The following is a 55997-nucleotide window of genomic DNA, read 5'->3' on the forward strand; positions in this document are numbered from 1 at the left end:
TCGCCCCAGCCGGCCCCGACCAGGAGCAGGTGCGCGTCGGGCCGTTGGGCCGAGAACTGCCCCCAGGCGGCCAGGAGGACGTCGTGGCCCTTGATGCCGATGCCCTGGTGGACGAGGCGTCGGGGCGGATAGACGTAGGCCACCATGATCACCACGAACGCGGCCGGCGGCAGGCCCAGCTCGGCTCGTGCCTTCGCCTGCCGCTCCCGGTGGTCCCGGTCCGGCGGCGGCGCGAAGCGGTCGGTGTCCGTGCCGTAGGGCACCACGGGCCGGCGTGCCGGGGGGCAGCCGAGGCGGCCGTAGAACTCGGAGGTGAAGCGGGCGCCGCAGACGGTCACCGTGTCCAGTCGCCACAGTGCCCGTTCGGCCCGGCGGATCAGCGGGGACTCCAGGTAGAGCGGGCCGGCCACCATGTGCACCCGCCGCAGCCGGCGGCCCAGGGTGGTGAGCCGCGCCGCCAGCGCCGAGGCGTAGAGGTGGTAGAGGACGACGTCCGGCCGCACCCCGCGCAGCAGCCGGCGCAGCCGGAGCAGGCCGCGGATGGTGGCCCACCTCGGCGCGAAGCCGAACGAGAACGGCGAGGGGAGCACCGGGAAGCCGCGCTGGCGCAGTTCCCGGGTCAGGCGTCCGTCGCCCGGCGGCAGGATGGCCAGCACCTCGTGTCCGCGCCGGCGAAGCTCCTCCAGCTGCGGAACGACCCACAGCCCGCCCTCGTTGGTCTTCAGGAGCAGAGCGATTCTCATCGGTGTTCGCCGGAGCCCTTCGTGCCGGGGCCGGGACCGGGCAACCTGGCCGGTCGCCGTACCTCTCAGACATTTGCACCTTTAGGTGCTTATGGCCAAATATAGGGCCCGACCAGCCTCTACCGTGGTTGACATGCCGGGCGAAGCGGAAGGTGGAGCGGATGGCGCTGGATCTGGTGATCGTGGGTGCGGGCGGACACGGCCGGGAGGTGCTGGGCATCGCCGACGCGATCAACCGGGCCGCCGCGGACGTCCGCTGGCGGGTCGTCGGCTTCGTCGACGACCGCCCCGGCGAGGCCGACCTCAAGCGGATCCAGCGACTCGACGTCGCGTACCTCGGCCCGATCGGCGCGCTCGCCGACCAACCCGAGGACACCCACGTCGTCCTCGGTATCGGCGCCCCGGCGGTGCGCCGGGAGATCGACGGCAGGATCCGGGGGTACGGGCTGCCGGCGGCCAGCCTCGTCCACCCCTGCGCGGACGTCGGACGGGACTGCGAGTTCCACGAGGGGCTCGTCGTGGCGGCCGGCGCCCGGGTGACGACGAACGTGCGGCTCGGCCGGCACGTGCACGTCAACATGAACGCGACGGTCGCCCACGACTGCGTCCTCGGGGACTTCGTCTCGGTGAACCCGCTGGCCGCGGTCTCCGGCAACTGCCGGCTGGGGTCCGGCGTGATGATCGGGACGAACGCGGCGGTGGTGCAGGGCCTGACGATCGGCTCCGGGTCGACCGTCGGCGCGGGGGCCTGCGTGGTGCGGGACGTGCCGGAGGCGGTCGTCGTGAAGGGCGTACCGGCCCGCTGACCCGCGACCGATCGGCGCGGTCCGGTCCGGGTCTCAGGAGGCGACGCTGATCTCGTCCCTGGTCGCCCGCCCCGGCCGGGCCGGGCCGAGGAAGTCCTGGGCGGTGGCGCTGCCCGGCGCGCTGATGCCCTCCCGGCGCAGCACCGTCGACACGGTCCGGGCGATGATCCGCAGGTCGAGGAGCAGGCTCTGGTGGTCGACGTACCACACGTCGAAGGCGAACTTCTCCTCCCAGGTCAGGCTGTTGCGCCCGTTGACCTGGGCCAGGCCGGTCAGTCCCGGGCGGACCTCGTGCCGGCGGAACTGCTCCCTGGTGTAGCGGAACCGGTAGCGCGTGGGCAGCGGGCGGGGGCCGACCAGGCTCATGTCGCCCCGGACGATGTTCCAGAGGCTGGGCAGTTCGTCCAGACTGGTCGTCCGCAGCCAGTGACCGAGCCGGGTCAGTCGGGCCGCGTCGCCGGCCGCGCCCGCGTCCGGGCCGACGGCCATCGACCGGAACTTGAGGATCGTGAACGGCTCGCCGTGGCGTCCGATCCGGACCTGGCGGAACAGCACCGGCCTGCCCATCGCGACCAGCACCACCACCGCCACCACCGCGATCAGCGGCGCCACGAGCAGCAGCGCCACCATGGCCACGGTCAGGTCGAGGACGCGCTTGGCGGCCGCGCCCAGCGGTCCGCCACCGCCGGTGCCGGGCCGCCCGGCACTCCGGTCGTCCACGATCGAGCAGATGGGTACGCCCATTCGGTCCTCCCGCCGACACGTCAGCGGACAGGGTAAACCGAATTGCCTCACCAAAGCGGACTTATGTGGATTTTAGATACTCGTTCGCGTTTCGTGGCGCACCGCGGACCGCCGTCACGCCCCGGAACGCCGCCGGATCAGGCGATCGACTGCCACCAACCGTCCACGGCGGGCGGATCGTCGACCACCACCCGCTCGCCGGGGCGGGGCACCGCCAGGCGGACGTCGCGCGCCTTCGCCTCCGCCCAGAGCCGGTCCACCGGCTCGGCCCAGTCGTGCAGGGCCAGGTTGAAGGTGGCCCAGTGCACCGGCACGAAGAGCCCGCCCCGCAGGTCGAGGTGGGCGGCGACCGCCTCCTCCGGGAACATGTGGATGGTCGGCCACGCCCGGTCGTACGCGCCGATCTGCATCAGCGTGACGTCGAACGGGCCGTGCTCGGCGCCGATCTCCGCGTACCCGTCGAAGTAGCCGGAGTCGCCGGTGTAGAAGACCCTCCGGTGCGCCCCGGCCACCACCCACGAGCTCCACAGCGTGCCGTCGCGGCGCAGGCCCCGGCCGGAGAAGTGCTGGGCGGGGGTGGCGGTGACGGTCAGGCCGTCCAGTTTGTGGCTCTCCGACCAGTCCAGCTCGATGATCCGCTCCGCCGGCACGCCCCACCGGTCCAGGTGCGCGCCCACGCCGAGCGGCACCAGGAACGGCGCGGACTGGTTCGCGCAGAGGCCCTGGATCGTGGCCATGTCGAGGTGGTCGTAGTGGTCGTGGGAGATCAGCACCGCGTCGACCGGCGGCAGCTCGTCGAGGCGGACCGGGGGCTGGTGGATGCGGCGGGGGCCGACCGTCGCCGAGGGGGAGCAGCGCTCGCTCCACACCGGGTCGACCAGCACCCGGCGTCCCTCGATCTCGATCAGCGCCGAGGCGTGGCCGTACCAGACGATGCTCAGCTCACGGTCGGTGCCGTCGGCCGGCGGGCCGGCCGGGCGCAGCAGCGGCACGGCCGCGGTGGGCCGCCGCTTCTGCTTGCCGAAGAGCAGCTCCCGGAGCACGTTGCGGCCCGGGTCGGCCACCATCGTGCGGGTGTCGGCGCGGTTGTGGAAGGTGCCGTCGGAGAACCGGGGGGAGCGGGCCGCCCGTTCCGCCCGGGCGCCGGCGAGCCGCCCACCGAGCTGGGCCGGCACGTCCCGGGCCACCCAGGCCAGCCCGGCCACCGCGGCCAGCCCCGCCATCCGCCACAGCCGCCCGCCGAGTGCCCGCTCGACCGTCCGTTCCGCTTCCGCGCCCATCCCGCCGCCCTCTCCGCCGTGTCCCGCCGTACACGGTAGTCACCCCGGGCCCGGTCCGCCCGCGAGCCGGGCCCGCCGGTCCCGTGCGCCCGGTGGGAGGACCGGGGCCCCGCGGGCGTACGCCGGTCAGCCGTCGCGCCGCAGCAGCGCCGCGCTCACGGCGGTGGCCGAGTCGCCCACCGCCTTCGCCGCCCGGGTGCCACCGGCCAGCGCCGAGCCGCCGAGCGACCGGGCCGCCCGGCCGCCCCGGGACGCGGCGAAGCCGCCCACCGACCGGGCCAGCCCGGACAGGTCGGGCAGCCAGCCACCGCTGACCGCCTCGCCGGCCGGGTTCGGGGTGAACACCACCCCGTCGTGCGGCTCCACCGGCCGGTGGGAGAGCCCGGCCAGCCGCATCAGCGGCCCGACCAGCACGTCGTAGACGCCGGGCAGCACGGTGAAGCCGACCCGCATGACCACGTTGGCCCGGCCCACCGAGACCTCCCGGCGGGGCCGGTCGACGCAGTGCGCGATGGCCCGGGCCACCCGCTCCGCGGAGGTGATCGGCAGCGGTGGCCGGCCGACCCGGCCCAGGTAGTTCGCCGCCTGCTGGTAGACCGGGGTGTCCACGCTGCCCGGGTTGACCAGGCAGATGTTCACCCCGGGCAGCTCGCGGGCCTCCTGCTGCAACGCCCGGGTGAGCCCCTGCAACCCCCACTTGCTGGCCACGTAGCCGCTCATGTAGGGCGCGGTGACGTGCCCGAGCACCGACCCGGTGAGGATCAGCGTGCCGCCGCCGGCCTGCTTGAAGTGCCGCAGGGCCACCCGGGCCGCCCCGGCGGCGGCCAGCAGGTCGGTGCGGACCACCTGATCGAAGACCTCCGCCGGCACGTCCTCGAACCGCCCGTACGCCATCACCGCGGCGGTGTGCACCCAGACGTCGATCCGGCCGAACTCGGCGAGCGCGGTGGCCGCGAGGGCGTCCAGCGCGCCGGGCTCGGTGACGTCGGTCGGCACGTCCCGGACCTCCGCGCCGGCGTCGCGGCACTCCCGGCGTACCTCGGCCAGGGTCTCGGGGGAGCGGGCCGCGAGGACCAGACGGTCCCCGCGGCCCGCGAACTCCCGGGCGGCCGCGCGACCGATGCCGCTGGTCGCACCGGCGATCACCACGACCCGGCTCACGGCGCGAGCACGACCTTCACGCAGCCGTCCTCCTTCTTCTGGAACATCTCGTACGCCTGCGGCGCCTGCTCCAGCGGCACCGGGTGGGTCCGCAGGTCCTCCACGCCCAGCGGGTCGTCGTCGCCCGCGAGCAGCGGCATGATCTCGTCGGTCCAGCGGCGCACGTGGCACTGCCCCATCCGCAGCTGGATGCCCCGGTCGAACATCTCCATCAGCGGCATCGGGTCCGCCTCGCCGCCGTAGACGCCGGAGATCGAGACGGTGCCACCGCGGCGGACCGCCTTGAGGGCGGCCTTGAGCACGACGAGCCGGTCCACGCCCACCTTGTCGGTCATCGTCTGGGCCAGCTTGTCGGGGAGCAGCCCGGCGGCGGTCTGCGCGACCTTGCCCAGCGGGGCGCCGTGCGCCTCCATGCCGACCGCGTCGATGACCGCGTCCGGGCCACGCCCGTCCACGAGGTCGATCAGCGCGCCGGGAACGTCGTCGAGCTGGCTCACGTCGAGGGTCTCGATGCCGTGCCGGCGGGCCATCTCCAGCCGCTCCGGAACCAGGTCCAGGCCGATCACCCGGCCGGCGCCGAGGTGGCGGCCGATCCGGGCGGAGAGCTGACCCACCGGGCCGAGGCCGAACACGGCCAGCGTGCCGCCGGTCGGGGTGTCGGCGTACTTCACCGCCTGCCAGGCGGTGGGCAGGATGTCGGAGAGGTAGAGGTAGCGCTCGTCCGGGCCGCCCTCGGGGATCTTGATCGGGCCGAACTGGGCCTGCGGGACCCGCAGGAACTCGGCCTGCCCGCCGGGGACCGAACCGTAGAGCGAGGTGTAGCCGAACAGCGAGGCGCCCTTGCCCTCCGCGGTGACCTGGGTGGTCTCGCACTGGGCGTAGAGCTGCCGCTTGCACATCCAGCAGTCGCCGCAGGAGATGTTGAACGGGATCACCACCCGGTCGCCGGGCTTGAGCCGGCTCACCCCGGAACCGACCTCCTCGACGATGCCCATCGGCTCGTGGCCGAGGATGTCGCCGGGCTTGAGATACGGGCCGAGCACCTCGTACAGGTGCAGGTCGGAGCCGCAGATCGCGGTCGAGGTGATCCGGACGATCGCGTCGGTCGGCTCCTCGATGCGGGGGTCGGGGACCTCCTCGACCCGTACGTCGCGCTTGCCCTGCCAGGTAAGTGCCTTCATGCCGGAATTCCCCTCTCGGTGCCGTCCATGGGACTGCTACCCGGGATGACGGGCTTGAACCGATGGGTAGGTCACGTTCCCGGCGCGGCCGGCATCCTCCGCGTAGGGTGGGCGGCGCCGTCCACCGGCCCGTGCGGCCGGCGCCTCGCCGGAACCGCCCGCCTCGCTGGTCGAGGGTTTCGACCGGCCGGTCACCAACGGTCAGCCGCGCGCCGCCGCCGAGGTCCGGTCCGGGCCCCTTTGCTCTGCTGTATCCCACGCAACACTTACTCACCGTCAGCGGAATGGCAGCCTGGTCGGTCGAGGTGACGAGAGGAAACCCTGCTCAGGGTGGTGTTGCGCCGGCGGCAGCAGAGCAAAGGCGCACGGCGGGGGTGGCGGCCGCCCGGCGAGGGTCGCCCTGGGTGATCAGGGGAGGGCGCCATAGCTTCCGTACGGAGAGTGGTCGTGGTGATTCTTCGCGCGCCGTCCTCGAAGCGCGGACCGCAGCCCGCCGGATCGAGGCCTGTGCTGGACCGGTTGCCACACCCGGGTACGAAGCCGCCGGCCGCCGCGCCCCAGGGGGCGCGGCGGCCGGCGGTCAGGACGGTCGGGCGGCGTCAGGCGCCGGGGGTGTCCCCGCGCTTCGCGGTCGCCGCGAGGTAGTCGCGGTTGAGCCGGCCGATGGTGTTCAGCGGGATGCCCTTCGGGCAGACCGCGGTGCACTCACCGGCGTTGGTGCAGCCACCGAAGCCGGCCTCGTCGTGCGCGTCGACCATGCCGATCACCCGGGTGTACCGCTCCGGCTGGCCCTGCGGGACCAGCGACAGCTGGGTGATCTTGGCGGCGGTGAAGAGCATGCCGGAGCCGTTCGGGCAGGCCGCCACGCAGGCGCCGCAGCCGATGCAGGCCGCGGACTCGAAGGCGGCGTCCGCGTTGGCCTTGGCCACCGGCACGGAGTGCGCCTCGGGGGCGCTGCCGGTCGGCGCGGTGATGTAGCCACCGGCGGCGATGATCTTGTCGAACGCGCCCCGGTTGACCACCAGGTCCTTGATGACCGGGAAGGCGCGGGCCCGCCACGGCTCGATGTCGATCGTCTCGCCGTCGCGGAACTGCCGCATGTGCAGCTGGCAGGCGGTGGTGCCGCGCTGCGGCCCGTGCGCGTCGCCGTTGATCATCAGACCGCACATGCCGCAGATGCCCTCGCGGCAGTCGTGGTCGAACGCGACCGGCTCGTCGCCCTGGAGGATCAGCCGCTCGTTGAGCACGTCGAGCATCTCCAGGAACGACATGTCCGGGGAGACGTCCTCGACCTGGTAGGTCACCATCCGACCCTTGTCGTTGGGGCCGTTCTGGCGCCAGATGCGCAGGGTCAGGTTCACTTGTAGCTCCGCTGCGTGGGGTGGACGTACTCGAACTTCAGGTCTTCCTTGTGCAGGACGGGCTCGCTCGGGCCGCCGTACTCCCAGGCCGCCACGTAGGCGAACCGGTCGTCGTCGCGCTGGGCCTCGCCGTCCGGGGTCTGGTGCTCGGCCCGGAAGTGACCGCCGCAGGACTCCTCGCGGTGCAGCGCGTCGATGCACATCAGCTCGGCCAGCTCGAAGAAGTCGGCCACCCGGCCGGCCTTCTCCAGCGACTGGTTGAGCCCCTCGCCGTCGCCCGGCACCTTGACCCGCTGCCAGAACTCGTCGCGCAGCGCCCGGATCTGGTCGATCGCCTTGCGCAGGCCGGCGTCGGAGCGCTCCATGCCGCAGTGCTCCCACATGATCTGACCCAGCTCGCGGTGGAACGAGTCGACCGTGCGGTCACCGTCGACGGCCAGCAGCCGGGCGATCCGGTCCTCGACGTCGCGGCGGGCGGCGACCGCCTCCGGGTGACTCGGCTCCACCTTCTCCAGCGGGCCGGAGGCCAGGTAGTTGGCCAGCGTGTTCGGCAGCACGAAGTAGCCGTCCGCGAGGCCCTGCATCAGCGCCGAGGCGCCGAGCCGGTTCGCGCCGTGGTCGGAGAAGTTCGCCTCGCCGATCACGAACAGGCCGGGGATGCTCGACTGGAGGTCGTAGTCGACCCAGAGGCCGCCCATCGTGTAGTGCACGGCCGGGTAGATCCGCATCGGGACCTCGTACGGGTCCTCGCCGGTGATCCGCTCGTACATCTCGAAGAGGTTGCCGTACTTGGCCTCGATGGCCTTGCGGCCGAGCCGGCCGATCGCGTCGGCGAAGTCGAGGTAGACGCCGAGCTTGGTCGGGCCGACCCCGCGCCCCTCGTCGCAGACGTTCTTCGCGGCGCGGGAGGCGATGTCCCGGGGGACCAGGTTGCCGAAGGAGGGGTAGATCCGCTCCAGGTAGTAGTCCCGCTCGTCCTCTCCGATGTCCTTCGGGTTGCGGTCGTCGCCCTTGGCCTTCGGCACCCAGACCCGGCCGTCGTTGCGCAGTGACTCGCTCATCAGGGTCAGCTTCGACTGGTGGTCGCCGGAGACCGGGATGCAGGTCGGGTGGATCTGCGTGTAGCAGGGGTTGGCGAAGTACGCGCCCTTGCGGTGCGCCCGCCAGGTGGCCGTGACGTTGCAGCCCTTGGCGTTGGTGGAGAGGTAGAAGACGTTGCCGTAGCCGCCGGAGGCGAGCACCACGGCGTCGGCCATCTCGGTGCTGATCTCGCCGGTGACCAGGTCACGGACCACGATGCCGCGGGCCTTGCCGTCGACGATGACCAGCTCCAGCATTTCGTGCCGGGCGTTCATCTCCACGTTGCCCAGGCCGATCTGCCGCTCCAGCGCCTGGTACGCGCCGAGCAGCAACTGCTGGCCCGTCTGGCCCCGGGCGTAGAAGGTGCGCTGCACCTGCGCGCCACCGAACGAGCGGGTGTCCAGCAGACCGCCGTACTCGCGGGCGAACGGGACGCCCTGGGCGACGCACTGGTCGATGATGTTCACCGACACCTCGGCCAGCCGGTGCACGTTCGACTCCCGGGAGCGGAAGTCGCCGCCCTTGACGGTGTCGTAGAAGAGCCGGTGCACCGAGTCGCCGTCGTTGCGGTAGTTCTTGGCGGCGTTGATGCCGCCCTGCGCGGCGATCGAGTGCGCCCGGCGCGGACTGTCCTGGTAGCAGTAGGACTTGACCCGGTAGCCCTGCTCGGCGAGGGTCGCGGCGGCCGAACCGCCGGCCAGGCCGGTGCCGACCACGATCACCGTCATCTTGCGGCGGTTGGCCGGGTTGACCAGCTTCGCCTCGAACCGGCGGGTCTCCCAGCGGTTCTCGATCGGCCCCTCCGGGGCCCTGGTGTCGGCGATCGGGTCGCCCTCGGTGTAGAGATCCATGGTCAGGACACCAATCCGGTGAGTACGGCGAACGGGACCACCAGGTAGCCGGCGCAGAGCGCCACGGCGAAGACCAGCGCGGCGGTACGCGCCCGGCGCTCGCCCTTCGGGGTCTGCTGTCCGAGGCTGCGGAACGCGCTGAAGGCGCCGTGGCGCAGGTGGAAGCCGACCGTGACGATCGCCAGGGTGTAGAAGAGCGTGACGTACCAGCGTTCCGGGGCGAAGTCGGCGACGACGTTGCCGTACGGGTTGCTCGGGTCGCCCTGGGGGTTCAGGTGACCGGTGGTCAGGTCCAGGATGTGGTAGATCACGAAGAGCAGGATGATCACCCCACCCCAGCGCATGGTCCGGGCGGCGTAGCTGCCGTTGACCTTCTTGCGGTGGGCGTACTTCACCGGGCGGGCGGCGCGGGCGCGCAGGGCCAGCACGGTGGCGGCGACGATGTGCGCGACCACGGCGCCGGTGAGCACGGCTCGCTGGATCCACAGGTACCAGGTCTCGGGCAGCAGCGGCGTGCCGATGCCCCGCAACCAGTGCGCGTAGTGGTCGAACGAGGTCTCGCCGGTGAAGATCTTCAGGTTCCCCAGCATGTGCACGATGAGGAACAGCGCCAGCAGGATGCCCGTCACCGCCATGACGGCCTTCAGGCCGACGTTCGAACGGATGGGCGACCGAGTTTTCGTGATTACCACAGGACCGACGCTAGGAGCAGTTTGATCAGTCGTCCAATGCATCGACCTCGCAGTCTTGATAGCCATAGGCTATGTAGATGCAGCTCCATCAGCTCCGGTACTTCGTCGCGGTCGCAGAAGTACGACATTTCACCCAAGCTGCCGACCTCGTGGGCATAACCCAGCCCTCGTTGAGTAAGCAAATTCACGCCCTGGAGACCGACCTCGGGGCCCCGCTCTTCGAACGGGTAAGGGGCAACATCGCCCTCACCGCGGCCGGCGAGGTGCTGCTGCCGCTGGCCAAGCGGATCCTCGCCGACGTGGACACCGCCACCCGGGAGGTGCAGGAGCTGGTCGGACTGCGCCGCGGCCGGGTCCGGCTGGGCGCCACCCCCAGCCTGGCCACCTCGCTGGCCCCGCCGGTGCTGCGCCGGTTCCGCGACGCGCATCCGACCGTCGACCTGCGGGTGGTCGAGGGCGGCTCGCAGGACCTGGTCCGCGACCTGCTCCGCGGCGACCTGGACCTGGCCCTGATCATCATGCCGTCCAGCGGTGGCGACCCGGGGCTGCGCGCCGACGCGATCCTGCGGGAGAGCCTGGTGGTGGCCTCGGTCGAGCCGCTGCCCGCCGCCGAGGGCACCGGTGAGCTGCGGATCGGCGATCTGCGCGACCAGCCCCTGGTGATGTTCCGCGAGGGCTACGACCTGCGCGACGCCACCCTCCAGGCCTGCCGGGACGCCGGCTTCGAGCCGACCCTCGCCGTCGACGGCGGCGAGATGGACGCGGTGCTGAGCTTCGTCGAGGCCGGTCTCGGCGTCGCCCTGGTGCCCGGCATCGTGGTGGCCCGCCGCCCCGGCGTCCGGGTCACCCGCCTCGCCCCGCCCGGCGTGCGCCGCACCATCGCCGTCGCCCGGCGCCGCGACGTGGTCCCCACCCACGCCGGGCGCGAACTGCGCCGCATCCTGCTTGAGTACGTCCACGACGCCACGGCGGGCGGGGATCTGCCGCCCGGAGTCGAGCCGCTCGGCCCGTGACGAGGGCCGCGGGTGGTGGTCTCAGCCGTCCCAGACCGGTCGGCCGTCGACGAACGGCCAGGTGATCCGCCCGGCCCGCAGCTCCGTCACGAGGCCGCGCACGTAGCTGAGCTCGGCCTGGACCACCGTCCGCTGGTACTCGGACTCGACGGTGAACAGGGGTGGCAGGAACGAGACCACCTCGGCGATCTCGGCGTCCAGGGCCGAGTTCCGCTCCTCGAGGTGGACGATCCGGGTGTCCAGGGCCGCGAGCGCTTCGGCGGGGGAGAGGTTCGGCAGGAACGACAGCGCGGCGGGGAACTCGGCGTACTCCGGCGTGGGCGCCGAGAGCATGGCGGTCAGCCAGGCGTGCAACGTCGTACGGCCCTGCTCGGTGATCCGGTACGTGGTGCGCTCGGGGCGGTTGTCCGGGCGCTCGACCGACGCCACCTCGGCGAGTCCGTCGCGCAGCAGGCGCTGGATGGTCTGGTAGACGCTGGTGCGCTGGCTGACGTTGACCACGTCGTCCTTGCGTCGTTCCTTGATCAGCTGCTGCATCCGGTACGCGTGCATCGGCTCCTCCAGCAGCATCGACAGCACGGCGACGGCGAGTACGGATCGGCGGGGAGCGGCCACCAGCGCAGTTTACGGTCACCGGACGTTGCTCATTTTATGTATAGTCAAACTATGACTAATAATCGGGTCGGTCGGTCGGGGACCGGCGAACCGACCTCATCCCCCCTCCGGGTGCTGGCCCTGGGCGCCGTCGCCGGGCCGGCACTGTTCACCCTCACCTGGCTCACGCTCGGCGTGACCAGCACCGGCTACACCCTCTACGGCCACACGTTCCGGGAGTACTCGCCGGTCAGCCAACCGATCAGCGGCCTGGGCGTCGGGGCCACCGCCCCCTTCATGAACACCGCCTTCGTCGTCACCGGGCTGATGCTGCTGGTCGGCGTCGTCGGCATCGTCCGGTCGGTGCCCGCCGCCGGCTCACCGACCCTGCGCCGCTGGGCGCTGGCGCTGCTCGCCTGTACCGGCATCGGTCAGGCCCTGTGCGGCGTCTTCACCCTCCGCGCCAGCGTGGTGCACGGGCTGGCGTTCCTGCTCGCGGTGGGAACGCCGATCGTCGGCTTCGTCGTCGCCGGCCGGTACCTCCGTCGGGTCCCCGGCTGGCGACGCCTCGGCACCGGCCTCGCCGTGGTGGGCAGCCCGCTGGCCCTGCTCGGACTGATCGCCTACTTCGTGGCCTTCCGGCCCACCGCGGACGGCGCCGAACACGGCGTCGCCGGTCTGATCCAACGGATCGACGTGGTCGGGGTCCACGCCTGGTTCGTCGCGATGGGCTGGCGGGCCTTCCGCGAGCCCGGATCGACGCCACCGGCCAGCCGGCCGGCGAGCGGTCAGCGCCCCTCGGCGTCGTCCATCGCCCGGTAGATCCGCTGCTCGGAGACGGGATAGGGGGTGCCCAGCGCCTGGGCGAAGACGTTCACCCGCAGCTCCTCGATCATCCAGCGGATCTGCCGGGCGGCGACCGACTGCCGCTTCGCCGGGGGCAGTGCGGCCAGCATCTCCCGGTATTCCTTCTGCACCACGGCGACCCGGTCCTGCTGCTGTTTGTCCCGCTGCGGGTTGCCCGCCAGCCGGTCCAGCCGGCGTTCGATCGCGGTGAGATAACGCAGCAGGTCCGGCAGGCGGGCGTAGCCGGCCTCGGTGACGAAGCCCGGGTGCATCAGCCCGGAGAGCTGGTTGCGGATGTCGGCCAGGGCGGCCACCACGGCCAGGTTGCGGGTGGCGCCCAGGCGCTGCTCCACCGCGTACGCCGAGGCGAGCACGCCCCGGACCCGGTCCATCACCTCGACAACGGTGTCCACCAGGTCGGCGCGAACCCTGTCCCGCAGCGCGGCGAAGCCCTCGGCGTCCCAGGCCGGACCGCCGGCGTCGGCGATCAGCTTGTCGACAGCCGCCCCGGCGGCGTCGTCGATCAGCGCCTGCACCCCGCCGTGCGGATTGCGGGACAGCGCCAGCTTCGCCTCGTTGGTCAGCCGCCCCTGGAGGAACTTCGCCGGGGAGGGCACGGTCAGCCGCAGCAGCCGGCGGGTGCCCGCCCAGTGCGCGGCCTCCTGCTCGGCCGGGGAGTCGAACACCTTCACCCCGACCGTGGCGCCCTCGTCGACCAGAGCCGGGTACGCGGTCACCGCGTACCCGGCGCGCACCTGCTCGATGGTCCGGGGCAGCGTGCCGATGCTCCACTCCCTGAGGCCGGTGCGGGCGACCTCGGGCGCGGCGGCGGCGACGACCTGGCGTACCTCCTGGCGGAGCTGGCGTTGCAGGGCCGGCAGGTCCTTGCCCTCGGCGACCGGCTTGTCCTCCTCGTCGAGGATCCGGAAGCTGACCCGCAGGTGAGCGGGGAGCCGGGCGGTGTCCCAGGCGTCCCGGGGCACGGTCACCCCGGTCATCCGGCGCAGCTGGGTGGCGAGCGCGTCGAGCAGCGGCTCCCTGCCGGCCGGCATGGCGGCCAGGGCGGCCCGGGCGTAGTCGGGGACCGGCACGAAGTTGCGCCGGATCGCCTTGGGCAGCGACCGGATCAGCGCGATGACCAGCTCCTCGCGCAGCCCGGGCACCTGCCAGTCGAAGCTCTCCGCCGGCACCTGGTTGAGCAGCGGCAGCGGGATGTCCACGGTGACGCCGTCGGTGGGCGCGGTCGGGTCGAAGGTGTACGTCAGCGGCAGGGTCACCCCGTCGGCCCGCCACTCGTCCGGGTAGTCGGCCTCGTCGACCCCGCCCCGGCCGGCGTTGACCAGCAGCTCCCGGGTGAAGGTGAGCAGGTCGGGCTGCTCCCGCCGCTGCTGCTTCCACCACGAGTCGAAGTGCCGGCCGGAGACCACGTCGGCGGGGACGCGCTCGTCGTAGAACTGGAAGATGGTCTCGTCGTCGACCAGGATGTCGCGGCGGCGGGCCCGGTTCTCCAGCTCCTCGACCTCGGTGAGCAGTTTCTGGTTGTCGGCCCAGAACTGGTGGTGGGTGGACCAGTCGCCCTCGACCAGGGCGTGGCGGATGAACAGCTCCCGGCTCAACGTCGGGTCGATCCGCCCGAAGTTGACCTTGCGGGAGGTGACGATCGGGATGCCGTAGAGGGTGACCTTCTCGTAGGCCATCACCGCGGCCTGCTTCTTCTCCCAGTGCGGCTCGCTGTAGCTGCGCTTGACCAGGTGCTGCGCCAGCGGCTCGACCCACTCCGGCTCCACCCGGCCGGCCACCCGGCCGAAGAGCCGGGAGGTCTCCACCAGCTCGGCGGCCATCACCCAGCGCGGCGGCTTCCGGAACAGCGCCGACCCGGGGAAGATCATGAACTTCGCGCCGCGCGCCCCCAGGTACTCGTGCTTCTGGGCGTCCTTGAGCCCCAGGTGGGACAGCAGTCCCGGCAGCAGCGACTGGTGCACCTTCGGGGTGTCGATCTCCTCGGGCAGGTCCGCCGCCGGGCCGCGCCGGCCGCCGTCGCCGGCCGGCTCGGTCGCGCCCCGCCGGCCCCGCCGCCCGTCACCCGGTTCGGGGGTACGCAGAACCTGGCGCAGCTGGCTGACGATGTCCTGCCACTCCCGCACCCGCAGGTAGTTGAGGTATTCGGCCTTGCACATCCGCCGGAACGCGCTGGAGGACAGCTCCCGCTGCTGCTCCCGCAGGTAACGCCACAGGTTGAGGAACGCGACGAAGTCCGACTCCTTGTCGGCGAACCGGGCGTGCGCCTGGTCGGCCTGGGCCTGCCTGTCGGCGGGCCGCTCCCGCGGATCCTGGATCGACAGCGCGGCGGCGATCACCACCACCTCGGTGGCGCAGCCGTTGCGCTCGCCCTCGATCACCATCCGGGCCAGCCGCGGGTCCACCGGCAACTGGGCCAGCCGCCGGCCAAGCGCGGTGAGCCGCTTCTCCGGGTCGGTCTCGGCCGGGTCCAGCGCGCCCAGCTCGTGCAGCAGGTTGACGCCGTCGGTGACGTTGCGCCGGTCCGGCGGGTCGATGAACGGGAACGCGGCGACGTCACCGAGCCCGATCGAGGTCATCTGGAGGATGACCGAGGCCAGGTTGGTGCGCAGGATCTCCGGGTCGGTGAACTCCGGCCGCGAGGCGAAGTCCTGCTCGTCGTAGAGGCGGATGCAGATGCCGTCCGAGGTCCGCCCGCAGCGGCCCTTGCGCTGGTTGGCGCTGGCCTGCGAGACCGGCTCGATCGGCAGCCGCTGCACCTTGAGCCGGGTGGAGTAGCGGGAGATCCGGGCCGTGCCCGGGTCCACCACGTACTTGATGCCGGGGACGGTCAGCGAGGTCTCGGCGACGTTGGTGGCGAGCACCACCCGCCGGTTGGTGTGCGCGGCGAAGACCCGGTGCTGCTCGGCGGCGGAGAGCCGGGCGTACAGCGGCAGGATCTCGGTGCCCAGCAGGGAACGCCTGTTCTGCACCAACTTGCCCAGCGCGTCGGCGGTGTCCCGGATCTCCCGCTCACCGCTGAGGAAGACCAGGATGTCGCCCGGCCCCTCGGCGGCCAGCTCCTCGACCGCGTCGCCGATGGCCTGGATCTGGTCGCGGACGTTCTCGCCGTCGGCGTCGTCCTCCTCGTCGGCCTCGCTGACCTCGACCAGCGGCCGGTAGCGCACCTCCACCGGGTAGGTGCGGCCGGAGACCTCGACGACCGGCGCGGGTCTGCCGTCGGCGTCGGCGAAGTGCTGGGCGAACCGGTCGGTCTCGATGGTCGCCGAGGTGATGATCACCTTGAGGTCGGGGCGGCGGGGGAGGAGCTGCCGGACGTAGCCGAGGATGAAGTCGATGTTGAGGCTGCGCTCGTGCGCCTCGTCGATGATCAGCGTGTCGTACTGCCGGAGCATCCGGTCGGTCTGGAGCTCGGCCAGCAGGATGCCGTCGGTCATCAGCTTGACCAGGCTGTTGTCGCCCACCTGGTCGGTGAAGCGGACCTTGTAGCCGACCACGTCGCCCAGCTCGGTGCCGAGCTCCTCGGCGATCCGGTCGGCGACGGTGCGGGCGGCCAGCCGGCGGGGCTGGGTGTGCCCGATCAGCCCGGTGATCCCGCGCCCCAGCTCCAGGCAGATCTTGGGCAGCTGGGTGGTCTTGCCGGAGCCGGTCTCGCCGGCCACGATCACCACCTGGTGGTCGCGGATCGCCGCGGCGATGTCGTCGCGACGCTCGCTGACCGGCAGCTGCGGCGGGTACGTGATCGTCGGCACCGCGGCCCGCCGGCTCGCCAGCCGCCCCTGCGCCCGGTCCACCTCGGCGGTGATCTCGGCGAGCGCGCTCTCCCGGCGCTGCGGATCCTTCAGCCGGCGCACGCCGTCGAGCCGCCGTTGCAGCCGGCGCTGGTCGCGGAACATCAGGTCGGGCAGGCGGCGGTGCAGCTCGCGGACGGGATCGGACGCGGCGGAGGCGGGTGGAGTCTGCATGTCGTCGCCAAGGATAGGCAGGCGGGCCGACGTTCGCCCCCGGGTTACCGCCCCGCCGGCCGGCCTCCGTCGCCGCCCGGGTCACCGGCCGGGCGCCGTCGGGGCGTCGGTACGGGCCCGGCGCGGCGACGGCGGCGCGGCACCGGTGCTCGGGCGGGCGTCCTCGGGACGGCGCAGGGCGCGGATCCGCCGGGTGAACATCGGCAGCGCCGAGACGGCCAGGCCGGCCGCCCCGACCGCGACCGCACCCCGGCTGCCCAGCGTCGAGCCGAGCGCTCCGCCGGCCGCGGCGCCGACCGGCAGCACGCCGAAGATCAGCAGCCGGTAGCCGCCGTTGCTGCGGGCCAGGGAACCACTGGGGATGACGATCTGGCGCAGCGTGACCGAGAGCACGTTCGCCGCGCCCAACCCGATCCCGCTGACGAACTGCACCACGGCCAGCCCGGTGGCGAGCGCCGCACCGGAACCGGGCAGGACGGGGATCAGCAGCGGCGTACCGGTGGAGAGGACGAGCGCGGCGGCGAACGCCCGTCCGTAGCCGAGCCGGTCGGCAGCCCGCAGCGAGGTGACGGTGCCGAGGAAGGCGCCGGCGCCGGCCGCGCTGATCGCCAGGCCGAACAGGCCGGCGCCGAGCCGCCGGTCGGTCACCGCCCAGACCACCAGGTTGACGGTGAGGATCTGCGCCGCGCCGTTGTAGACGGTGGCGTGCACGGTCATCGCCCGCAGCCAGGGGTTGGCCGCGATCACCCGTAACCCCCCGAGGATCCCGGTCCCCTCCTCCTCGCGCGGCGGCGCCGGCTCCGGGCGTCGGGCCCGGTGCACCCCGACCGCGCTGGCCAGGTAGCTCACCGCGTCCAGGGCGATCGCCAGCGGCGGGCCGGTCAGCTGGGCCAGCCCGCCGGCGATGCCCGGGCCGGCCACCTGCGCCGCGGTGCTGGAGCCCTGGGCGGCCCGGTTGGCGGCGGCCAGGTCGTCCGACCCGACCAGCGACGGCAGGTAGGCGAAGCTGCCGATGTCGAAGACCACGCCGGCCGCGCCGACGGCCAACGCCACCGACACCAGGAGGGGCACCGAGAGCAGCCCGGAAAGGTACGCGGCCGGGACGACCGCGAGTGCGGCGGCCCGGACCAGGTCGGCGAGCACCATGATCCGCCGCCGTCGGCGGCGTTCCAGCCAGTGGCCGACGAGCAGCGGCAACAGCAGGTTGGGCAGGTAGCCGGCGGTGGCGACGGCGGCGACCCCGGCGGCCCCGGCGTCCAGGGTCAGCGAGGCGACCAGGGGCAGGGCCACCGCGGTGACCTGGCTGCCCACCGCCGAGACGGTGTGGCCGGCCCAGAGCCAGCGGAAGTCGCGGTTGCGGGAGAGCAGGCCCGATCTTGTTACCATCTGAACCCCCTGATCCAGTAACGGTTACCGGTTGACCCTCCCATGCCGGTACGTTTTCCGCATGCGACAGCCCGGTGACCGCGCTCCCGCGCCGGCCCCGCTCGCCCTGGTGCAGGACCTGGTCAACACCGCCGACATCGAGGCGGGACGGGACGTGCTGCGTACCGTCGACGAGCTGGCGGCGTTCTGCGCGGTGCACCAGGTGCCGCCCACCGCGCTGACCGGCGCGGACGTGGCGCGGGCCCGACGGCTGCGCGAGGCGTTGCGCGACGCCTGCCAGGCGCACACCGGCACCGACCTGCCGGCCGAGGCGGGCGCGGCGCTCGCCGAGCAGTTCCGCGCGGCCCCGCTGATGGTCACCTTCGGTCCCGACGGGCGGGCCGGCGCGGCGCCGGTGCCCGGGCTGAGCGGCGTCGACGTGCTGGTCGCCGAGGTGGGGCGCGGTGTCCTCGCGGCGGTGGCCGACGGCACCTGGCCGCGGCTCAAGGCCTGCGCGGCGCACGGCTGCCGGTGGGTCTACTACGACCACAGTCCGGGCGGGCGCAGCCGCTGGTGCACGATGAGCATCTGCGGCGCCCGGGCCAAGATGCGCGCCTTCCGGGAACGCAACCGGCCCGGCTGACCGGGGATCGTCGGCCGGCCCGGCTAGAGTGACCGCCGACCGACCCCGTGGACGGAGGCCAGATGAAGGAGACCGACCGGGCCCTGGTGCAGGCCGCCACGGCGGTGGCGAAGCTGCGCTGCCGCAGTGAGAACCACACCGTCGCCGCCGCGGTGCGTACGGTCGACGGCCGGGTGTTCACCGGGGTGAACGTCTACCACTTCACCGGCGGCCCGTGCGCCGAGCTGGTGGCGCTGGGCGCGGCCGCCACCCAGGGCGCGGGGGAGCTGGAGGCGATCGTCGCGGTCGGCGACCGGGCTCGGGGTGTGCTCGCGCCCTGCGGGCGCTGCCGGCAGGTGCTGGCGGACCATCACCCGTCGATCCGGGTGATCGTCGGTCCGATGGACGCGCTGCGGCTGGTGCCGGTCACCGACCTGCTGCCCGAGACGTACGTCTGGGCGGACCAGCAGCTGGAACCGGCGCTGACGGTCCGGACCGGTCAGTGGCCGATGCCGGCGGTGCCGGGCAGTCGCCCCGCCTCCGAGGACTGAACGCACCCGCTGCGCGGGGTTCGGCACCTCTTGCGGAGGTTCTACAACGTTGTAATACTCGGGTCGTCCGCCGACGAGGAGGCCCGATGACCCCGCACGCCACCCCGGCCACCACCCGACCGGCCGGTCCCGCCGACGAGGCCGAGACCCCGGTCGAGGCCCTCGGTGACCTCTACCGCGACGGCATCACCGCCTGCCGTGGCGCGTTCTCCCCCGACTGGGTCCGGCGGGTCGGCGAGGACGTCGACGCGGCCTTCCAGGAGGCCCGCTCCCGGCCCGACGGCGCCGTCGGCCGTGGCCCGCAGCGGTGGTACGTCGAGATCCACCCCGAGCAGCTGCGCGGCTTCGTCGACCTGGTCACCCACCCGTGGGTGGTGTCGGTCTGCCGCGCGGTCCTCGGCCCCGACTACGAGATCGTCGAGCTGGGCTTCGACATCCCCTTCCCCGGCGCGGCCATGCAGCCCTGGCACCGGGACTTCCCGATGCCGGAGGAGACCCGGCTGCGGCGGCGGCTCACCTCGCTGGCGTTCAACCTGACCACCGTGGACACCGTCGAGGCGATGGGCCCGTTCGAGATCGCCCCGGGCACCCAGTGGGACGACGGGCGGGACTTCGACCACGAGATGTTCCCGCCGAAGGAGCGCTACCCCCGCTACGAGTCCCGCGCCGTGCGCAAGTACCCGAAGCGCGGGGACATCTCGGCGCGCTCGGCGCTCACCGTGCACCGCGGCACCCCGAACGTCAGCGACCTGGCCCGACCCGTGCTGGTGCTCGGCGTCGACGCCCCCGGCGCGGGCAACGCCGGGCACCACGACCTGGCGGTCACCCGGGGCTACTGGGAGAGCCTGCCGGAGCTGGTCCGGGCCCACCTGCACTGCCCGGTGGTCGACGCGCTGGAGCCGATCCGGCAGAAGCACACCATCGAGGGGCTGGTGATGGGCGCGGAGTGAGCGCGCTCAGCCCGCCGCCGCGCCGGTTCGGGCCCGCAGCGCCCGGATCGACCAGTCCAGCAGCGGTGTAAGGCTCTCGCCGGGCGGCCAGCCGTTGACCACGGAGAGCAGGTGCTCGTACCGCTCCCGGCGCGGGTCGGTCGCGGACTCCAGCCGGTCCAGCAGCCGCCGCCGCAGGTCGGCGTCGTCGGGGCGACCGCAGAGCCGCGCGTACCGGTCGGTGGCCGCGGCGACGACCGGATCGGCCCGGGGCGAGGTGGGGTCCACGCCGGCCGCGAGCGCCGGGCCGACCTGATGCGCGACCACCGCGACCGCGTCCCGGCGTACGCCCGGGGTGCCGGCCCGGTCGGCCGCGTGCTGCTCCGCCAGCCGCCGCAGGAGGGCCCGGAACTCCGGGTCGAGGGTCAGCTCGGCCAGCTCCGCCCAGGCCTCGACCTGGGCGTCGTCGGGGTCGTCGGGAAGGTCCGGGGTCAGCGACCGCCGGATCCCGGCGAACCCCGCCTCGGTGGGCAGGTCGGTGAAGGTGGCGTCGAGCAGGTCGTCGACCAGCCGCCGCCGCTGCGCCTCGGCGAGACCGGCGAGCCGGTGCATCAGGTCGGCCTGCGCCACCGTCGAGCCGCGCCGGGCCACCAGGGTCAGCACCGCGCGGCGCAGCCGCAGCGACCGGATCTGGGCGGTCAGGGCGTCTGCGTGTGCCGCCGCGACCTCCGGGAACGAGATCTCCCGCTGCACCGCCCGACGGACGGTGGGCAGGTCCACGCCCAGCTCGCGCAGCGTCCGGACCAGGTCCAGCCGGTTCGCCGCCTCGGCGTCGTAACGACGGTGGCCGCTCGGGCCGCGGTCGGTCGGCGGCACGAGGCCCCGATCCGACCAGAACCGGATGGTTCTGACGGGCAGCCCGGTCCGCCGGGCCAGGTCGCCGATCGAGTAGCGGGTCTGGTCGTCCATACGCCCACCCTGCCGCCTCCACCCGCTGGAGGCGCAAGGTCGCATCGACGAATGCTGGTTAGGCAACCCTAAGAATTCTCGACTAAGGTAAGGCAATCCTAAGTCGAGAGGGGTGATCCGTGCCCAGCGCCGCCGTCCGGCCCACCCGGGCCGGCAGCCCGAGCCGCCGCGGCGTCGGCCGCCGCGTCGCGGTCGCCTCGGCCGCGGCCCTGCTGCTCACCGTCGCGCTCCTCGCCAGCCTGACGCTGGGCAGCCGGACCCTCCCGGTCGACCAGGTGTGGGCCGCCCTGGTCGCCCCGGACGGCGGGGACGCCACCACGATCGTCCGGGAGCTGCGGCTGCCGCGTACCGCCCTGGGCCTGGTCGTCGGGCTCGCCCTCGCCCTGGCCGGGGTGCTCTTCCAGGCCGTCACCCGCAACCCGCTCGCCGAGCCCCGGATCCTCGGCGTCAGCGCCGGCGCGTCCTTCGGCGTGGTGCTCGCCATCGCGGTCTTCGGCGTCGGCACCCTCTCCGGGTACGTCTGGTTCGGCGTCGCCGGCGCGCTCCTGGCCGGCCTGCTGGTCTTCGCCGTCGCCAACGGCACCCGCGAGGGCGCCACCCCGGTCACCCTCGCGCTGGTCGGCGCGGCCCTCGACGCCAGCCTCGCCGCCATCGTGTACGCGCTGCTCAGCATCGACGCCCGCACCTTCGAGGAGTACCGGTTCTGGGTGGTCGGCGGCCTCACCGGCCGGGACGTGGGCGTCGCCGGGCAGGTCCTCCCGTTCGTCCTCGCCGGGACCGTGCTGGCCGCCCTGGTCGCCCGCGGCCTGGACGCGCTCGCCCTCGGCGACGACGTGGCCCGCTCCCTCGGCAACCGGATCGGGCTGGTCCGCCTCGGTGCCGGCGGCGCCGCCGTGCTGCTCACCGGCGCCGCCGTGGCCGCCGCCGGGCCGATCGCCTTCGTCGGGCTGGCCGTGCCCCACCTGGCCCGGGCCCTGGTCGGCGCCGACCACCGGTGGTCCCTGCTGGTCGCCGGCCTGCTCGGGCCGACCCTGCTGCTCGCCGCCGACATCGCCGGCCGGCTGGTCGCCCCGCCCGGCGAGATCCCCGCCGGGATCGTCACCGCCCTGCTCGGCGCCCCGCTGCTCGCCCTGCTCGTCCGCCGCGCCCGGGTGGTGACCGCGTGACCGCGCTACGGCCGGCCGGAGCGCCCCCGACCGGCGACGACCCCCGGACCACCGCCCCGGCCGGGCGGACGCTGCTGCGGGTCGGGCCGGCCGTCGTGCCGTTGCGCCGCCGTCCCGTGCTGGTGGCCGCCGTGCTGCTCGGGCTGCTCGCCGGCGCCGTGGTGCTCAGCCTCTCGCTCGGCAGGCCGTACGTCGCCCCGCTCGACGTGCTGCGCGCGCTCTCCGGCGCCGGCACCCCGTACGACCTGGTGGTGCTGGAGCTGCGACTGCCCCGCGCGGTGCTCGCGGCGCTGGCCGGGGCGGCCTTCGGGGTGGCCGGCACGCTGATCCAGAGCGTCGCCCGCAACCCGCTGGCCAGCCCCGACGTCATCGGCGTCACCCAGGGCGCCGGACTGGCCGCCACCGTCGCCCTGACCACCGGGGCGGCGGCGGTGCTGGTCGCGCCGGCCGCGCTCCTCGGCGGGCTGCTGGCCGCCGCCCTGGTCTTCGCCCTCGGCGCGCGACACGGCCTGGCCGCGCAACGCTTCGTGCTGGCCGGGGTGGCCCTCGCGTTCGCCTTCCGGGCGTCGACCGAGGTGGTCATGCTCGCCGCCGACCCGATCGACGGGCTGCGCGCCCAGCTCTGGCTGATCGGCACGCTGGCCGGCAAGGGCTGGTCGGAGGCCGCCTGGATCGGCGCCACCCTGGCCGTGCTGCTGCCCGTGCTGGCCTGGGCCGGCTGGGCCCTGCGCAGCACCACGCTCGACGACGACACCGCCCGCGGCGTCGGGGTCCGCCCGGTGGCCCGGCGGATCGGCCTGGCCGGCACCGGCGTGCTGGTCGCCGCGATGGCCACCGCCCAGGTCGGCGCGGTCGACTTCGTGGCGCTGGTGGCGCCGCAGGTGGCCCGCCGGCTGGTCCGCGCCGAGCGCCCGCCGCTGGTCTGCGCGGCGCTGCTCGGCGCGCTGCTGCTCGTCCTCGCCGACCTGGCCGCTCGCCGGCTCCTCGCCCCCACCCAGCTGCCGGCCGGCGTGCTCACCGCCGCGATCGGCGGCCCGTACCTGATGGTCCTGCTGCTGCGCGGCCGCCGGCGGGCCCGATGACCGCCACCGACCCCTCGAAGGAAGCGTGATGCTCTCCACCCGCGACCTGGTCGCCGGCTACGACGAGCGGACCGTGCTCGACGGGCTCGACCTGGACCTGCCCACCGACGCGTTCACCGTGATCGTCGGACCGAACGCCTGCGGCAAGTCCACCCTGCTGCGCGCCATGGCGCGGCTGCTCACCCCCCGCCGGGGCGCCGTGCTGCTCGACGGCACCGCGATCCGGGACCTGCCCACCCGGGACGTGGCCCGGCGGCTCGGCGTGCTGCCGCAGAGCCCGCTGGTGCCCGAGGGGATCACCGTCGCCGACCTGGTCGGCCGGGGCCGGCAGCCCTACCAGCGCTGGTGGCGGCAGTGGTCCACCGAGGACGGCCGGGCGGTGGACACCGCCATGGCCAGGGCCGACGTGGCCGGGCTGGCCGACCGGCCGGTCGACTCCCTCTCCGGCGGGCAACGGCAGCGGGTCTGGATCGCCATGGCGCTAGCCCAGGACACCGAGGCGCTGCTGCTGGACGAGCCGACCACCTTCCTCGATCTGGCGCACCAGGTGGAGGTGCTGGACCTGCTGCGCAGCCTCCGGGCCGAGCGGGGCCGCACCGTGGTGGCCGTGCTGCACGACCTCAACCAGGCCGCCCGGTACGCCGACCACCTCGTCGCCATGCGCGCCGGCCGGCTGGTCGCCGCCGGACCGCCCCGCGAGATCCTCACCGCCGACATGGTGCGGGAGGTCTTCGGACTCGACTGCGTGGTGGTGCCCTGCCCGGTCAGCGGCGCCCCGCTGGTGATCCCCGCCCTCACCGAGACCCCGCCCGCCGCCACCCCGGCGGCCCGTCCCACCACCGACGACGCGGAGTCCCCGCGCGTCGGCACGTACCCGAAAGGACTCTGATGCGTCGACTCGCCGCCGCCCTCACCGCGGCCCTTGCCCTCGGCGTCGGCCTCACCGCCTGCGGTGAGAGCGACCCGGTCGCCGACAACGCCACCGGCGACACCCGGGAGATCACCCACGCCATGGGCACCACCCGGGTGCCGGCCGACCCGAAGCGGGTCGTGGTGCTCGACACCGACAAGATCGACACCGCGCTCTCGCTCGGCGTCACCCCGGTCGGCGCGGCCACCGCCGGCGAGGCGCGCAGCTGGCCCACCTACCTCGGCGAGGAGAGGCTCGCCGGCATCAAGGAGGTGGGGGTGCTCACCGAACCCGACCTGGAGGCGATCAACGCGCTGAAGCCGGACCTGATCCTCGGCAGCAAGTTCCGCCAGGAGAAGTTCTACGACGAGCTGGCCGCCATCGCCCCGACCGTCTTCACCGAGAAGGTCGGCGTCACCTGGAAGGAGAACTTCCTCCTCGACGGCCAGGCCCTCGGCCGGCAGCAGCAGGCCCGCGACCTGCTCACCGCGTACGAGCAGCGGGCCAAGGAGTTCGGCGCCGGGCTCGGCGACGCCGCCGCCCGGAAGATCTCCATCGTGCGCTTCATCCCCGGCAACATCCGGGTCTACGGCCCCGAGTCGTTCTCCGGCATCGTCGTCGGCGACACCGGGCTGGGCCGCCCCCAGCGGCAGCTCCTCGACGGCAAGGAGGACCGCCGCTTCGATCTGGTGAGCCCCGAGCGGATCAACGAGGTCGACGGGGACGTCATCTTCGTCACCGCGTACGGCGAGAAGGCCGCCGGTGAGCAGGCCAAGGTCACCGCCGGCAGCCTCTGGCGGCGGCTTCCCGCGGTCCGGGCGGGCAATGCGCACGTGGTCTCCGACGAGGTCTGGATGACCGGCATCGGGGTCGGCGCCGCCAACAAGATCCTCGACGACCTCGCCAAGCACCTCACCGCCTGACCCCCGCCCCCCGCGCCCCCCGCCTGCGCGCTCGCTCAAGATCCGCATAACTCCCCTGAAGATGCTGCCTCGGTCGGCTGCGAGGCAGCATCTTCGGGGAAGTTGCCGGCCCCCCACCGCCGCGCGAGGGAGGTCAGTGGGAACGGGTGTGGATGGCGTGGCGGACCTCGTCGAGAAAGGCGGGGAAGTCGTGGCGGAAGCGCCGGGCGGTCAGGTGCAGGACGAGCCAGTCGGCACCGAGCAGCCGGTTCAGGCGTTCCCGGTCGCGGTGGAACTGCTCGGGGTCGTGGTGCCACAGGCCGTCGTACTCGATGGCGATCCGCCAATGTGGCCAGGCGAGGTCGACGCGGGCGAGGAACCGACCGTCGCGTTCCACGACGAACTGGGTCATCGGGGCCGGCAGGCCGGCCAGCACCAGCCGCACCCGTAGCCGGGACTCCTGGGGCGACTCGGCTCCGCCGTCGACGAGGCGGGCCACCTCGAGCATCCGCCGCCAGCCGCGCTCGCCCGATCTGGCGTGGGCCAGCTCCCGCAGCTCGTGGGTGGTGACCAGACCCCGGCCGAGCAGCCGGTCCACCACGGCGACCGCGTCCTCGGCGCGGAGCCACTGCGCCAGATCCCAGCTCGTCCGCCGAAGCGTGGTGACGCGCAGCCCTCCGCGCAGGCAGACGTCCTGCTCGGTGAGGATCGCGTTGTGCGTGACGAAGCCGGCGACCTGCCCGAAGCGCTGCGCCGTCGGCAGTAAGACGTCGATCGGCTCGTCGGCCGGGACCTCGTCGGCACCGAACAGGGCTGCGGCGCTCCGGCCCGCGATCGCCGCCGTCGGGGGGAGCACCCAGCGCGAAGCCGCCGCGCAACGGACGGGATGCGAGATGGTCAGCCGGGAATCGGCGAAGACGTCCCTGAACAGCGGCCGCCACGCGCTGCTGCGCAACTCGGCTCGGGTCAGCGTCCCACGAGCGACCATCTCCGAGCCGCGGAAGACCTGCCCCCGTAACTCGGCGGGGCGTCGCGCGGGAACTGGCACCCCTCCACCCTGGAGCCCCGCAGTCCTCCGCACCATCCCCTGTGGATAACCTCCGCGCCCTCACGCAGGCACGATGCGGGCAATTTCGGGGAAGATGCCGCCTCGATCGGTGCTGAGGCAGCAGCTTCCCCGAAGTTGCCCGCAGGAACGTGCTCGGTGGGTCAGGCGGCGGTGGACCAGATGGCGCGGAAGGCGGCCGCCTCGCCGGCCAGCCACTGCTCCACCTGGTCGGGCTTCACCGCCTCCGGCATGCGGTGGGACGTCCCGCGGCGGACGTCGACCAGGACCGGCGCGGCGTGCGGGAGCACGGCGTCCATGTGGCGGGCCATCAGGTGCAGCGTGGCCAGGGTGACCTCCTCGCTCGGGGGAGCCTCGTCGAAGTGCAGCCGGACGGCCTCGGCGTCGCCGTCCGCGTACCGGATGCCGAAGTGGGGGTTGATCTTGACGGGCAGGTCGCCCAGCATGGCCAGGGCGTCCCGGGTCTGGGCCAGGTCGACCCCGGTCGGCTCGCCGAGCGAGTGCAGCCAGGTGGTGGCGCCCGGCACGAGCGCCTCGTAGAGCGGGCGCCACCGGGGTTTGACCAGGTCGACGACCTGGGCCAGGTGGGTGCCGCCGGTGTGGAAGGCGACGTCGGCCTTGAGGGCCTTGACGAACTGGCCGTGCGGGTTGAACCCGTGTCGGCTGGCCCGCTGCTTGCGCAGGCCCCCGACGAAGGTCGCCTTGACCGGCCCGGTGCGGTCCACGTACCGGGTGAAGCCGAGGAGGGTGGCGTAGGGGGTGATCGGGGTCGCGGAGGTGGGCGCGGTCACGAGCGTCCTCCCAGGTCAGGAACTCGATTAGTACATACATTCTAATCGACGGGTCTGACATCGCCCAGGGTTCGGGGGTGGCTTGTGCAGAAGAGGCACGACGCGATTTTTGTGATCCAGGTCACTCGGGGTGAACGGCGGACCGCCTGCGACGTCTGGACGGTCCGGATACCTCTCGCGTTCATCCAGGGAGCATGATGCGTTCAGTTCGCACGATATCGACGCTGGCACTGCTGGTGCTGGGCGTCGCGGCGGCGGCACCGGGCGGTGCGCCGGCCTCGGCGCAGCCCCGGCCCGGGCACCCCGCGCCGACTCCGGCGGTCGCCGCCGAGCCGCGGTCGGTCACCCTGCTCACCGGGGACACCGTCCACGTCAGCACCGTGGCGGGCCGGACGACCGTCGACGTCGAGCCCGGCAAGGGGCGGGAGCGGATCCCGTTCCTCACCCACAGCGCCGGCACGGACGTACGGGTCGTCCCCGCCGACGCCGTCGGCCTGCTCAACCAGGGCCGGCTCGACGCGCGGCTCTTCGACATCTCGACGCTGATCGGCTTCGGGTACGACGACAGCCGGGCCACCCTGCCGCTCATCGTCGCGCACCGGGCCGCCGCCCCGGCCGGACTCACCGGCGCCCGGACCACCCGGGAACTGCGCGGCGCGAGCGCCGTCGCGGAGCGGCGTACCGAAGCGGTGTCCTTCTGGAACGGGCTCACCGAGGCCGGCAGCGGTCCCGAGCGGCGGTTGCGGGTCGGGTTCGACAAGGTCTGGCTCGACGGTCTGCGCCACCCCACCCTCGACGTCAGCGTCCCGCTGACCGGCGCGCCGCAGGCCTGGCAGGCCGGCTGGACGGGGGCCGGGGTGAAGGTCGGCGTCATCGACACCGGCGTCGACCAGACCCACCCCGACCTGGCCGACCAGGTCGCCGCGGTGGCCAACTTCACCACGGAGGCCGACACCCTCGACCGGGTCGGCCACGGCACCCACGTCGCCTCCACCATCGCCGGCACCGCCGCCGCGTCGCAGGGCCGGTTCAAGGGCATGGCGCCCGGCGCGCGGCTCTACAGCGCCAAGGTCTGCACCGAGCAGGGCTGCCCGGAGTCGGCGATCGTGGCCGGCATGACCTGGGCGGCGGAGCAGGGCGTCAAGGTGGCGAACATGAGCCTCGGCGGTACGGACAGCCCCGGAACGGACCCGATCGAGGCGGCCCTGTCCGACCTCACCCACCGCTACGGCGTGCTGTTCGTCGTCGCGGCCGGCAACACCGGCATGGCCGGTGAGTCCACCGTGAACTCGCCCGGTGGCGTGGACGAGGCGCTGACCGTGGGCGCCGTCAGCAAGGCCGGCGAGCTGGCCGAGTTCTCCAGCCGGGGACCGCGCGTCGGCGACGCCGGCATCAAGCCGGACATCACCGCCCCCGGTGTCGGCATCCTCGCCGCCCGCAGTGCGGCCTCCGACCGCTGGCCGGACGAGCAGAACCCGCAGTACACCAACCTCTCCGGCACCTCCATGGCCACGCCGCACGTGGCCGGCGCGGCGGCGATCCTGGTCCAGCAGCACCCCGACTGGACCCCGGAGCGGATCAAGTCCACGCTGATGGCGGCCGCCCGCCCGAACGCCGCCATCGGCGTCTACGAGCAGGGTGCGGGCGTCCTCGACGTCGCCCGGGCGATCGGCCAGACCGTCACCGCCAGCCCGGTGAGCGTCGCCTTCGAGCGGACCGGCGCCGTGCAGCAGCGGACCATCACGTACGCCAACAGCGGCGCCACCCCGCTCACCCTGGCCGTCTCCCTCGACGCCCGGGACGCCGACGGCGCCCCGGCGCCGGCCGGCCTGTTCGGCCTGGACGCCTCCTCGGTGACCGTCCCGGCGGGCGGCACGGCGAGCGTGACCGTGACCGTGCAGGCCGGCGCCGACCTGCCCGACCGCTACGTCGGCGGCGAGGTGACCGCCACCGGCGGCGGTACGCAGGTGCAGACCCCGGTCGCCCTGGACATCGCCCGCCACCAGCTCGCCCTCACCCTGGTCGGCCCGGACGGCGGAGCGCCCACGGCCGACCAGTCCTGGGTGACCGTCCTGACCGACCTGGACCGGCAGACCATCCTCGTGCTCGACGACCCGTCGACCACCCGGTACCGGGTCCGCGCGGGCCGCTACCTGGTCCAGACGTACCTGGTGACCGGCGACCCGAACGCCGCGGACATCACGTCGCTGGTGCGCCCGAGCCTCGACCTGACCGGGGACCAGGCCCTCACCATGGACGCCCGGCTGGCGAAGCCGCTGGTGGTGTCGGTGCCGAACCGCAAGGCCACCGCGGTCTGGCAGGAGTCCGGCTGGACGATGCGGACCGAGCAGCCGCGGATCTGGGGCGGCAACGACCCGTTCGGCGTACTCATGAACGTGCCCTTCGACCACGTGCGGACCGCGCAGGTGGGGGCCGGCGCGACGCCGGGCTTCGTCTCCTACGTGCACGGCATGTGGGGGCAGATCGCCAAGGACGGCACGCTGCACAACAGCCCGTACGCCTACCGGGTCTACCTCTACGAGCCGGAGCGGATGATGACCGGGCTGAACCGCCGGCTGGGCGCCGGTGACTTCGCCACGGTCCGCTCCCGGATCAGCGCGGACGTGCCCGGCGTGGCGGCCTGGCGGACCGCGGTCGCGCACGCGCCCGGCAACTCGCCGGTCTACCGGGACGACCGCAACATCCCGCCGGCCTTCACCTACGACGTGCCGCGCACGATCACCGAGTACTACAACCAGGACAAGCAGGCGGTCTGGCAGTCCTCGTCGGCCCAGCTGGGCTACACGTACTACCAGTCGGCGTGGACCAGCTTCCAGCCCGGCCGCACGTACACCGTGAAGTGGGCGAACGGGGTGGCCGGCCCGGTCTTCCCGGAGCCGAACTTCGGCCAGCAGTTCGCCACCCGCTACTGGGGCGACACCATCGGCGGCCCGGGCCCGCTGCACGGCGACGGCGCCGGGCACATGGGCTTCCGCCACGTCCGGGGCGGCAGCGTGCAGGTGGACCTCTACCGCGACGGGGTGAAGGTCGGCGCGGCCAACCAGACGCCCTGGTCGTGGGACGTGCCGGCGGAGGCGGGTCGGTACCGGCTGGCCGCCACCTTCCGCAGCGACCCGGCGTTCGCCCTGTCGACAGTGGTCCAGGCCGAGTGGACGTTCGCCTCCGGGCACGTCGCCGACGGCGAACTGGTGAAGCTGCCGATGACGGCGGTCCGGTACGACCCGGAGCTGACCGTCGACAACCGGGCGCCGGCCAACCAGCTGTTCCCGATCCCGGTCACGCTCGACCGTCAGGTCGGCGCGGCGCCGGGGCGGACCACCGACCTGACCGTCGAGGCGTCCTTCGACGACGGCGCGACGTGGCGGCAGCTGACCGTGCGGCGCTCCGGCGAGACGGCGGTCGCCTGGGTGCGCCACCCGGTCGGCACCGGCTTCGTCTCGCTGCGTGCCGCGGCGACGGACACCGCCGGAAACACGGTGAAGCAGACCGTGATCCGCGCCTACCGGTACTGACCGGGTAACCCGGACGCGGCGCCCGCCGGCGTCGCGTCCGGGCCACCGGCCACGGCCCACCCGACGGTGTCGGTCAGCCCCGGTCGAGCCGGTGGACCCGCGCGACCGCGGCGGACCGCTCGGCCGGGTCGTCGTGCTCCTCCCCGAGCTCCACCGCGTACGCGCGCAGCAGCTCGTGCATCCGCCACCGGTCACCGCCGGCGGCCTGCACCAGCGACTGCGCCCCGAGCTCGGCGAGCAGGCCCCGGGCGGTACGCGGGGAGAGCCCGGCCAGCGCCGCCACCGATTCCGTGCCCGGCTCCCCGGCCGGGTGCAGGGGCAGCAGCCGGAAGAGCCGGGCCGCCCCGGGCGTCAGGGCCCGGTACGACCACGAGAAGACCGCCTCCAGCTCGGCGTACCCGTCACCGAAGCCGGTCAACCGGCCGTCGGCGTCGGCCAGCTCGGCGGCGATCGCGGGCAGGCCCAGCCCGGGCCGGGCGACGCTGCGGGCGGCGACCAGCGCCAGGGCCAGCGGCAGTCGGCCGCACCGGGCGACGATCTCGTCGACGGCGGCCGGGGCGGCGGTGGCCGCGCCGCCCAGCCGGCGGGTGAACAGCTCCCGGGCCTCCGCCTCGGCCGGCAGGTCGAGGTGCAGCCGGTGGGCGCCCGTCGCGCCGGTGATCCGACGTCGGCTGGTGGCGATGACCAGACTGCTTCCGCTGCCGGGCAGCAGGTGCCGCAGCTGGTCGGCGTCGCGGCAGTTGTCGAGCAGCACCAGCATCCGGCGTTCGGCCAGGATGCTGCGGTAGAGGCCGGCCTGGGCGTGCAGCTCGGCCGGGATGGCGGCCGGCGCGACCCCGAGGGACCACAGGAACCCGCGCAGCGCCTCCGTCGGTGTCATCGCCGGGTCGCCGGCGTCGAAGCCGCGCAGGTCGGCGTGGAGCTGCCCGTCGGGGTGGCGGGCGGTGAGCCGGTGGGCCAGGTGCACCGCGAAGGTGGTCTTCCCGACGCCGGGCATCCCGTCGACGATCAGCGTGCCGGCCCGGTCGGCGCCGAGCAGCGCCTCCTCCGCGGCGGCCAGCGGGTCACCCCGGCCGGTGAAGAAGGGGTGGTCGGCCGGCAGCTGCGCCGGCGGGCCGGGCCGCACCGGCCGGTGACGCGGCGGCCCGGACCCGCCGCCCCCGGGCGCCCCGGGTCGGTCCGCCGCCGCCGCACCGGACGGCCGGGCGGTGTCGGCGGCATCGAGCAGGCTGTCCCGGGCCGCCCGGAGTTCACCGCCCGGCCGGATGCCGAGCTCGTCGGCGAGCCGGTGCGCGATCTCGGCGTAGGTGGCCAGGGCCTCGGTGCGCCGGCCGTCGGCGGCCAGCGCGAGCAGCAGCCGGGCGTGCAGCGCCTCGTCCAACGGCTCGTACCCGGCGGCCAGCCGGAGCGCGGGCAGCAGGGTGTGCGCCCGACCGACCGGCAGTGCGGCGTCGACCGCGGACCGGACCGCCGCGGACCACTCGCCGTCGACCGCCGCGAACGCGGCGGGGACCCGACCTCCGCCGCGCAGGTCCGAGGCGCAGCGGTCCCGCCACAGCGCCAGCGCCTGCCGGTAGAGCTCGACGTCCGGCCGGCCGGCGCCGCCGCCGGCCCGGGCGACCAGGGACCGGAAGCGCAGCAGGTCCAGCGAGTCGCCGTCGACCCGCAGCCGGTAGCCCGCGCCGTCGCGGACCAGCACCGAACCGGCCTCCCGGGCGGGCAGCTCCGGCTCGAAGCGCCGGCGCAGGATCCCGACGTGCCGGTGCACCACGTTGACCGCGCTGGGCGGCGGGCCGGACTCCCAGAGCAGGTCGACGAGCTCGGCGACGCTCACCGCGCCGCCCGCCCGCACGAGCAGCGACGCCAGGATCAGCCGCTGCTGCCGGGTCCCCAGGTCGATCTCGGACCCGGCACGCCAGGCCCGCACCGGACCGAGGACGGCGAACGAGAGCGGTACGGCGGTCGGGGCAGGACGGGCGGCCATGGTCGCCGCAGCATGTCAGCCACCGCCCGGCGCGGCGGTCGGACGCGGCGGCAATGTGAGCCGCGACTCAGCGCGTCGCCGCTGCTCAGGCCACCCCCATGCCGGTACGCAGGGCGCGCAGCGCATGGTGGGTGCGGGACTTCACCGTGCCGATCGGCACCCCCAGCCGGCCCGCGACCTCCTCCGCCGACCGGCCGACGAGGTAGACCTCGGAGAGCAGGCTGCGCTGCGCCGGGCTCAACCGGCCGATCGCGTACCGGATGGCGTGCGCCGCCAGCGCGCTGCCGGTGGTGTCGTCCCGGGCGGGGATCCAGGTCAGGTCGACGAGCTGCACCTCGGTCGGGCGGGCCCGCCGCAGCCGGACGCCGTCGACGACGAGCCGCCGGGCGACGGTGCAGAGCCAGCGACGGGCGGCGTCGGGTTCGACCGGCACCGCGTCGAGGTGCCGCCAGGCCCGCAGCATCGTCTCCTGGAGCAGGTCCTCGGCGGTCTGCCGCTGGCCACGGGTCAGCACCAGCAGCAGCCGCAGCACGGCCCGGGCGTGCGCGGCGTGCAGCGCGGTCATCAGCTCGGCCGGACCGGCCGGCGCCTCGTCGGGTGCCCGCAGCACGAGATACCCCCAACAGCCAGGAGCAACGGTGGATGCGGCTCGAGCCTAGGCAGGCGCGGTGCTGACGGACTGACGTGGAAGTGCCGATCGAGTGCCGTCGCCGGCCGCTGTCGGTCAGGGACGCGACGTGACCCCGGCGAGCAGGTCGGCCAGCCGTCGGCCGGTGCGGGACTGCGCGTACGGGATCAGGGCCAGCGCCTCCCGCCAGGCCCGTACCGCGGCGTCCCGGTCGCCGCCGGCGGCGAGGGCGTCACCGAGCAGGGCCAGCACCTCCGCCGCCGGTGCCGCGGCCGAGGCCTCCTGGTACGCGACGGCCGCCTCGCGCCAGCACTCGACGGCCCGGGTCGGCTCCCGGCCGGCCGAGTACGCCCGACCGAGCGCCTCCCACGCCTCGGCGACGCCCAGCCGGTACCCGGTCGCCCGGGACAGCGCCATCGCCTGCTCGGCGCAGCGGACGGCCGATTCCGCCCGGCCCAGTTCGGCGTGGCTGGCGGCCAGGATGACCAGGGTGTCGGCGAGCAGTTTGTCGTCGCCCACCGCGCGGGCCGGTTCCAGCGCCGCGGACAACCCCCGGACCACCTCCTCGTGTCGCCCCTGGACGCTGAGGATCATCACCCGGTTGATCTCGGCCCGGGTCCGCTCGCCGTCCAGGCCGAGCCGGGCGAGCAGATCGAGCGCCCGGTCGAGGTGGTCGAGCGCGGTCTCGGGCTCGCCCCGGAAGTAGGCGGCCCCGGCGAGGCTGCGGTGCATCCGGGCCTGACCGACCAGGTCGCCGCCGGCCCGGGCGGCGGCCAGGGCCACCTCGCCGGTCGCCGTCCACTCGGCGAACCGGCCGCTGCGGTCGAAGAAGTGCTGCATGCCCAAGGCGAGGTGCCAGGCGTCGGCGTGCCGGCCCTGCCGGGCGGCCCGGCCGACCAGCGCGGTCAGCACCGGCCGCTCGGCGGTGAACCAGCGCATGGCCTCGCCGTCGTCGGTGAAGCGCAGTGGGGTCTCGCCCGGCCCCGGCTCGATCAACGGCTGGTCCTCGGAGGTCAGCAGCCGCCGGTGTGCCTGGTAGCCGGTGGCCCGGTAGAACCGCAGGCAGCGCAGCTCCGCCGCCGAGCGGTCGGCCGGGCTGTCGTGCTCCTCGCCGAGTTCGGTGGCGTAGGCCAGCAGCAGGTCGTGGGCGCGGTAACGACCCGGCGGGTCCTCGCCGACCAGGTGCGCGCGGCTCAGCTCGCCGATCAGGGCGCGCGCGTCCCGCACCGGCACGCCGGCCAGGCCGGCCGCCCCGGCGACCGAGACGTCCGGGCCGGGGTGCAGCGGCAGCAGCCGGAACAGCCGGGCCGCCGGCGCGGAGAGCGACCGGTACGACCAGGAGAAGGCGGCGCGCAGGCCGCTCTGCGGGTCGTCGCCGTCGAACCCGTCCAGGCTCCCGGAGGCCTCGGCGAGCTCGGCGGCGATCCGTTGCGGGGACGTGCGCGGCAGGCTGGCCGCGCGGGCGGCCACCACGGCCAGCGCCAGCGGCAGCCGCCCGCACGCGGCGATGACGGCGTCGACCGCCGCCGGGTCGGCCGTGCCGTGACCGGCGCCCAGTGGCCGCAGCAGCACCGCCCGGGCCTCGTCGATGCTCGGCAGGTCGACCGGCAGCGGATGGGCGCCGGCCGCGGTCAGCAGGCTGCTCAGCCGGCAGCGGCTGGTGACGATGACCAGGCAGCCGGGGGTGCCCGGCAGCAGGTGCCGGATCTGGTCGGCGTCGCGGCAGTTGTCCAGCACGATCAGCAACCGCCGGCCGGCGAGGCTGCTGCGGTACATGCCCGCCTGGGCGTGCAGCTCGGCGGGGATGCGTTCCTGGGGCACCCCGAGGGAGCCGAGGAAGCCCCGCAGCGCCTCGGCCGGGCTCATCGCCGGTTCCCGTCCGTCGTACCCGCGCAGGTCGACGTAGAGCTGCCCGTCCGGATAGTCGTCGGCGAACTCGTGGGCGAGGTGGACGGCGAGGGCGGTCTTGCCGATCCCCGGCATGCCGTCGATCGCCAGCACCGCCGGCCCGCCCGGACGTGCCACCGCCGCCCGGGCCGCGGCGATGAGGTCACCCCGGCCGGCGAAGAAGGGCAGGTCCGGGGGGAGCTGCGCGGGGCGGGGGAGCGGAGCCGGGCCCGCCGTCCGCGCCGGCCCGGTGCGCTGGTGCAGCACCCGGTCGTACGCCTCCCGCAGCTCCTCGCCCGGGTCGATGCCCAGCTCGTCGGCGAGCCGGCGGCGTACCGCCCGGTACGTCTCGACGGCCTCCGCCTGGCGGCCGTCGGCGGCGAGCGCCAGCAGCAGCCGGCTCTGGAGCGACTCGTCGAGCGGGTGCTCCCCGGCGGCCTGCCGCAACGGCGCCAGCACTGCGCTCGGCCGCCCGCAGCGTTCGGCGGCGTCGGCGGCGTCGCGTACGGTCTGGGCGCGTTCGGCCTCCACGGCGAGGAAGGCGGGATGCCGGCGGGAGGTCGGCTCCAGGCCGGCGGCGCACCGGCCGCGCCAGAGCCGCAGTCCGTCCAGGGCGAGCCGCAGCGCCGCCTCCGGGTCGCCGTCGCGCAGGCTGCGTCCCGCCTGCCGGCTCAGCGACCGGAACCTCAGCAGGTCCAGGGACTCCTCGTCGGCGCGCAGCCGGTAGCCGGAGAGGTCCCGCAGGAGGTGCCGGCCGGTGGACCGGGTGGGCAGGTCGGGCTCGATCAGCCGGCGCAGCACCCCGACGTGCCGGTGCACGACGTTCGCGGCGCTGACCGGCGCCTCCTCCTCCCAGAGCAGGTCGACCAGCTCCGCCAGGGAGACCGGCGCGCCGGCCCGGGCCAGCAGCAGTCCGAGCACCAGCCGCTGCTGGCGGGCGCCCAGCGGCAGCTCCACGCCGGCGCGCAGGACCCGGACCGGGCCGAGCACCGAGAAGCCGATCGTCTGGTCCACCGCCGCGCGCACGGCGGCAACGGTAACCGGCCCTCCGCCACCCGGCGACCGGCCGGTCGCCAGGTGGCGGCCTACAGCTGGCCGACGTCGGTGATCCGGACGACGGCCACCCCGGCCTCGTCGGAGGCGGCCAGGTCGACCTGGGCGCTGATGCCCCAGTCGTGGTCGCCGTCGGGGTCGTCCAGGATCTGCCGCACGGTCCACGTGTCGCGGCCCTGCTCGATCATCAGCAGCGCCGGCCCGCGCGCGTCCGGACCCACCCCGATCGAGTCGTACGCCTCGAAGTACGGCTCCAGCGCGTCCGCCCAGGCGTCGGCGTCCCACCCGTTCGCCGCGTCCAGCTCGCCCAGCAGGTCCCAGCGCCGCAGGGCGGCCAGCTCGACCCGGCGGAACAGCGCGTTGCGCACCAGCACCCGGAACGCCCGGGCGTTGCGGGTGACCGCCGGCACCTTCTCCTCCAGGGAGGCGTGCGCCTGGGCGGCGTCGGCGACGTCGGAGGGATTGCGCAGCCGCTCCCACTCGTCGATCAGGCTGGAGTCGACCTGGCGGACCAGCTCGCCCAGCCACTCGATGAGGTCGACCAGCTCCTCGGTCTTGGCGTCCTCGGGGACGGTCTGCCGCAGCGTCTTGTACGCGTCGGCGAGGTAGCGCAGCACCAGCCCCTCGGAGCGGGTCAGCCCGTAGAACTGCACGTACTCGCCGAAGGTCATCGCCCGCTCGTACATGTCCCGGACGACGGACTTGGGGGAGAGCTCGTGGTCGGCCACCCAGGGGTGCCCCTGGCGGTACATCTCGTACGCCCCGCCGAGGAGCTCCGCGAGAGGCTTGGGCCAGGTCACCTCGTCGAGCAGCTCGATGCGGGCCTCGTACTCGATGCCCTCGGCCTTCATCGCGGCGACCGCCTCGCCGCGGGCCTTGAACTGCTGTGCCGACAGGATCTGCCGCGGGTTGTCGAGGATCGACTCGATCACGCTGAGCACGTCGAGGGCGTACGACGGGGACTCGGCGTCGAGCAGTTCGATGGCGGCCAGCGCCAGCGGCGAGAGCGGCTGGTTGAGCGCGAAGTCGAGTTGCAGGTCGACGGTGAGCCGGACCCGCCGGCCGGTCTCGTCCGGCTCGGGCAGCTCCTCGACCACCCCGCCGGCGCGCAGCGCCCGGTAGATGGCGATGGCCCGGCGGATGTGCCGGCGCTGGGCGGCGGCGTCCTCGTGGTTGTCGGTGAGCAGGTGCCGCATCGCGGTGAACGCGTCGCCGGGGCGGCCGATCACGTTGAGCAGCATCGAGTGGCTGACCTGGAAGCTGGAGGTCAGCGGCTCCGGCTCGGCGTCGACCAGCCGCTGGAAGGTCGGCTCGCCCCAGCCGATCGAGCCCTCCGGCGGCTTCTTCTTGACCACCTTGCGGCGCTTCTTCGGGTCGTCGCCGGCCTTGGCGAGGGCCTTCTCGTTCTCGATGACGTGCTCGGGGGCCTGCACGACGACCCGGCCGATGGTGTCGAAGCCGGCCCGCCCGGCCCGGCCGGCGATCTGGTGGAACTCGCGGGCCTTGAGCAGCCGGGTCCGCACCCCGTCGTACTTGGACAGGCCGGTGAAGAGCACCGTGCGGATCGGCACGTTGATGCCGACGCCGAGGGTGTCCGTACCGCAGATGACCTTGAGCAGGCCGGCCTGGGCCAGGGTCTCCACCAGGCGGCGGTACTTGGGCAGCATGCCGGCGTGGTGCACGCCGATGCCGTGCCGGACCAGCCGGGACAGCGTCTTGCCGAAGCCGGAGGTGAACCGGAAGTTGCCGATCGCAGCGGCGATCATGTCCTTCTCGGCGCGGCTGCACACGTTGACGCTCATCAGCGCCTGGGCGCGTTCCAGGGCGGCGGCCTGGGTGAAGTGCACGACGTACACCGGGGCCTGCTTGGTCTCCAGCAGTTCCTCGAGCGTCTCGTGCAGCGGCGTGGTCGCGTACGAGAAGATCAGCGGGACCGGCCGCTCGGCCGAGCGGACGACGGCGGTGGGCCGGCCGGTACGCCGGCTCAGGTCGTCGACGAAGCGGGTGGTGTCGCCGAGGGTGGCGGACATCAGCACGAACTGCGCCTGCGGCAGCTCGACGATCGGCACCTGCCACGCCCAGCCCCGGTCGGGCTCGGCGTAGAAGTGGAACTCGTCCATGACCACCTGGCCGACGTCGGCCCGGGCGCCCTCGCGCAGCGCCAGGTTCGCCAGGATCTCCGCCGTGCAGCAGATGATCGGGGCGTCGGCGTTGACGCTGGCGTCCCCGGTGAGCATGCCGACGTTCTCCGCGCCGAAGACCTCGCAGAGGGCGAAGAACTTCTCCGACACCAGCGCCTTGATCGGCGCGGTGTAGAAGGTGGTGCGGTCGTCGGCCAGCGCCGCGAAGTGCGCCGCGATCGCCACCAGGCTCTTGCCCGAGCCGGTCGGCGTATTCATGATCACGTTCGCGCCGGAGACGATCTCGATGACCGCCTCCTCCTGGTGGGGATAGAGGTCGAGGCCGCGCTCGGACGCCCAGGTGGCGAACGCGTCGTAGAGGGTGTCGGGGTCGGCGGTCTTCGGCAGCGCGGCGGTGAGAGTCATGGCGGCTCCCATCGTGCCCGGATCATGGCCCCTCGCGCCAACCGGGTCCGCCGCGACGCCCGCCGGTGGCCCGCGCCGTCCCGCGGGTCCGGTTCCGCGCCCGCGCCGGCTGGGGGTACGCCCGCCGGTCAGCCCCGGGTCGCGTCGACCCGCCGGTGGACCAGGTCGAAGACCGGCCGGCCGGCGGCCAGCGCCCGCCGCTCGAACTTGGTGACCGGGCGGTGCGCCGGTCGGGGAGCGTACCCGCCGTGCACGTCGACCAGCTCCGGGTCGGCGGTGAGCGTCTCGCGCATCGACTCGGCGTACGGCGCCCAGTCGGTGGCGCAGTGCAGGGTGCCGCCCGGGACCAGCCGGGAGCGCAGCAGCGCCACGTGCTCCGGCTGGATGATCCGCCGCTTGTGGTGCTTCGACTTGGGCCACGGGTCGGGGAAGAAGACGTGTACCGCGTCCAGCGAGCCCTCCGGCAGCGCCCGGACCAGGTCCAGCGCGTCGCCCTCGGCCACCCGCACGTTGTGCAGACCCTGCCGCTGGACCAGGTCCAGCAGGTTGGCGATTCCGGGGGTGTGCACCTCGACCGCCAGATAGTCCCGGCCCGGGTCGGCGGCGGCCATCACCGCCGTCGCGTCGCCCATCCCGGAGCCGATCTCCAGCACCAGCGGGGCCCGACGGCCGAAGAGCGTCGCCGGATCGAGCGGCCCGGTCAGCTCGGTCGCGATGTCGAAGCCGTAGGTGGGCCGGAGCCGGTCCAACGCGTCGGTCTGCCGGCCGCTCATCCGGCCGCGGCGCGGGTGGAAGGTGCGGATGCGGGACGCGGGGCCCGGCGGGCGCGCGGCAACGGGGTTCGGGTCGGTGGAGGTCACAGCGGACCGAGCGTACGTGACGGCTCCGCCGGAACGGATGTGGTGGGCGGCCGGGGGTGAGAGGATTCATCCCGTACGGCAGGACGGGCGGTCCGCTGCGCGGTACGGCCCACGGCGCCGGGAGGGGTCATGAGGTCAGTCACGCGGCTCGGCGCGGCGGTCGCGGTCGCGGCCTTCGTCGGCGCGTTGTCGGCGGCCGCCCCGGCGTTCGCCGGCGCGCCGCAGGTCCGGGGCGAACCGGCCCCCGTCGAGGAGACCCCGGCCGCCGGTGACGTGATCTTCATCGAGGTGACCCCGGCGACCGTGGAGGCGGGTTACCTGGTCGGCATCCGGGCGAGCTGCCGGGACAACTCGGTGCCCGCGATCGCGGTGTCGGACGCCTTCGGCCGGGTCCAGGTGCAGCCGCAGCGGGGTCTGCTCACCGCCTCGCCGATGGTCCATGACCGCACCCGACCGGGGAACTACCGGGTCAAGCTGGAGTGCCGGGGCGGCGAGACCGCCTCGACCATGCTCCAGGTGGTCAAGTCGGTACGCCCGACCGCGTCGCCGACCCGTCAGCCCACGCACCCACCCACGCACCCGCCCACCCATCGGCCCAGCCGGGGCCCGGCGACCGGGTTCGGCGGCACCGCCGACTCCGGAGGGCTGGGCGGGCTGCTCGTTCCCGGTGGGTTGGCGCTCACCGTGGCCGGGGTGGCCGTGGGGCTGACCGCCCGTCGTCGGCCGCGCGGCACCGTCCGGCGCTGAGGCCCGCCGTGGCGTCGCCCACCGCCCCGCCACCGGCCCGCGGCCGGCGTCCCTCCCCGTTCCCGGTCGCCGACCCGCCGCCCGAGCCGGCCTCGCCGGCCGTCGAGGCACCCGGGTCCGCGGCCGAACCACCGGCCACCGCCGCACCGTCCGCCGCCGCGCCGTCGGTTCCGGCCACCTCCGATCCGGCCGTCGGTGCGCCGTCCGTCCCGGCCGCCGCCGTGCCGTCCGGGCACCGGGTGGCCGGGCGACCCACGGGCCGGGTGTACGGGTCCCGGGCCCGACGGCCGGCACGCCCGGACGGGCGGCAGCGCGGCTCCACCTCCGGCGCGGCGCCCGGGCCGGAGATACCGGACACCGAGGCGCCGGCCCCGATCTGGGAGCCCGACCCGGCTGGGTCGCGGCTCCGGGAGCCGGCGCCGTCGGCGGCGATCTGGGAGCCGGAGCCGTCACCGCGGACCTCGTCGCCGGGCGCTCCCGAGCGGGTCGGGCCGTCCCCGGGACCTCGCCCCGACCCGGCGGTACCACCGGCGTCCGACGGCCGGCCGCCGCCCGCCCCGGCCGGCGGCAGCTGGTGGGCGGTGGACCAGCCGCCCGGTGACCTGCGGTCCCGCCCACCGGGCGCGGGTCGGGGGCAGCTGTCCCGGGCGGCCCGTTGGGTCGGCGCCTGGCAGCCGGTCTCGTCACCGCCGGCCGCCGGCCCGTCTTCCGCCCGGCGGGTCTCGGTGGTCCGCCCGGTGGTCGGCCGGGACCTGGTCGCCCCCGAGCGGGCCGCCCGGCCCGCCGACGCCCCGCCGCCGGTCCCGCCGGCGGCCGGCACCGCGTCCCGCCCGGACCGGGGTCGGGGGCGTCGCCCCTGGTCCGGCCCGCTGGCGATCGTGCTGGTGCTGTTCGGGATCTTCGCCACCGGGGCGGGACTGGGGCGCACCGCCGGCCCGTTCGACCGGTTGACCGGCGGCGGGGCGACCGAACGGGCCCCGGTCGCGGCGCGCGACGAACCCGCCCGGCTGCCGGCGAGCCGCCCGATCCGGCTCAGCGTGCCGGCGATCAAGGTGGTGGCGCCGGTCTCCGCGGTCGGCCAGGCCGCCGACGGCACCATCGCGGTGCCGCCGCTGAGCCGGCACAACGAGACCGGCTGGTACGACCGCGGCCCGACCCCCGGTGAGCCCGGCCCGGCGGTCATCGTCGGTCACGTGGACACCAAGACCGGCCCGTCGGTCTTCTACGGCCTGCGAAAACTGAAGCCGGGGGACCGGATCGAGGTGACCCGGGCGGATCGCAGCGTGGTCGTCTTCAAGGTCGACTCGGTCGAGTACTTCGACAAGGACAACCTCCCCGCCGACCGCGTGTACGGCGACCAGGGGCCGCCCGGTCTGCGCCTGATCACCTGCGGCGGCGACTGGGTCGGCGGGGGCACCGGCTACGCCGACAACGTCATCGCCTTCGCCTCGCTGGTCGAGACCCGCCGCCCCTGACCGTCGCCGGGGAGAGCGTCAGCCCTTGCCGGGCACCTGCTGGACCACCTCGAACTCCAGCAGCGTCGCGCCGGAGGCCACCGGTCGCCGCTGCTCGCCGCCCTCGCCGCCGGCGTGCGCCGCCCGGGACGGGCCGGCCGCCCACGCCTGGTAGGCCTCCTCCGTCTCCCAGCGGGTGTAGACGAAGTAGCGGGTCTCGCCGGCCACCGGGCGCAGCAGCTCGAAGCCGAGGAAGCCGGGGGAGTTCTGCACCGCGCCGGCCCGGGCCGCGAACCGCCGTTCCAGCTCCTCGCCGGCACCCGGCGGGACGTCGATCGCGTTGATCTTCACGACTGCCATGCGCCCCACCCTAGCCGCCGCGGCCCGGCCCGCAGCGGCTCAGAGCGGTTCGACGGCGGGCACCAGGTCGGCGTCGACCACGATCGGGGCGTGGTCGGAGGGTCCCTTGCCCTTGCGGGCCTCCCGGTCGACGTAGGCCGCGCGGACCGTGCGGGCGAACGGGGCGGAGGCGTACACCAGGTCGATCCGCATGCCCTTGTTCTGGTGGAACATCCCGGCCCGGTAGTCCCAGTAGGTGTAGGGGTGCGGCCCCTTCATCGGCGTCGGCACCACGTCGTCCAGGCCGAGGTCGCGCAGGGCGGCCAGGGCGGCCCGCTCCGCGGGGGTGACGTGGGTGGAGTGCCGGAACAGCGCCGGGTCCCACACGTCGGCGTCGGTGGGGGCGACGTTGAAGTCGCCGCAGACCGCCACCGGCAGGCCTCCGGCGAGTTCCGGTTCCAGCGCGTCCCGCAGGCCCGCGAACCAGGCCAGCTTGTACGCGTAGTGCGGGTCGTCGGGGGAGCGGCCGTTCGGGACGTACACCGACCAGACCCGCAGCCCGTCGCAGGTGGCGGAGATGGCCCGGGCCTCCGGCTCGGGGAACCCGGGCTCGCCCGCGAACCCGACGGTCACGTCGGCCAGCCCGACCCGGGACAGGATGGCCACCCCGTTCCACCGGCCGTCGCTGTGGCTGGCCACCGTGTAGCCCAGCTCGCCGACCTCGGCGACCGGGAACGCCCCGTCGGGGCACTTGGTCTCCTGCAGGCAGACGACGTCCGGCGCGGTGCCGGCGAGCCAGTCCAGCAGCCGGGGGAGGCGGGCCTTCACCGAGTTGACGTTCCAGGTCGCCAGGCGCATGGGTCCAGCCTGCCGCATCGGCGGCCCGCCCGCCGCGAAGGAGGGGCCCCTTGTCGACAGACGTCTGTTGACAAGGGGCCCCTCTGACGCCCGGCACGCCACGCACGCCGGAAGCGCCGCAGTGCCGGAGTGCCGGAGATCAGCTGCCCGGCGTGTCGTTCGGGCGGCTCTGCTCGGCCAGGAAGCGTTCCAGCTCGGCGCCGAGCTCGTCGGCGGTGGGCAGCGGCCCGTTCTCGGCGGCCAGCAGGTTCTTCTCGCCGCGTCCGCGGGCGAACGCGTCGTACTGCTCCTCCAGGGCCTGGACCAGCGCGGCGGCGTCGTCGGTCTGGGCGACCTGGCGGTCGATCTCGACCCGGACCACCTCGGCGGCGGCGCGCAGCCCGTCGTGCGGCAGCAGCAGGCCGGTGCTGCGCGACACCGAGCTGAGCAGCACCTCGGCGGCGGCCGGGTACTCGGCCTGGGCCACGTAGTGCGGCACGTGGGCGGCGAAGCCGAGGGCGTCGCGACCCTGCTGGCCCAGCCGGTACTCCAGCAGGTGGCCGATGCTGCCGGGCACCTGGACCCGCTGCAGCCACGGCTCGTAGCCGGCGATCAGCTCGGGGCGGGTGGCGTGCGCGGTGAGCCCGGTGGGCCGGGTGTGCGGCACCGCCATCGGGATCGAGTTGAGCCCGACGGTGAGTCGGACGTCGAGGCGGGCGGCGAGCCCGGCCACGGCGGCGGCGAACCGCTCCCACTGGAGGTCCGGCTCGGGGCCGGTGAGCAGCAGGAAGGGGGTCTCGTCGTCGTCGTGCAGCAGGTGCAGCGTGAGTTCGGGGGCGTCGTAGTGCTCCCAGTGGTCCTCGACGAAGGTCATCACCGGGCGCCGGGAGCGGTAGTCGAAGAGCTGGTCGACGTCGAAGGTGGCGATGGGACGCGCCTCCAGCGAGGTGAGCAGCTGCTCGCGTGCCAGCCGGGTGGCGTTGCCCGCGTCGACGAAGCCGGTCAGGGCCTGGATGAGCACGGGTTGGCCGAGGTCGGGCAGGTCGTCGGTGAGCTGGTAGAGCTCGTGTGGGTCGAGCACCGGTAGGGACCTCCTGGGAAACGCGCGTACGGGCGCCGCGCGGGAACGGCACCCGGTTCGGGGAACCACCCGCAATCCTGATCCATTCCATCAGGCGCCGGATCACCGGCCGTCGGGCCGTCCCATCGGGCCGCCGACCTCGTGGCCGGGGCCGTGGATGACCAGACATCCACCGTACGGGCCGACGGCGGGTCGGCCGTACGACCGATGCGGGTGATCTTGGCAGGTCGGGTGCCGGCGCGCGTGCTTCCCGCCTGCCCCGCCCGGCGGCGGGGCAGTTGACCGGTTGGCCCGACCCGGGCGGTTTGACGGGCCCTGGGTAGATAACCGGTGAACTGTCGACCTTGCGGGGTCTTGTTTGTGTTCAGCGCCACGTGATGACCCAGCGTGATCATGCGGATCTCCGCCTAGCCTCGTCGGATGCGTGACGACGGCACCCTCGACGACCAGTACGCCCCCGAAGGCACGACTGGCCGTTCGGACGATATCCCCTCGTCCGATCGGACCGGCGCTTCCCGTGATCCCCGCCAGGGCCGGATCCTCGGCCGCCTGTTTCCCCGTACCCGCTCCGACCAGGGGGCTAACCCGACCACCGCGACCGACGGCGCCGGCGGGCGCCCGGCGCGGACCCGGGTGGCCGTGGCCACCGGGCTGGTCTGCTGCCTCGGCGCCGCGGCCGGCGTGACCCAGTTCGGCGGCGGCCTCACCGACTCGGCGGGCCGGACCGTCGGGCTCGCCGAGCGGGCCGAGCGGGCCGCAGCCGAGCCGGCCTCGCGGGGCCTGGAGCGCGCCGCCGTGGCCGCCCCGCCCTCGCCCCGGCCCTCCGCGACCGCCACCTCGACCCCGGACCCGGACGTCGCCCCGACACCGACGAAGAAGCCCACCGCCACCAAGAAGCCGAAGCCCAGGGTCACGCCGAAGCCCCGGCCGAAGCCGGTCCTGGTCGACGCCGCCCCGGTCGCCGGCCTCGACGAGACGCAGATGGACAACGCCAAGGCCATCGTGCGCTCGGCCAAGAAGATGGGCGTGCCGCGGCAGGCGATGGTGATCGCGGTGGCCACCGCCATGCAGGAGAGCACCCTGCTCAACTACGCCAGCGGCGTGCTGCCCGAGTCGCAGGACTACCCGCACCAGGCGATCGGCTGGGACCACGACTCGGTCGGGCTGTTCCAGCAGCGGCCGAGCAGCGGCTGGGGCACCGTCGAGCAGCTGATGGACCCGGAGTTCGCCACCCAGGCGTTCCTCTCCGTGCTGCTCCAGGTCCCCGGCTGGCAGGACATGCCGCTCACCCTGGCCGCTCAGATCGTCCAGGTCTCGGCCTTCCCCGACGCGTACGCGCAGTGGGAGTGGGCGGCCACCGAGGTGGTCGACGCGATCTACCCGCGCCGGAACTGACCGGCCGCCGGCTCCGTCCGGCCACTGTGGACGCTTGAGGATTGTCTCCGCGGGGTACACATGAAGAGGAGCAATCAACTGGAGGTCGACATGTCAGCACTGGTGCGACGGATCAGCACGTTCCTGCGCTCGCCCCGTGGGCAGCAGCTGGTCGAGCGCGGTCGGCGGGAGATGGCCAAGCCGCAGAACCAGGCCCGGCTGCGCCAGCTGGCCGCCCGGCTCTCCGGCCGACGCCGCTGACCGCGGCGCAGCCGTCCCTCGACCCCCGGGAGCATTCGTGACCGACTCCGCGTCCACCGACCCGAGCACCGGCCGCGACGCCGCGCTGCCCGAGCCCGGCACGCCGCCCGCGGCCGGCCCGGCGCCGGCCGACGGCGCGGACGCGCCGGAGGCCCCACCTGCCCGACTCTGGGACCGGATGCGCGAGGACCCGCAGTACGCCCCGGAGCACCTCGCCCTCGAGGCGGTACGCCGGCTCGGGCCGGAGGCCGCCCGCTGGGCGCAGCGGGCCCGGGCCGACCGGCCCGGCGTCTCCGCCGAGGAGCTGGCCGAGCAGGCCGTCCGCCGGTTCGTCAACCACGCCCGGTTCTCCGGCGCCGTCTCCGGCGCCGCGGGACTGCCCGGCGCGGTGATCGACGTGGGGGTGCTCGCCTGGACCCAGGCCCGGATGGTGCTGCACGTCGCCGCGGCGTACGAGGTGGATCCGGAGCACCCGGACCGGGCCACCGACCTGCTGGTGCTCCAGAAGGTGCACAAGGTCGCCGAGAGTGCCCGGCTCGCCCTCGGGGTGGCCGCCGGGCGGGAGCGCGCCGGAGCGCTCTTCGGCGCCGGCGGGCAGAGCCCGCTCGGCCGGGCCATGCTCCGCCTCGGCGTACGCCTGGCGCAGATGGCCGGGGTTCGCGCCGCCAAGCGGGTGGCCGCCAAGGTGATCCCCGGGGCGGCGATCGTCCTCGGCACCTGGGCCAACTCGTCGGCCACCACCGACCTGGCCGGCCGTGCCCGCACCCTCTACCGGGCCGGGTCGCCGCCCGTGCCGGCACCGCGCGATCGTCGGCCCGCATAGCCCGCGGCGGCGCCCGGTCGGCCCAGCCGGCGGCGGCCGGCCGGTCGGCCCAGCCGGTGCCGGCCGGTCAGTCGGCCCAGCCGGCGGCGCGCCAGGTCGCCTCGGCGAGCCGGCGCTGGCCGGTGGCGTTGGGGTGGAACCAGTCCAGCTTGTTGACCAGGTCCAGGGAGAACCGCACCCGGTGCACGGCGCCCCCGTCGTGCCGGCAGCGTGACCCGTACGCCCGGCAGGCCGCGCGCAGCTGCGCGTTGTAGTCGTCGATCCGCTGCCGGAAGGTGGCCCGTCGGGCGACCGCCGCCGGCGCGGTCGACGTCGGGTCGGCCAGCAGGGCCGGGCAGACGCCGTACCGCCAGGCGCGCACGGCCCGGTCGTCGGCGTGCCCCACCTGCCAGAGCCGGTAGAGGTCCGGGATGCTGACCACCAGCACCCGCGCCTTCGGCCGGCCCTTGCGCAGCACCCGCAGGGCCCGGTCGACCTGGTCGCGGAAGGTGGCCACCGGGGTCACCTGGTCGATGCCGCCCCGGCAGGCGTCGTTGGCCCCGATCAGCACGGTCACGTAGTCGGCGCGGTCGCGGACCGCCGCCTCGGCCTGGCCGGTCAGCGCGGCGGCCCGGGCCCCGGACGCCGACCGGTTGTGGGCCCGGCCGCGCAGCGCCGGATCGATCTCCAGCAGCCGCTGGTAGTGGCTGTCGATCCGCAGGCCGTCCCCGGTGGACCAGGAGTTGCGCTGGCACGAGGTGAGCACCACGCACGAGCCGAAGCCGGCGGTGATCGAGTCACCCAGCGCCGTCATGCTGGTCGGCAGGTTCGGCCGAGGTGCGTCGCGGGACGGTCGGGGAGACGCCTGACCGCCCTCGCAGGCGAGGGCGACGAGCGCCGCCAGGCAGGCGACGGCGGCGACCCAGCGACGTGGCATGGTCCACCCCGGTTCGACGCGGAGAGCAACGGCGTCGTAACCCTATGCGGTCGATCGACGTCTGTCGAGGGGCTGCCCGTCACCGGTGGACCCGTGGGTCAGCGGCGGGCGGCCCGCCACGGCGCCGGCTGGCCGTGCAGCCACCAGTGCAGGGCCCGGGTGATCCGGGGCAGCACCAGGTAGGTCATCAGCGGGGTCAGGCAGAGCGTCATCAGCAGCGTCCGGGCGGCCAGCGGCACGTCGGGGATGAACCGGGCCGTGAGCAGGGTGGCGGTCAGGCTCAGCGGGAAGAAGGCCAGCCAGATCGTCACCGCCTGCTTCCATCGGGGCGGGGCCGGCGGGACCGCCGGCTCGGCCGCCGGCATCTCGACGACGTGGTCCACCGGGGTGTCGAACCAGCCCTCGATGCCGGTACGCCGCTCCACCCGGGTGTGCTCGACGATGCCCTGCGCGGAGGTCAGCCACCAGGTGCGCTGGGGCGACTCCTCCCAGCGGCGCAGCGTCTCGTCGTCGGCGAAGCGGTAGAGCATGTGCCACTCGGGCGAGCCCGGTGCGCTCTGCACCCAGCCCACGCCCAGGAAGCCGGGGAAGCCCTCGGCCAGCGCGCTGCCGGCCCGCATCCACGCGATCATCTCGTGGCTGCGGGCGGGATCGGCGCGTCGGGCGATCGCGACGGTCACCGGCATCGTCTGGGTCATGGTCATGCCCTCATCCTTCCGGTCGACGTCGATCTGGGCCCGGTCACGGCGCTGGGTTGTAACGCAACGCACCGGGCGTCGCATCCCGCGCACCCGGGCTCCGGTGGCCCGGATCACGGCCGGGGTCGCCCCGGTTAGGGCGGCACCAGCGGGGGTAGCCCGATGCAATGACGAGATCCCAGCCCCGGCGCGCCCGCGGGACGGTCGGTCACGCGTACAGCGCGCTGAACCTGCGCCTGGCGCTGGCGGCGTTCGGTCTGGTCACCATGACCCTCTTCGCCGTGCTGGCGTTCCGGGCGCACGTGGTGTGGCTCGGCGTGGTCTGTGCGCTGGTCGCCCTGGTCGCCGTGGTCGACCTGGTCGTCGTCCAGCGTCGCCGCGCCGCCCGGCACCGCGAGCAGCCGGGCGCGCGGCACTCACTGTTCGAGTGACAGGAGTACGACACGATGCCCATCGCCACCACCAACCCCGCCACCGGACAGGTGCTCAAGACGTACGACCCGATGTCGGACGAACAGGTCGACGCCGCCATCGAGCGGGCGCACCTCGCGTTCCGGCAGTTGCACGACACCACGTACGCCCAGCGGGCGCAGTGGTTGAACGCCGCGGCCGACCTGCTCGACGCCGAGCGGGACGCCACCGCGCGGCTGATGACCACCGAGATGGGCAAGACGTACGCGGCCGCGAAGGCCGAGGTCACCAAGTGCGCCACCGCCTGCCGCTTCTACGCCGCCAACGCGGAGAAGATGCTCGCCGACGAGCCCGCCGACGCGGGCGCGGTGAAGGCGAAGCGGGCGTTCGTCCGCTACCAGCCGATCGGGCCGGTGCTCGCGGTGATGCCGTGGAACTTCCCGCTCTGGCAGGTGATGCGGTTCGCCGCGCCGGCCCTGATGGCCGGCAACACCGGCCTGCTCAAGCACGCCTCCAACGTGCCGCAGACCGCGCTCTACCTGGAGGACGTGTTCCGCCGGGCCGGCTTCCCGGAGGGCGCGTTCAGCACCCTGCTGGTCGGCTCGGACGCGGTGGAGCGGATCCTCGGCGACCCGAGGGTGCGCGCCGCCACCCTCACCGGCAGCGAGGCGGCCGGCCGGTCGATCGCCCAGGTCGCCGGCCGGGAGCTGAAGAAGACCGTGCTGGAGCTGGGCGGCAGCGACCCGTTCGTGGTGATGCCCTCGGCCGACCTGGACAAGGCCGCCGAGGTGGCCACCACCGCCCGCTGCCAGAACAACGGCCAGTCCTGCATCGCCGCGAAGCGGTTCATCGTGCACACCGACGTGTTCGACGCGTTCGCCGAGAAGTTCGCCGCCCGGATGTCCGCCCTGCGGGTCGGCGACCCGATGGACGAGCAGACCGACGTCGGGCCGCTGGCCAGCGAGCGGGGCCGCGACGAGATCCACGACCAGGTGCAGGACGCCGTCGACAACGGCGCGACGGTGCTCTGCGGCGGCGAGAAGCCCGACGGCGACGGCTGGTTCTATCCGCCGACCGTGGTCACCGACCTGAAGCCTGCGATGCGGATGTGGTCCGAGGAGGTCTTCGGCCCGGTCGCCGGCCTCTACCGGGCGTCGTCCTACTCCGAGGCGATCGAGATCGCCAACGGCACCACCTTCGGGCTGGGCTCCAACGCCTGGACCACCGACCCGGCCGAGCAGGAGCGCTTCGCCACCGACCTGGACGCCGGCAACGTGTTCATCAACGGGATGACCACGTCCTATCCGGAGCTGCCGTTCGGCGGGGTGAAGAACTCCGGCTACGGCCGGGAGCTGTCGGCGGTGGGGATGCGGGAGTTCTGCAACACCAAGACGGTCTGGATCGGCGAGGGCGAGGCCGGCGCCGGCGCCGGCGCGCACTCCGAATAGCCCACCCACCTGTTAAGAGGGGCCCCCTGTACAACGCGAGGCGTTAACAGGGGGCCCCTGCTTACATGTCTGCCCGGGTGGGTAGGAGGTGCGCCCATGACGGTGTTCGGCTTCCACGCTTCCCACGAGCAGATCCACCCGACCAAGCTGCTGGAGGCGGTGATCCACGCCGAACGGGCCGGCTTCGGCGCCGCCATGTCCTCGGACCACTTCTCCCCGTGGAGCGCCCGGCAGGGGCAGTCCGCCTTCGCCTGGTCGTGGCTGGGCGCGGCGCTGCAGGCCACCAACCTCTCCTTCGGCGTGGTCAACGCCCCCGGCCAGCGCTACCACCCGGCGATCATCGCCCAGGCCATCGGCACCCTCGGCGCGATGTACCCGGGTCGCTTCTGGGCCGCGCTGGGCAGCGGCGAGGCGAGCAACGAGCACATCACCGGCGACGGCTGGCCCCGCAAGGAGCTGCGCAACGCGCGGCTGCGCGAGTGCGTCGACGTGATCCGGGCGCTGCTGGCCGGCGAGGAGGTCAGCCACGACGGCCTGGTCCGGGTGGACCGGGCCAAGCTCTGGACCCGCCCCGAGCAGCCGCCCGCCCTGATCGGCGCCGCGGTCAGCGTCGAGACCGCCCGCTGGGTCGCCGACTGGGCCGACGGCCTGATCACCGTCAACGCGCCGACCGAGCACCTGCGCCAGATGATCGACGCGTACCGCCAGGCCGGTGGGCGGGGGCCGCTGCACCTGCAGGTGCACGTCAGCTGGGCCCCCGACCAGGACCAGGCCGAGGCGATCGCGTACGACCAGTGGCGCAGCAACGTCTTCCCGCCGCCGGTCTGCTGGGACCTGGACACCGCCGAGCACTTCGACGCGGTCAGCGAGCAGGTGCCGATGGAGAAGGTCGCCTCGACCGTGAACGTCTCCGCCGACCTGGGCCGGCACGTCGGCTGGCTGGAGGAGTACGTCGAGCTGGGCTTCGACCAGATCGCGCTGCACCACGTCGGGCAGGAGCAGCGGGCCTTCATCGACGCCTTCGGCGCCGAGGTGCTGCCGAAACTGCGGACCGCCGGCTGATCGGGAGGACCGCGGCCGCCGCCTAGGCTCGTACCTCATGGAACCTCTCTTCGAGGTCGTGATCTTCCTGGCGATCGCGACCTTCGGCGCCGCGCTGGCCCGCCGGCTGGGCCTGCTCGCGCCGATCCTGCTGGTGGTGCTCGGTCTGGCCCTGTCCTACCTGCCCGGCTTCCCGCAGGTCCGGCTGGAGCCGGACCTGGTGCTGGTGGGCATCCTGCCGCCGCTGCTCTGGGTGGCCGCGCTGGAGACGTCGGTGCCGGCGTTCAAGCTGAACCTGCGGCCGATCCTGCTGCTCGCGGTCGGGCTGGTGATCTTCACCGCGTTCGTGGTCGGCACCGTCGTGCACCTGTTCCTGCCCGCGCTGCCGTACTCGATCTGCCTGGCGCTGGGCGCGGTGGTGGCGCCGCCCGACGCGGTCGCCGCCACCGCGGTCGCCCGCAAGGTCGGCCTGCCCCGCCGGATCGTCACGATCCTGGAGGGGGAGAGCCTGGTCAACGATGCCACCGCGCTGGTGCTGCTGCGGGTGGCGATCGCCGCGGCCACCGCCGGCAGCGGCGGGGTCGGGGTGGGGTACGTGGCCCGGGAGGTGCTGGTCGCCACCGGCGGCGGCATCGTGGTCGGCCTGCTCGGCGTGGTGGTCTTCGGCTGGCTGCACAAGAAGATCGACGAACCGGTGCTGGACAACGCCCTGTCGCTGATCGTGCCGTTCATCGTGGTCTTCGCCGCCGAGGAGATCCACGCCTCCGGGGTGGTGGCCGTGGTGGTGACCGGCCTGGGCATCGGGCACAAGCTGCCGCTGCTGCTGTCGGCGGCCTCCCGGTTGCAGACCACCGCCTTCTGGCGGCTGGCCCGCTTCCTGCTGGAGGGCGTGGTCTTCCTGCTGGTCGGCCTGCAACTGCGGGAGGTGGTCCGCGAGCTGGACGAGCCGCTCGGCTTCCTGGCCGGGATCACCGCGGCGGTGCTCGCGGCGGTCTTCCTGTCCCGGTTCGTCTGGCTCTTCCCGGCCACCTACCTGGCCCGGCTGGTGCCCGGGGTCCGGCGCAGGGACCCGGCCCCGCCGGTCCAGGTGCCGATCGTCCTCGGCTGGGCCGGGATGCGCGGCGTGGTGACCCTGGCCGCCGCGCTGGCGCTGCCGCTCACCCTGGCCGGTGACCGGCCCTACCAGCGGGCGCTGTTCATCTGGCTGGCCTTCGCGGTGATCGTGGCCACCCTGGTCGCCCAGGGCGCGACCCTGCCCGCCGTCGCCCGGCGGCTGAAGCTGCCCCAGGACGATCCGGTCCAGGACGCGCTCTCCGCCGCCGCCGTCCAGCAGCAGGCCGGCCGGGCCGCCCGGGAACGCCTCGACGCGCTGGCCGAGGGGGCGCCCCGGTCCGTCGTCGAGCGGCTGGAGGGTCTGGTGCAGAGCCGCACCAACCTGGCCTGGGAACGGCTCGGCGGCACCGAGCGGGAGACCCCCTCCCAGGCGTACGGTCGGCTGCGACAGGAGATGATCGACGCGGAACGGGAAGTGTTCCGGGCCGCCCGCGACTCGGGGAAGATCCCCGAGGAGGTCCTGGTCCGGGCCTATCGTGACCTGGATCTGGAGGAGTCGTTGCTGCGCCAGGAGGAGAAGGAATGAGCTGCCAGCACCTGGCCGAGGCCGGGACCGCCGAACCGGCGACCACCACCGAGTGCCCGGACTGTGTGGCGATCGGCAACCCCGACTGGGTCCACCTGCGGTCCTGCCTCACCTGCGGGCACGTCGGCTGCTGCGACTCGTCGCCGTACCAGCACGCGTCGAAGCACTTCGCGTCGACCGGGCACCCGGTGATGCGGTCGATCGAGCCGGGCGAGGCGTGGCGGTGGTGCTTCGCCGACGAGGAGATCGGCTGAGCCCGCCCGCCGGGGCGGCCCTCAGTCGAGCCGGCGGGCCAGCACCTGGCCCGGCCACGGGGGCCGGCCGGGCCGTTCGACCGTGAACGGGTCGGTGGCGGTGAAGCCGCAGCTCTCGTAGAACCGCACCAGCGCCCGGTCGTCACCGGCGTAGCAGTCCACCCGCAGCACTCCCACCCCGCGCTGCCGGGCCAGCTCGGCGGCGTGCTCCAGCAGCCGCGACCCGACGCCGAGGCCGGCGTGTGCCCGGTCGGCGATCAGCAGGTTGACGTACAGCTCCGGCTCGGTGGGCGGCGGAACGTACTCGGTGGCCGCCCCGACCACCAGCGCGCCGACGCACCGGCCGTCGATCTCGGCCAGCCACAGCCCGTCGCCGTTCGCCCACGCCCGCACCTGCGCGATCCGGGCCGGGTCGGTCGAACCCGGCTCGGTGCCCCACTGACCGGTCCGGCCGCGCGCCACCAGCCAGGCGATGGCGGAGTCGAACATGCCCAGGACCGCGTCGGCGTCGGCCGGGCCGCCGGGGCGCACGGTGATCGTCGGTCGGTCGGTCATGGCCGTCATGCTGCCATCCGCTCGGGATGGCCCGCTCGCCCGTCGCGGGCCCACCGGGTCAACGTCGGCACGGCCAGACCGGTGCCGGCGAAGACCGCGCCGAGCACCAGCCAGCCCGGTCCACCGCCGCCGAGCACCAGCGGCGTGAGCAGGGCCGGCCCGACCGCCCGCGCCAGGCCGCCGAGCATGCCGTCCACCCCCTGGTACGCCCCGATGGCGTCCGGCGCGGCCAGGTCGTACGCCAGCCCCGCGCCGGCGCTGCTGTGCCACAGGTCGCCCACGGTCAGCAGCACCGTGGCGGCCAGCAGCAGCGCCGTGGCGGGCCCCGCGGACCGGCCGGCGCTGAGCGCGTAGAGCGGGGTGGCGGCGGCCAGCAGCAGCCCGGCGCGGCGCATCCGGCGGGCAGCCGGGGCGGCCCGGTCGACGCCCCGGCTCAGCCGGACCGCGAGCAGCACGGTGAGCACCGTGTTGACCAGCAGCACCGCCGACACCACCGGCGGTGGGGCGCCGGTGCGGCCGACGATCCACAACGGCACCACCAGGCCGAGCAGCGTCACGTAGAGGGAGAGCACCGCCGAGGCCGCGCTGACCGCCACGAACCGCCCGTCGCGCAGCGCCGCCCAGGGCCGTTTCCTGGTCACGGCGACCGGCGGTTGCGGTGGCAGGCGCAGCAGCAGGGCGGCGGAGAGCAGGTAGGTCAGCACGTTCCCGACCACCAGCGCCCGGTAGCCGATCTGGTTGTCGGCCGCCAGGGCGAACCCGGCCAGCCCCGAGCCGACGGCGATGCCGAGGTTCGCCACCGCGCGCAACGTGGCGAACGCGTGCACCCGCCCGTCGGGTCCGCCGACGGCGGCCACCAACGCGGCCCGGACGGCCAGGTTGCCGGTGGCCAGCAGGCTCTCCAGGATCGCCACCAGCAGGAACACCGGCACCGAGTCGACCAGCAGGTACGCCCCGGCGGCCACCGCCTGACCGACCTGGAGCAGCGCCCGCAGCGTACGCGGGTCGCGGCGGTCGGCCAACGCGCCGAGCGGGACGCTGGCGGTGAGCCCGACCAGCCCGGCGACGGTGAGCCCGGCGGCCACGGCGGCGGCCGGCAGCCCGACGCCCCGGGTGAGGTAGAGCGCCCCGCCGGCCAGCCAGAGCCCGGTGCCGACGGTGTTGGCGAGGGTGGCCAGCGACAGCGTGCGCAGCGGACCCGGCGGTGGCAGCGGCGACAACCGCCTCATGTCACGTCGTCATTGACGGTCATGACCGGACCCTAGGCCGGTCCGCTCCCGGTCGCCGTCCCGTGCGATGCGACGCCGGTCACAGGGCGGCGGCGCGCTCCCGGGGGTGCGGCACCCGGACCGAGGCCATCCCGGCGGCGGTGGCGGCCTGGATGCCGAGGTCGGTGTCCTCGAAGACCAGGCACGACTCGGGTGCCACGTCCAGCAGCCGGGCGGCGGTGAGGAAGGCGTCCGGGGCGGGCTTGGCCCGGGCGTACTCGCCGGCGCAGACCAGCAAGTCGAACCGGTCGAGCAGCCCGAGCGTGCGCAGCGAACCGGTGACGCCCTCGCGGGTGCTGCCGGAGACCACGGCGAACGGCACCCGGCCGTGTGCGTCCTCGATATGGGCCAGCACCTCCGGCACGGCGGTCAGCCGGGGCAGCGCCTGCTCGTACAGCTCCTCCTGGCGGCGCAGGACCGCCTCGACCGGCATGGCCAGCCCGTGCCGCTCGTTGAGGTCGGCGACGATGTCGGCGACCGGCCGGCCGCCCCAGGCGTAGAAGAGCTCCTCGGGGAACTCGCAGCCCCACTCGTGCAGGGCCGCCGTCCAGGCCACGTGGTGCAGCGGCATCGAGTCGGCGATGGTGCCGTCACAGTCGAACAGGTACGCGCCGAACTCGCCGGTCGGCAGGGGGAGGGCCATCGGGTGAGGATATGCCGTCGGACAGCGGTCGCGGAGGCTGGTCAGGGCGGGGGAGCGGGCAGGGGCCGGCCGAGCGAGAGCCCCGAGTCTCCGTACCCGTGCCGTCGGTAGAACGCGACCGCGCGGTCGTTGCGGTGGTGGATCCCGGCGGAGAGCCAGCGGATGCCCTGCCCGGTGGCCCAGCTCTCGGCGGCGGCCAGCAGCGCGGCCCCGACGCCGTGGTCACGACGGTCGGGCAGCACGACGGTGTGCACGGCCGCGGACGGCTCGGGTCGCAGGATCTGGTGTTCGGGCGGATCGGCGTGCCGCAGCACCTCGATCATGCCGACCACCTGCCCGTCCGGGGCCTCGGCCACCAGGACGGCGTCCCGGCCCTCGGCGAGCACCGCCCGGAAGTGGTCGGCGACGACGTCCGGCCGGGGAACGCGGTAGGTCAGCGGGTCGAGGGCGAGGTGCGCCTCGGCGTTGGCAAGCCGCAGCGCCACCAGGGCGGGCAGGTCGCCGAGGACGGCCGGTCGGACGGTGGCTGACGTCATGACCGCCATTGTTCGAGACAATCCCCGCCGGCTGCATCCGGAGTGGGCAGTGCTGGCGAAGTCCCTCATGGAACACCCCATGTCAGCAGCGCAGAAGGGGAAACACCATGAAGAAGATGATGTACGTCGGAGGCGTCGCCGCCGCGTTCGTCGCCAGCCTCGCCGTCGCAGCGCCCGCCTCGGCCGCCCCGGCCAATGACGGCGCCGCCTGCGTGCAGGCCGGTCTGGGCACGCTGAAGAGCCTGGGTCTGCTCCAGGCCGCCGCCCAGCAGAAGATCGACTACTCGACCCTGGCCGACCCGACCGCCGGCCCGATCTTCGCCGACCTGCCGGCGGGCTCCTACCTCTCCCTCGGCCAGGTCGTGAAGCTGCACACCACAAACCCGGAGCTGTTCGCCTGGTGCTGAGCCACCGACCGGCCGCCTGGAGCTGATGGCCGGTCGCACCGGAATCAGGGCCTCCCCCCGATCGGGGGGAGGCCCTGATTCATGTG

At 74.2% G+C, this 55997-nt stretch carries 50 protein-coding genes (1 of these 50 running past the window's edge); 22 read left to right on the forward strand and 28 right to left on the reverse strand.

The annotated features are described in order from the left end of the window. Positions 1-743: the 5' portion of a glycosyltransferase gene (locus GA0070564_RS18245; protein ID WP_091609876.1), read on the reverse strand. Its footprint begins 451 nt before the window's first position; 743 of the gene's 1194 nt are visible here — the first part of the coding sequence; the start codon lies at positions 741-743; its stop codon lies off the left edge, out of view. Between the two features lie 161 nt (positions 744-904). On the opposite strand from GA0070564_RS18245, the gene GA0070564_RS18250 reads away from it, so the two are divergent. After that, the gene (locus GA0070564_RS18250; RefSeq protein ID WP_091609877.1) at positions 905-1549 is read left to right on the forward strand and encodes an acetyltransferase; all 645 of its coding nucleotides are present in this window, start codon (positions 905-907) and stop codon (positions 1547-1549) included. Positions 1550-1582: 33 nt separating this feature from the next. Here GA0070564_RS18250 and GA0070564_RS18255 read toward each other — a convergent pair whose 3' ends face one another. The 7 genes from GA0070564_RS18255 to GA0070564_RS18285 form a co-directional block, all read right to left on the reverse strand. Beyond that, the gene (locus tag GA0070564_RS18255; protein WP_091609878.1) at positions 1583-2293 is read right to left on the reverse strand and encodes a sugar transferase; all 711 of its coding nucleotides are present in this window, start codon (positions 2291-2293) and stop codon (positions 1583-1585) included. 137 nt (positions 2294-2430) lie between these two features. Beyond that, positions 2431-3573 carry an MBL fold metallo-hydrolase gene (locus tag GA0070564_RS18260; protein WP_091609879.1) on the reverse strand — a complete coding sequence of 381 codons (1143 nt, stop codon included), beginning with the start codon at positions 3571-3573 and terminating at the stop codon, positions 2431-2433. Between the two features lie 126 nt (positions 3574-3699). Next, entirely contained in the window at positions 3700-4734 is a 1035-nt protein-coding gene (locus tag GA0070564_RS18265) for an SDR family NAD(P)-dependent oxidoreductase (protein WP_091609880.1), read from the reverse strand. Next, positions 4731-5915, reverse strand: a complete 1185-nt coding sequence (locus GA0070564_RS18270; protein ID WP_091609881.1) for a zinc-dependent alcohol dehydrogenase — start codon at positions 5913-5915, stop codon at positions 4731-4733. The genes GA0070564_RS18265 and GA0070564_RS18270 overlap by 4 nt, the downstream gene beginning before the upstream one ends. 599 nt (positions 5916-6514) lie before the next feature. Continuing rightward, positions 6515-7276: a succinate dehydrogenase/fumarate reductase iron-sulfur subunit gene (locus tag GA0070564_RS18275; RefSeq protein ID WP_091609882.1), complete on the reverse strand. Its 762-nt coding sequence runs from the start codon at positions 7274-7276 to the stop codon at positions 6515-6517. Beyond that, positions 7273-9207: a fumarate reductase/succinate dehydrogenase flavoprotein subunit gene (locus GA0070564_RS18280; protein WP_088970780.1), complete on the reverse strand. Its 1935-nt coding sequence runs from the start codon at positions 9205-9207 to the stop codon at positions 7273-7275. The genes GA0070564_RS18275 and GA0070564_RS18280 overlap by 4 nt, the downstream gene beginning before the upstream one ends. Positions 9208-9209: 2 nt before the next feature. Further along, entirely contained in the window at positions 9210-9941 is a 732-nt protein-coding gene (locus tag GA0070564_RS18285) for a succinate dehydrogenase cytochrome b subunit (protein WP_176730731.1), read from the reverse strand. Positions 9942-9976: 35 nt separating this feature from the next. On the opposite strand from GA0070564_RS18285, the gene GA0070564_RS18290 reads away from it, so the two are divergent. Continuing rightward, positions 9977-10912, forward strand: a complete 936-nt coding sequence (locus tag GA0070564_RS18290; RefSeq protein WP_091609883.1) for a LysR family transcriptional regulator — start codon at positions 9977-9979, stop codon at positions 10910-10912. Between the two features lie 21 nt (positions 10913-10933). Here the strand turns inward: GA0070564_RS18290 and GA0070564_RS18295 are convergent, their stop codons facing one another. Next, positions 10934-11527 (reverse strand): PadR family transcriptional regulator, encoded by a 594-nt coding sequence (locus GA0070564_RS18295; RefSeq protein ID WP_245670102.1) that lies wholly within the window; start codon positions 11525-11527, stop codon positions 10934-10936. A 51-nt stretch (positions 11528-11578) separates the two neighbouring features. On the opposite strand from GA0070564_RS18295, the gene GA0070564_RS18300 reads away from it, so the two are divergent. Next, positions 11579-12328: a DUF998 domain-containing protein gene (locus GA0070564_RS18300; RefSeq protein WP_176730732.1), complete on the forward strand. Its 750-nt coding sequence runs from the start codon at positions 11579-11581 to the stop codon at positions 12326-12328. Here GA0070564_RS18300 and hrpA read toward each other — a convergent pair. After that, positions 12295-16335 carry an ATP-dependent RNA helicase HrpA gene (gene hrpA, locus GA0070564_RS18305; protein WP_091609885.1) on the reverse strand — a complete coding sequence of 1347 codons (4041 nt, stop codon included), beginning with the start codon at positions 16333-16335 and terminating at the stop codon, positions 12295-12297. The genes GA0070564_RS18300 and hrpA overlap by 34 nt on opposite strands. An 81-nt stretch (positions 16336-16416) precedes the next feature. Further along, positions 16417-17721, reverse strand: a complete 1305-nt coding sequence (locus GA0070564_RS18310) for an MFS transporter (protein ID WP_091609886.1) — start codon at positions 17719-17721, stop codon at positions 16417-16419. A 61-nt stretch (positions 17722-17782) separates the two neighbouring features. Here GA0070564_RS18310 and GA0070564_RS18315 point away from each other — a divergent pair, with 61 nt between their 5' ends. The 3 genes from GA0070564_RS18315 (at position 17783) to GA0070564_RS18325 (ending at position 19823) form a co-directional block, all read left to right on the forward strand. Further along, positions 17783-18343, forward strand: coding sequence for a CGNR zinc finger domain-containing protein (locus GA0070564_RS18315; RefSeq protein WP_091609887.1), 561 nt, complete (start codon positions 17783-17785; stop codon positions 18341-18343). 62 nt (positions 18344-18405) lie between these two features. Next, positions 18406-18873 carry a cytidine deaminase family protein gene (locus GA0070564_RS18320; protein ID WP_091609888.1) on the forward strand — a complete coding sequence of 156 codons (468 nt, stop codon included), beginning with the start codon at positions 18406-18408 and terminating at the stop codon, positions 18871-18873. Positions 18874-18959: 86 nt separating this feature from the next. After that, complete coding sequence (locus tag GA0070564_RS18325; RefSeq protein WP_091609889.1) at positions 18960-19823, forward strand: phytanoyl-CoA dioxygenase family protein; 864 nt, start codon at positions 18960-18962, stop codon at positions 19821-19823. Positions 19824-19829: 6 nt separating this feature from the next. On the opposite strand, the gene GA0070564_RS30240 is transcribed toward GA0070564_RS18325, so the two are convergent. Then, positions 19830-20771, reverse strand: a complete 942-nt coding sequence (locus GA0070564_RS30240; protein WP_091609890.1) for a MerR family transcriptional regulator — start codon at positions 20769-20771, stop codon at positions 19830-19832. Positions 20772-20890: 119 nt separating this feature from the next. Here GA0070564_RS30240 and GA0070564_RS18335 point away from each other — a divergent pair, with 119 nt between their 5' ends. Genes GA0070564_RS18335 through GA0070564_RS18350 form a run of 4 tightly spaced genes read left to right on the forward strand, consistent with a single transcriptional unit; the run spans position 20891 to position 24852 of the window. After that, positions 20891-21937 (forward strand): FecCD family ABC transporter permease, encoded by a 1047-nt coding sequence (locus GA0070564_RS18335; protein WP_091609891.1) that lies wholly within the window; start codon positions 20891-20893, stop codon positions 21935-21937. Beyond that, positions 21934-23019 carry a FecCD family ABC transporter permease gene (locus GA0070564_RS18340; protein ID WP_245670103.1) on the forward strand — a complete coding sequence of 362 codons (1086 nt, stop codon included), beginning with the start codon at positions 21934-21936 and terminating at the stop codon, positions 23017-23019. The genes GA0070564_RS18335 and GA0070564_RS18340 overlap by 4 nt, the downstream gene beginning before the upstream one ends. Positions 23020-23047: 28 nt before the next feature. Then, a complete protein-coding gene (locus GA0070564_RS18345; RefSeq protein ID WP_091609892.1) occupies positions 23048-23908 on the forward strand; it encodes an ABC transporter ATP-binding protein in 861 nt (286 codons plus the stop codon). Beyond that, on the forward strand, positions 23908-24852 hold the full coding sequence (locus GA0070564_RS18350) for an ABC transporter substrate-binding protein (RefSeq protein WP_091609893.1): 945 nt from the start codon (positions 23908-23910) through the stop codon (positions 24850-24852). Before GA0070564_RS18345 ends, GA0070564_RS18350 begins: the two co-directional genes overlap by 1 nt. A gap of 133 nt (positions 24853-24985) precedes the next feature. Here the strand turns inward: GA0070564_RS18350 and GA0070564_RS18355 are convergent, their stop codons facing one another. Both GA0070564_RS18355 and GA0070564_RS18360 read right to left on the reverse strand, forming a co-directional pair. After that, positions 24986-25879 carry an endonuclease domain-containing protein gene (locus GA0070564_RS18355; RefSeq protein WP_141714813.1) on the reverse strand — a complete coding sequence of 298 codons (894 nt, stop codon included), beginning with the start codon at positions 25877-25879 and terminating at the stop codon, positions 24986-24988. A 161-nt stretch (positions 25880-26040) separates the two neighbouring features. After that, the gene (locus GA0070564_RS18360; protein WP_091609895.1) at positions 26041-26688 is read right to left on the reverse strand and encodes a hypothetical protein; all 648 of its coding nucleotides are present in this window, start codon (positions 26686-26688) and stop codon (positions 26041-26043) included. 197 nt (positions 26689-26885) lie between these two features. Between GA0070564_RS18360 and GA0070564_RS18365 the strand changes: the two genes are divergently transcribed. Beyond that, a complete protein-coding gene (locus GA0070564_RS18365) occupies positions 26886-30221 on the forward strand; it encodes a S8 family serine peptidase (RefSeq protein WP_091610333.1) in 3336 nt (1111 codons plus the stop codon). 73 nt (positions 30222-30294) lie between these two features. On the opposite strand, the gene GA0070564_RS18370 is transcribed toward GA0070564_RS18365, so the two are convergent. The 5 genes from GA0070564_RS18370 to trmB all read right to left on the reverse strand — a co-directional run bounded on the left by GA0070564_RS18370 (position 30295) and on the right by trmB (position 39179). Further along, positions 30295-32205, reverse strand: coding sequence for an AfsR/SARP family transcriptional regulator (locus GA0070564_RS18370; protein ID WP_091609896.1), 1911 nt, complete (start codon positions 32203-32205; stop codon positions 30295-30297). Between the two features lie 85 nt (positions 32206-32290). Beyond that, the gene (locus tag GA0070564_RS18375) at positions 32291-32815 is read right to left on the reverse strand and encodes a sigma-70 family RNA polymerase sigma factor (protein ID WP_218104959.1); all 525 of its coding nucleotides are present in this window, start codon (positions 32813-32815) and stop codon (positions 32291-32293) included. Between the two features lie 114 nt (positions 32816-32929). After that, a complete protein-coding gene (locus tag GA0070564_RS18380; RefSeq protein WP_176730733.1) occupies positions 32930-35746 on the reverse strand; it encodes an AfsR/SARP family transcriptional regulator in 2817 nt (938 codons plus the stop codon). A gap of 59 nt (positions 35747-35805) precedes the next feature. Then, positions 35806-38319, reverse strand: coding sequence for a DEAD/DEAH box helicase (locus tag GA0070564_RS18385; RefSeq protein WP_091609898.1), 2514 nt, complete (start codon positions 38317-38319; stop codon positions 35806-35808). Between the two features lie 128 nt (positions 38320-38447). Then, positions 38448-39179, reverse strand: a complete 732-nt coding sequence (gene trmB / locus GA0070564_RS18390) for a tRNA (guanosine(46)-N7)-methyltransferase TrmB (RefSeq protein WP_091609899.1) — start codon at positions 39177-39179, stop codon at positions 38448-38450. A gap of 129 nt (positions 39180-39308) precedes the next feature. Here trmB and GA0070564_RS18395 point away from each other — a divergent pair, with 129 nt between their 5' ends. Then, a complete protein-coding gene (locus GA0070564_RS18395) occupies positions 39309-39926 on the forward strand; it encodes a hypothetical protein (RefSeq protein WP_091609900.1) in 618 nt (205 codons plus the stop codon). A 752-nt stretch (positions 39927-40678) separates the two neighbouring features. Then, on the forward strand, positions 40679-41401 hold the full coding sequence (locus tag GA0070564_RS18400; RefSeq protein WP_425412501.1) for a class F sortase: 723 nt from the start codon (positions 40679-40681) through the stop codon (positions 41399-41401). A gap of 18 nt (positions 41402-41419) precedes the next feature. Here GA0070564_RS18400 and GA0070564_RS18405 read toward each other — a convergent pair whose 3' ends face one another. From GA0070564_RS18405 to GA0070564_RS18415, 3 genes are all read right to left on the reverse strand, one after another. After that, entirely contained in the window at positions 41420-41740 is a 321-nt protein-coding gene (locus tag GA0070564_RS18405) for an antibiotic biosynthesis monooxygenase family protein (RefSeq protein ID WP_091609901.1), read from the reverse strand. Between the two features lie 39 nt (positions 41741-41779). After that, complete coding sequence (locus GA0070564_RS18410) at positions 41780-42577, reverse strand: exodeoxyribonuclease III (RefSeq protein ID WP_091609902.1); 798 nt, start codon at positions 42575-42577, stop codon at positions 41780-41782. A gap of 139 nt (positions 42578-42716) precedes the next feature. Continuing rightward, positions 42717-43637 (reverse strand): proteasome assembly chaperone family protein, encoded by a 921-nt coding sequence (locus tag GA0070564_RS18415; protein ID WP_091609903.1) that lies wholly within the window; start codon positions 43635-43637, stop codon positions 42717-42719. Between the two features lie 420 nt (positions 43638-44057). Between GA0070564_RS18415 and GA0070564_RS18420 the strand changes: the two genes are divergently transcribed. From GA0070564_RS18420 to GA0070564_RS18425, 3 genes are all read left to right on the forward strand, one after another. After that, positions 44058-45032, forward strand: a complete 975-nt coding sequence (locus tag GA0070564_RS18420) for a hypothetical protein (RefSeq protein ID WP_091609904.1) — start codon at positions 44058-44060, stop codon at positions 45030-45032. A gap of 90 nt (positions 45033-45122) precedes the next feature. Further along, a complete protein-coding gene (locus GA0070564_RS29410) occupies positions 45123-45272 on the forward strand; it encodes a hypothetical protein (protein WP_176730734.1) in 150 nt (49 codons plus the stop codon). A gap of 37 nt (positions 45273-45309) precedes the next feature. Then, positions 45310-46095 (forward strand): EcsC family protein, encoded by a 786-nt coding sequence (locus GA0070564_RS18425; RefSeq protein WP_425412495.1) that lies wholly within the window; start codon positions 45310-45312, stop codon positions 46093-46095. Between the two features lie 67 nt (positions 46096-46162). Here the strand turns inward: GA0070564_RS18425 and GA0070564_RS18430 are convergent, their stop codons facing one another. Then, positions 46163-47011 (reverse strand): GDSL-type esterase/lipase family protein, encoded by an 849-nt coding sequence (locus tag GA0070564_RS18430; protein WP_091609905.1) that lies wholly within the window; start codon positions 47009-47011, stop codon positions 46163-46165. Between the two features lie 98 nt (positions 47012-47109). Beyond that, complete coding sequence (locus GA0070564_RS18435) at positions 47110-47715, reverse strand: antibiotic biosynthesis monooxygenase (RefSeq protein ID WP_091609906.1); 606 nt, start codon at positions 47713-47715, stop codon at positions 47110-47112. Between the two features lie 161 nt (positions 47716-47876). Here GA0070564_RS18435 and GA0070564_RS18440 point away from each other — a divergent pair, with 161 nt between their 5' ends. The 5 genes from GA0070564_RS18440 (at position 47877) to GA0070564_RS18460 (ending at position 52502) form a co-directional block, all read left to right on the forward strand. Then, positions 47877-48140 (forward strand): DUF6343 family protein, encoded by a 264-nt coding sequence (locus GA0070564_RS18440; RefSeq protein WP_091609907.1) that lies wholly within the window; start codon positions 47877-47879, stop codon positions 48138-48140. 15 nt (positions 48141-48155) lie between these two features. Further along, positions 48156-49568, forward strand: coding sequence for an NADP-dependent succinic semialdehyde dehydrogenase (locus tag GA0070564_RS18445; RefSeq protein ID WP_091609908.1), 1413 nt, complete (start codon positions 48156-48158; stop codon positions 49566-49568). Positions 49569-49664: 96 nt separating this feature from the next. Then, positions 49665-50630 carry a TIGR03885 family FMN-dependent LLM class oxidoreductase gene (locus tag GA0070564_RS18450; protein ID WP_091609909.1) on the forward strand — a complete coding sequence of 322 codons (966 nt, stop codon included), beginning with the start codon at positions 49665-49667 and terminating at the stop codon, positions 50628-50630. Positions 50631-50667: 37 nt separating this feature from the next. After that, positions 50668-52248 (forward strand): Na+/H+ antiporter, encoded by a 1581-nt coding sequence (locus GA0070564_RS18455; RefSeq protein WP_091609910.1) that lies wholly within the window; start codon positions 50668-50670, stop codon positions 52246-52248. Next, positions 52245-52502 carry a UBP-type zinc finger domain-containing protein gene (locus tag GA0070564_RS18460; RefSeq protein ID WP_091609911.1) on the forward strand — a complete coding sequence of 86 codons (258 nt, stop codon included), beginning with the start codon at positions 52245-52247 and terminating at the stop codon, positions 52500-52502. Before GA0070564_RS18455 ends, GA0070564_RS18460 begins: the two co-directional genes overlap by 4 nt. Before the next feature lie 21 nt (positions 52503-52523). On the opposite strand, the gene GA0070564_RS18465 is transcribed toward GA0070564_RS18460, so the two are convergent. From GA0070564_RS18465 to GA0070564_RS18480, 4 genes are all read right to left on the reverse strand, one after another. Beyond that, complete coding sequence (locus tag GA0070564_RS18465; protein WP_091610341.1) at positions 52524-53057, reverse strand: GNAT family N-acetyltransferase; 534 nt, start codon at positions 53055-53057, stop codon at positions 52524-52526. A 5-nt stretch (positions 53058-53062) separates the two neighbouring features. Further along, a complete protein-coding gene (locus GA0070564_RS18470) occupies positions 53063-54286 on the reverse strand; it encodes an MFS transporter (RefSeq protein ID WP_091609912.1) in 1224 nt (407 codons plus the stop codon). A gap of 79 nt (positions 54287-54365) precedes the next feature. Then, on the reverse strand, positions 54366-54968 hold the full coding sequence (locus tag GA0070564_RS18475; protein ID WP_091609913.1) for an HAD family hydrolase: 603 nt from the start codon (positions 54966-54968) through the stop codon (positions 54366-54368). A 41-nt stretch (positions 54969-55009) separates the two neighbouring features. Further along, positions 55010-55504, reverse strand: a complete 495-nt coding sequence (locus GA0070564_RS18480) for a GNAT family N-acetyltransferase (RefSeq protein ID WP_176730735.1) — start codon at positions 55502-55504, stop codon at positions 55010-55012. Between the two features lie 107 nt (positions 55505-55611). Here GA0070564_RS18480 and GA0070564_RS18485 point away from each other — a divergent pair, with 107 nt between their 5' ends. Continuing rightward, the gene (locus tag GA0070564_RS18485) at positions 55612-55911 is read left to right on the forward strand and encodes a hypothetical protein (RefSeq protein ID WP_091609915.1); all 300 of its coding nucleotides are present in this window, start codon (positions 55612-55614) and stop codon (positions 55909-55911) included. The last annotated feature ends 86 nt before the right edge of the window (positions 55912-55997 follow it).

The organism is Micromonospora mirobrigensis, assembly GCF_900091555.1.
In the GTDB taxonomy this organism is placed as follows: Bacteria; Actinomycetota; Actinomycetes; order Mycobacteriales; family Micromonosporaceae; genus Micromonospora; species Micromonospora mirobrigensis.

What these genes read in the sequence shown, in the direction of transcription:
- GA0070564_RS18250 (WP_091609877.1), top strand. Translation starts at nt 905, where the DNA reads ATGGCGCTGGATCTGGTGATCGTGGGTGCGGGCGGACACGGCCGGGAG.
- GA0070564_RS18255 (WP_091609878.1), bottom strand. Translation starts at nt 2,293, where the DNA reads ATGGGCGTACCCATCTGCTCGATCGTGGACGACCGGAGTGCCGGGCGG.
- GA0070564_RS18260 (WP_091609879.1), bottom strand. Translation starts at nt 3,573, where the DNA reads ATGGGCGCGGAAGCGGAACGGACGGTCGAGCGGGCACTCGGCGGGCGG.
- GA0070564_RS18270 (WP_091609881.1), bottom strand. Translation starts at nt 5,915, where the DNA reads ATGAAGGCACTTACCTGGCAGGGCAAGCGCGACGTACGGGTCGAGGAG.
- GA0070564_RS18280 (WP_088970780.1), bottom strand. Translation starts at nt 9,207, where the DNA reads ATGGATCTCTACACCGAGGGCGACCCGATCGCCGACACCAGGGCCCCG.
- GA0070564_RS18285 (WP_176730731.1), bottom strand. Translation starts at nt 9,941, where the DNA reads ATGCATTGGACGACTGATCAAACTGCTCCTAGCGTCGGTCCTGTGGTA.
- GA0070564_RS18290 (WP_091609883.1), top strand. Translation starts at nt 9,977, where the DNA reads ATGCAGCTCCATCAGCTCCGGTACTTCGTCGCGGTCGCAGAAGTACGA.
- GA0070564_RS18300 (WP_176730732.1), top strand. Translation starts at nt 11,579, where the DNA reads ATGACTAATAATCGGGTCGGTCGGTCGGGGACCGGCGAACCGACCTCA.
- hrpA (WP_091609885.1), bottom strand. Translation starts at nt 16,335, where the DNA reads ATGCAGACTCCACCCGCCTCCGCCGCGTCCGATCCCGTCCGCGAGCTG.
- GA0070564_RS18310 (WP_091609886.1), bottom strand. Translation starts at nt 17,721, where the DNA reads ATGGTAACAAGATCGGGCCTGCTCTCCCGCAACCGCGACTTCCGCTGG.
- GA0070564_RS18315 (WP_091609887.1), top strand. Translation starts at nt 17,783, where the DNA reads ATGCGACAGCCCGGTGACCGCGCTCCCGCGCCGGCCCCGCTCGCCCTG.
- GA0070564_RS18320 (WP_091609888.1), top strand. Translation starts at nt 18,406, where the DNA reads ATGAAGGAGACCGACCGGGCCCTGGTGCAGGCCGCCACGGCGGTGGCG.
- GA0070564_RS18325 (WP_091609889.1), top strand. Translation starts at nt 18,960, where the DNA reads ATGACCCCGCACGCCACCCCGGCCACCACCCGACCGGCCGGTCCCGCC.
- GA0070564_RS30240 (WP_091609890.1), bottom strand. Translation starts at nt 20,771, where the DNA reads ATGGACGACCAGACCCGCTACTCGATCGGCGACCTGGCCCGGCGGACC.
- GA0070564_RS18345 (WP_091609892.1), top strand. Translation starts at nt 23,048, where the DNA reads ATGCTCTCCACCCGCGACCTGGTCGCCGGCTACGACGAGCGGACCGTG.
- GA0070564_RS18350 (WP_091609893.1), top strand. Translation starts at nt 23,908, where the DNA reads ATGCGTCGACTCGCCGCCGCCCTCACCGCGGCCCTTGCCCTCGGCGTC.
- GA0070564_RS18365 (WP_091610333.1), top strand. Translation starts at nt 26,886, where the DNA reads ATGCGTTCAGTTCGCACGATATCGACGCTGGCACTGCTGGTGCTGGGC.
- GA0070564_RS18370 (WP_091609896.1), bottom strand. Translation starts at nt 32,205, where the DNA reads ATGGCCGCCCGTCCTGCCCCGACCGCCGTACCGCTCTCGTTCGCCGTC.
- GA0070564_RS18385 (WP_091609898.1), bottom strand. Translation starts at nt 38,319, where the DNA reads ATGACTCTCACCGCCGCGCTGCCGAAGACCGCCGACCCCGACACCCTC.
- GA0070564_RS18395 (WP_091609900.1), top strand. Translation starts at nt 39,309, where the DNA reads ATGAGGTCAGTCACGCGGCTCGGCGCGGCGGTCGCGGTCGCGGCCTTC.
- GA0070564_RS18405 (WP_091609901.1), bottom strand. Translation starts at nt 41,740, where the DNA reads ATGGCAGTCGTGAAGATCAACGCGATCGACGTCCCGCCGGGTGCCGGC.
- GA0070564_RS18410 (WP_091609902.1), bottom strand. Translation starts at nt 42,577, where the DNA reads ATGCGCCTGGCGACCTGGAACGTCAACTCGGTGAAGGCCCGCCTCCCC.
- GA0070564_RS18420 (WP_091609904.1), top strand. Translation starts at nt 44,058, where the DNA reads ATGCGTGACGACGGCACCCTCGACGACCAGTACGCCCCCGAAGGCACG.
- GA0070564_RS29410 (WP_176730734.1), top strand. Translation starts at nt 45,123, where the DNA reads ATGTCAGCACTGGTGCGACGGATCAGCACGTTCCTGCGCTCGCCCCGT.
- GA0070564_RS18430 (WP_091609905.1), bottom strand. Translation starts at nt 47,011, where the DNA reads ATGCCACGTCGCTGGGTCGCCGCCGTCGCCTGCCTGGCGGCGCTCGTC.
- GA0070564_RS18435 (WP_091609906.1), bottom strand. Translation starts at nt 47,715, where the DNA reads ATGACCATGACCCAGACGATGCCGGTGACCGTCGCGATCGCCCGACGC.
- GA0070564_RS18440 (WP_091609907.1), top strand. Translation starts at nt 47,877, where the DNA reads ATGACGAGATCCCAGCCCCGGCGCGCCCGCGGGACGGTCGGTCACGCG.
- GA0070564_RS18445 (WP_091609908.1), top strand. Translation starts at nt 48,156, where the DNA reads ATGCCCATCGCCACCACCAACCCCGCCACCGGACAGGTGCTCAAGACG.
- GA0070564_RS18450 (WP_091609909.1), top strand. Translation starts at nt 49,665, where the DNA reads ATGACGGTGTTCGGCTTCCACGCTTCCCACGAGCAGATCCACCCGACC.
- GA0070564_RS18455 (WP_091609910.1), top strand. Translation starts at nt 50,668, where the DNA reads ATGGAACCTCTCTTCGAGGTCGTGATCTTCCTGGCGATCGCGACCTTC.
- GA0070564_RS18460 (WP_091609911.1), top strand. Translation starts at nt 52,245, where the DNA reads ATGAGCTGCCAGCACCTGGCCGAGGCCGGGACCGCCGAACCGGCGACC.
- GA0070564_RS18465 (WP_091610341.1), bottom strand. Translation starts at nt 53,057, where the DNA reads ATGACCGACCGACCGACGATCACCGTGCGCCCCGGCGGCCCGGCCGAC.
- GA0070564_RS18470 (WP_091609912.1), bottom strand. Translation starts at nt 54,286, where the DNA reads ATGAGGCGGTTGTCGCCGCTGCCACCGCCGGGTCCGCTGCGCACGCTG.
- GA0070564_RS18475 (WP_091609913.1), bottom strand. Translation starts at nt 54,968, where the DNA reads ATGGCCCTCCCCCTGCCGACCGGCGAGTTCGGCGCGTACCTGTTCGAC.
- GA0070564_RS18480 (WP_176730735.1), bottom strand. Translation starts at nt 55,504, where the DNA reads ATGACGTCAGCCACCGTCCGACCGGCCGTCCTCGGCGACCTGCCCGCC.
- GA0070564_RS18485 (WP_091609915.1), top strand. Translation starts at nt 55,612, where the DNA reads ATGAAGAAGATGATGTACGTCGGAGGCGTCGCCGCCGCGTTCGTCGCC.